This is a genomic window from Rhizobium sp. AN5, from assembly GCF_900215255.1.
Lineage (GTDB): Bacteria > Pseudomonadota > Alphaproteobacteria > Rhizobiales > Rhizobiaceae > Agrobacterium > Agrobacterium tumefaciens.
In genome coordinates, this window is the sequence record NZ_OCMJ01000003.1 from 57,672 (window position 1) to 115,217 (window position 57,546).

Genomic DNA, 57,546 nt, shown 5'->3' on the forward strand with positions numbered 1-57,546 from the left:
GCCGTCCTGCCCGGTTACGCCGATAATCAAGGCTCTCTTGTCTACCATCCACCACATCTCCCAGCGGTTCCGGCCCCGGATGGCGCCTCCCTGAAAGGTATAACGAGGCCCTGCGCATCGGCAGCATACCAAAAGGGAGAGGACGGCCGGTCAGAACTGGCTGATTCACCGTCCACCACCTCGATATCTGCCTTTAAGAGGAGGCAGGGTGGGTATTCCTGCTTCCGACTTAAGCCTTTTGGTCGAGTTGCAGGTCACGCAGGCCGTGCCAGACTTCAAAAATACAACGCCGGGTCGCGCACGATCTTTACGATAACAGGGAGCGCGAGACGACATCATCTACGGTTCATGGAGGCGGATTGGATGGGTACGTTCGCGACGACTTACGAAAAAATGCAGAACTTCAACTGGCTGACGCGCTTTCTGCACGCGGGCCGCTATCGAAAGCTGCTTGAGGTCCTCGAAACAGTGCAGAAGGACGTCGGCAATCGGAAGGTCCGAATACTGGATATCGGCTGCGGCCCCGGAACCGCGGTCGGACATATTCTGGAAAAATTCGACGTCGATTACGTCGGTATCGACTACGATCCAATCTTCATCGAGGCCGCGCGCAATCGCTACAGCAACTACGAAAACTGCCGTTTCATCGTCGGCGATGCCACCGACGAGAGCCTTTACGAAACGATCGAGGCCGACATCGTCATCGCGCTGGAAACGCTTGAACATATCCACCTCAACCGCACCGTCCGTGTCATCGAGCACGTCTGCGCGATCGTTCGTCCCCGCATTTTCCTGGTTACGGTACCCGTCGAAGTCGGTCCAGCCGTATGGATCAAGAACTGGGGTTCGGCCCTCATGGGCTACAATCGGCAATCCGGCAATCTGAAAGAGACTTTTTGGGCAGGCTTATACCGGCTGGACCGGGTGCCCGCGCACCATACGTCACATCAGGGCTTCGACTGGCGGTGTCTGGCGCAGCTTATCCGCGTCAACGCCCCTCTGCGCGAAATCCGCAGCCTGCCGTTTTCTTTTGTTCCACGCTTTCTCAGTCCGAACGTCGCGCTGATCGCCGAGCCGGTAAAATCGAGGATCGATCTGGCAAACGATGACCCCGAGGCATGGAAGATCAACCATGGCCACACAACCTGGAACCAACAGCATATTGTCGAAGGTGCCGTTGCAACCGATGCTGCGCGCCACGCCAAGTCCTCGTCAACATGGTCGATGCGCCTCAAGGGATTGCTGGGAATGGGCCTCGCCACCATGCCATTTGCATGGCATCGCTGGTCTTACATTTCCATTTCCCCAGGCGAACTGCATTCATCGCATTTCCTGCTGACGATCGACAAACACTTGCTGCGGTCTCATCAACCGATGGAGGGCGACATTATCGTCCTTGCGGGGCAAGCCATTGTTCAACGCATTTCTGAAGCCAGCTATCTGCTGATCTAGGATCAGGACTTGTCAGCCGCAGCGAGCGCAGAGAAGACGAAAGTCGGACATGGGTCGTTCCGGGTTGCAGACATCCACAGGGGGACCGCCAACGCCCGTCAAACCCGATATCGCAGGGCCTCTAAAACCCTGACGAACGCCGGTGATGCCTGGCGACGGCTGGGGTAATAGAGGTAATATCCGTCCCAGGGCGGGGAATATTTCTGCAGCACGCGAACCAGCCGGCCGTCTGCGACATAAGGAAGGATCATTTCCTCCGGGATGTAGGCAAGCCCGAAGCCGTCAAGCGCGGCTTCAAGCGAATTGAAACTGTTGTTGAAGGCGAGCTGGCCATCGACCTTGATCTTGATCTCGCGGCCCTTGTCCTCGAACTCCCATACATAAAGGCCGCCGGCACTCGGCAGCCGGAAGTTGATGCAATCATGGCCGACCAGGTCCTTGGGATGCCTCGGGTGTGGTCGGTTCTTGAAGTAGGCGGGCGATCCGACGACAGCGAGACAAAAGTCGGGACCGATCCTTGCGGAGATCATGTCTTTCGCGAGATGTTCGCCCATACGCACCCCCGCATCATAACGCTCCGTCACGATGTCGGTCAGTCCGTTGTCGAGGATCAGCTCGACCTTGATGTCGGGATGTTCAGGCAAAAATTTCCTGAGCTTGGGCCAGAGGACATAGGTGATCGCGTACTCGGCGGCGACGATACGGATCGTTCCCGCCGGCTTTTCCCTCAGTTCGTTCAACGCATCGACATGCGCTTCGATCTCGTCGAAATGCGGACCGATCCCGTTGAGCAGCCGCTCGCCCGCCTCCGTCGGCGAAACCGCTCTGGTCGTCCGCATCAGGAGACGCACACCCAACCTGGCTTCAAGCTGGCGAAGTGTGTGGCTCAGTGCTGACTGCGACACGCCCAGCTTCGCCGCCGCCCGGGTAAAGCTCTGTTCTCGGGCAACCGCAATGAAAGCTGCAAGATCGTTGACGGTATCGCGTGCCATTCATGAGCCTCCCGCATCCAGACCTGTTGATTATGGCATAATGCTCATGCCGCACTAACAGAAAAAGAGCCCGCTTCGGGCGGGCTCCTGAGCTGTTACGTCACTGCCGGACTTATCAAGCCGACAGGTGCTGCTCAAAGAAGCTGGCGAGCTTGGTGAAGGGGATCACATCCATCTTGTCGTAGAGGTCCGTGTGGCTGGCGCCGGGAATGACATGGAGTTCCTTCGGTTCGGCCGCCGCCGCATACGCGGTCTCTGCGAAATAGAGAGAATGGGCCTTCTCGCCATGAATGAATAAAACCGGGCGCGGCGAAATTTCCGCGATGTAGCTCAGGATCGGCATGTTCATGAACGAAATTGGCGTTGTCTGCGACCAGGCGTTACGGGAGTTGACCGCCCGCTTATGATAACCGCGTGGTGTCGAGTAGTAGTCGTGATAATCGACCATGAACTGCGGCGCGTCGGGTCCGACTTCCGCGTTGTAGGCCGCCTGATAGGCAGGTGTACCCTTTTCCGCATCGACCCACCGCTGGCGGCTCAACTGTTCCAGGGTCGCCGTGCGCTGCTCCAGCGCGACGCTGTCGTTGTAGCCCTTGGACATGACGCGGGTCATATCGTACATGGTGCTGGCAACCACGGCCTTCACACGCTTGTCCGAGGCCACGGCATTGAGCGCCATGCCACCCCAGCCGCAGACACCGATGACGCCGATCCGTTCGCGATCGACTTCGGGACGCAGGCCGATGTAGTCCACAGCCGCGCTGAAATCCTCGGTGTTGATGTCGGGAGACGCGATATTGCGCGGTTCGCCGCCGCTCTCACCTGTATAGGAAGGATCGAATGCCAGAGTGACGAAACCGCGTTCGGCCATCGTCTGTGCGTAAAGGCCGGACGATTGTTCCTTGACCGCGCCAAACGGTCCACTCACCACGATTGCGGGGTTTCCGACGCTGTTGCGGGTTTTGGGCATGTAGAGGTCGGCCGCCAGGGTGATGCCATAACGGTTTTTGAACGAGACCTTCTGGTGATCGACCTTCTCGCTCTTCGGAAAAACCTTGTCCCAGTCCTGCGTCATCTTCAATGTTTGCGCCTCTGCCTTCGAAACCGCCATCACTGACGCCGCGCCAATCGCGGCGATGCCGACGCCCGTAATCTTGAGAAGGCCACGGCGACCCATGTCCAGGCCCTCTCGTGCAGAAGCAGTTTCGTTCTGATTGCTCACTTCACTCTCCATTGTCGTTGCCGTGACGAGCGGCCGGTAGGCTGCTTTGAGGGGTGATGCAGCAGCGTCGTTCAAAAGATAGATCGGAGATTGTCGCGAGATTAGACCGCGGCGAAGGCATGCCGTCATGAGTGATATTCATGAATGAACCGAGCCGCTGCATCGACGTGGATAATACGCAAGCAGGCCGGGCGCGGCTAAACAAGACCCTTTGATGAGCATCGTTCATGACTGCATCCCGTGACAGGCGGCTAATTGCAAGATGCTTCATGACTTATGCTTCACCTCGCTGCCTCCCATCAGCAGCGGAAGACCGTTGAAGAAATAGCCAAGAAAAGCTGCCGTACCATGTCGATAAAAACTACAATTTCCACAGGGGAAGCCAGATCCCGATCCGCAAACTGGGGCGGTGTGTTGGCGATGACGCTCTGCGTTTTCGCCCTGATCGCTTCTGAATTCATGCCTCTCAGCCTGCTGACGCCGATCGCGGATGAACTGCGCATCAGCGAAGGATCGGCCGGACATTCGATCGCGATCTCCGGCGCTTTCGCCGTCGTCACGAGCCTCTTTGTCTCGTATCTCGCGGGAGAATGGGACCGTAAGCTGCTGCTGCTTGCCCTGACGGCGCTGATGGCCCTCTCTGGCGTGACCGTGGCGATCGCACCGAACTATGAAATATTCATGGTCGGGCGCGCGCTCATCGGGATAGTGATCGGTGGGTTCTGGTCCATATCGGTGGCGACCGCCATGCGTCTTGTACCGGAGCATCTCGTTCCCCGAGCGCTTGCGATCTTTAACAGCGGCAACGCGCTGGCAACTGTCGTTGCTCCTCCGCTCGGCGCGTTTCTCGGATCGATCATCGGTTGGCGAGGTGCCTTCTTCACTGTCGTCCCCGTCGCGGTAACCGCGTTCCTGTGGCAGCTGGCAAGCCTCCCTTCCATGAAACCCCTCCCCGGGAAAACGTCAAAGAATGCATTCAGGCTACTGAACCGTCCCTTGATCGCCGTCGGCATGGCATCGGTGTCGGTTTTCTTCATGGGCCAGTTCACGCTGTTCACCTATGTCCGCCCGTTTCTTGAAACTGTGACACGAGTGGATATCTCGGTACTCACCTTCATTCTTCTGGGCATCGGCGTGGCCGGCATCGTTGGCACCAGCCTTATCGGTTACTTTCTCACCAACCGCCTGTATCACGTTCTGATCATCATCCCGGCACTGATGGCGATAACAGCCGTGATTCTTATTGCCTTCGGTAACAGTCTCCCGGTTTCGACGATGGCGCTTGCGGTCTGGGGAATGATCGCCACGGCAGCGCCAGTGGGTTGGTGGGCATGGCTCGCCCGCTCACTGCCGCAGGATGCGGAAGCCGGAGGTGGTCTCATGGTTGCGGTCATCCAGCTTGCGATATCAGGCGGTGCGGTCGTGGGCGGATTTCTTTATGACGCATCCGGCTACCGCATGACCTTCCTGGCAAGCGCAGGTTTGCTCCTGGTCGCGTCAGCGCTGGCATTCAAATCATCGAGAATATCTTCGTAAAGCAGTTCGGCATGAGAGCATTCCAATGATCGACCGGCGTCTATTTCTAGAACTGGCTGCCGCGGCCACAGCTTTCCCGTCCGCATTGTTCGGTCAGGCAACAAAAACGGAGGTATCCTTGATGAGTTTCCGAATGGCCTTTGGTGGTCGCAGCATGACGGCGACCTTGTTTGACAACCCGTCGGCACGCGAACTCATGGAAATGCTGCCGCTCGACCTCACGATCGAAGACTATTCGACCAACGAGAAGATCGCATATCTGCCTCGAAAGTTGACGCAGGTCACGGACACGCCGTTCGATAACGCACGTCCTGGCGACATCGCTTATTACGCGCCATGGGGTAATCTGGTCTTCTACTATGACAGCTACCGATACTCGAAAGGGCTGATCCGCCTCGGACGTTTCGATGACGGCTTCGAGCCACTTTTGATCCGCGGCGAATTCCCTCTGCGCATAGAGCACGCCTGACACGCGCCTGCTAAAGGTAATTGCCACTAACGTCGGGAAAGCAAGCGGGCCATGGCATGATGGGGTGCCGGCTTATCACTATCCGGGCCGCTTTCCTTTTCGAGACGGGCACGAATCTTTTCGATTTCCTCTTCAGTGAGGTGCTCGATCCCGATGAAGTCGTCGCGCGCCTGCTCCACCGCCCGCAGCAGCTCGTCCAGTTTTGCTTCCATCGCCGCGGAATCCCTGTTCTGTGAATTCTGCACGAGGAAAATCATCAGGAAGGTGACAATGGTCGTACCCGTATTGATGACCAGTTGCCAGACCTCCGAAAACCCAAACAGCGGTCCGCTTATCCCCCAGACGAGGACAGTTCCGAGAGCCACCATGAAAGCCGTTGGAGAGCCGGAAAATGAAGCTATAGCGCTTGCGAAGCGAGTGAAGAATTTATTCATAACACGCTGCCCCTTGTTGCCATTTTAGGGATGCCAACCAACCAACAAAATGCACGATTGTTCCAGGGTACCGGGAAAGCAGAAGTGCCGATTTGCACTTCGATCCGCGGCAAGCCCTCATTTGTGATCGTTCTCGCCAAAGTGGTCGGTGAATTCTCCGCAGTGACAATGAGGGCCACCAAGTCTCCAACCTCCGCATTCAAGCCGGTCGGCACAAGCGTCGGTGCCATCACCTCCGCTTGACTATTCTCCGAAGCATGGAGCCTCTCGCCTTGCGAGGAATGAGATCGATATCGCTGACAAGCTTTGCGCCCCCCTCCCGCCGTTCCAATGTGATCTTCCGGCTATGAAACGCTTCCAGTTCGGCACGATGCGCTACGCTTACGATCGTCGCATCGGGTAGCTCATCAATTACCGTCTGCATCATCTTGTCCTGACTTTTCTCGTCCAGAGCCGCTGTCGCCTCGTCCATGACGATGATGTCGGGGGCGTTCAGCAACAGGCGTGCGAAGGTCAGCCGTTGTTTTTCGCCACCTGATAACGTCTGGTCCCACGGCGCGTCGTCTTCGATCTTGTCTTTGAGCTGACCCAGACCGACCTTGTCGAGAGCGGCCCCGATCTCTTCCGGCGTCCAGCTCTCGGCCGGTTGCGGATAGCAGACCGCCCGACGTAGCGTGCCGGCCGGAATATATGGCCGCTGCGGTAGCATGAACAATCGGCTGCCGGCGCGAAAATTGACGCTACCTCCACCCCATGGCCAGAGACCGGAAATGGCCCGAACCAGCGTGCTTTTGCCGGAGCCGGATTCCCCCGCGACAAGCACTCTCTCACCCGCGCCGATTTCGACATCCGTCTCCTTGACGACGGCCGTTCCGTCACCGAGAGAAACGGACACATCCTTGAGGCTGAGTATCGTAGCGCCTTCCGTTTCGCCGCGCACGATGCGACCGAGAGTGTCGCTCTTTTCGGCCCGCTCCAGGCCATCGAGCGACATCATCAGGGAGGCAACACGTCGCGCGCAGGCATTCCAGTCGGCCAGACGGGGATAGTTGTCGACCAGCCAGCCAAATGCGGATTGGACAATGGTGAAAGCGGAAGCAGCCTGCATTACCTCGCCAAGGGACATGCTTCCATCGAGAAACTTCGGCGCACACAGCAGAACGGGTACGACGGGGGCAATCAACATAGATCCATTCGATACGACCGTGGTCCGCATGTATTGCTGTGCCATAAGACGCCACTGCCGCCGGACATTGCCGAAGCGCTTGTCCAGATCGCTGCGCTCCTCGTCTTCACCGCCAAGCAGGGCGATGCTCTCACCATTCTCCCTGACGCGCGTGAGCGTGTAGCGGAACTCCGCTTCAACCTGGTTCTTGACTTCGGAAACCTTGACGAAGTTCCGGGCAATGAAGGCGATGGAACTGGATGTGATGATTGCATAGATGACGGCCGCAATCACGAGAAAGCCGGGGATCGTGATCCAGACACCCGCGATGGAGACCGTGAGAGCCCCACCAATCGTCCACAAGACAACGATAAAGGTAGAGGCAGACACGAATGCAGCTATGACACCGGAAACAAAATCCACCGGCGCCTCGGTGGCAATACGCATATCCTCCGAGAGCCTTGCCTCGGGGTTTTGATGGTCACCATCGATCAAATTGAGCTGATAATAGCGGCCATTCGCAATCCATCTTCCAACGAGCGCCTTTGTCAGCCAGGAGCGCCAGCGCCGCTGAATGCGCATCCTGACATAGACCTGCGAGGTAACGATGAAGACGCTTCCCAGGACGAGCAGCGGAAAGACGGATCCGAGAAAATAGACCGTGGACGCGTCGCGTTTCTCAATCGCATCAAAAATCCCGCGATTCCAGACATTGATGCCATATTGGAAACCGACATTTATGCCGATCATGGCCAGAAGCCCGAGCGAAAACAGCCAGGCCAGCCGATCGCCGCGACGGCTCCAGAAACCTCGCGCGCTGATCCAGAAGCGCTTCAGCAGATATTTCCTGCGAGCCTCCTCGGCCTCCTCCGGCGTCAAGCCCAAAGCAGGTTCCATCTCCTCTGGCGGGAGCGGATCATCGTTTTCATTAGCATCGTTTTCGGATGCGGTTGGGGTGCCAGTCTCGTCGGCACCAACGACCGGCTTCGGTCCTGCGTCATTATCGATCATGGGCGCTAAACGAACGATGCGTCGAAAGGTTTCACGGCTTTGTGATGCGTCGTGAAATATAATTCCGTTGCTGCGCGGGGCTTTTCAAAAGCCTCTAAATACACGGCTTTCTGGCCCGCTGCCGACATACCGGAATCGCGCTAGCGGATATTGTGACCGTTGGTGGAGACGGTCCAGGTGCATCGCCATGGGGTGCCTGACTTGGCCCGCGGTGCGACAGATCATATTGAAGGTTAACCGCGTGTTGACTTCCCGTTTGACGAGATGGCCTAACATAAGCAGACTCTGAAATTGGACCCCGCCGCACCCGGTTGTCATGCCGTGCGGCAAGCATACGGCGCCATCATGCGACTTAGTACCATCACGAACCTGGCTTATGCTGTCACCCTCGTGCTCACGACAGTATCGGCGGCCACATTCATTCTATCGGCCAGAAGCGCTTCTCAAGAGCGGGTGGCAATCCAGGATCACCTCGAACTGACCGATCTCGCCGAAGAACTGGCGATCATTGCGGACGAGCGCACCGAGGAGGCGCGTCTTTACGTCATGCGGGGCGACGAGCAACATCTCGCAAAATTCTACGTCGACGAAGATCAGGAAAAGCACCTTGAAAACACCCTGGACAAACTCGCAGCTCTTGGTGTTTCGCCGCAAGAGGCAGGCTCATTTCAGGACATACGAAAGAGCGCCGACGCACTGGACAAGATGGAGCGCGATGCAATCGGTTTTTATCGATCCGGCCGCCAGAACGATGCGCAGCAGGTCCTGTTCGGCGATGAGCACTATGGACTGCATACGGACCTGCTGACAACCGTCGCGACGCTGAGAGAAGCCATTGCGGCCCGCTCGCAGGCAATGGTTGACCAGGCTAAAGACCGAAGCGATTTCTACGGATCGATCGCGAAGGTGATGCTTGCGCTCACCGCCCTGATGTTTGTGGCCGTACTCTATTTTGTCCTCAGCAGACGCGTTGCCTTGCCGCTTATCAAAATGAGCAACATCGTCACGCGCCTTGCCCGGCAGGACTACAGTATCGACCTGCCCGACGAAGGCCGGCGTGACGAAATCGGTGAAATGAACCAGGCTATCAGGATCTTCCGCAGCAACGGGCTGGAACGGGAACGGCTTGACGCGGAGCACCGCAGGAATCAACGCATCAAGGACCTGATCCTGCAGATGATGCATCGGATTCAGGCCTGCCAGAATCAGGAAGAATTGTCCGACGTCGTTTCGAAATTCATGCCGCAGATTTTCCCAGCCATTGCCGGCCGCCTGCTTGTTCTCAAGGAACACAGTTCGGTTCTACAATCGACCGGACAATGGTCCGATCCTTCGTTTTCCGCCCCGGAATTTTCGATCGATGATTGCTGGGCTCTCCGTCGCGGGCGTCCCCACGCCAGCAACCCGGGCGGAGACGATGTCGTCTGCCATCACCTCCATGGCAGTTTCGGAACCGGCCTGTGCATACCACTCACGGCATTGGGAGACACCGTCGGCTTATTGTATCTTGAAATTCCGCAGAGTAACGAGACGCTGGAGTTAGAGCGGCTATATCTGGAACTCCTTGCCGAAAATATAGGCCTTGCCGTTGCAAACCTCCAGCTTCGGCAGCGGCTGGTTGGCATGGCACGGCAAGACGCCCTGACCGGTCTTTTGAACCGTCGATCGCTTGATGAGACGCTGAACAGGCATATTGAAAAGCCAACCAATTCGCTTGCATGCCTGATGCTCGACATCGACCATTTCAAGCGCTTCAATGACCGGTTTGGCCATGATGCCGGAGACGCGGTGATGCAATATGTCGCCCAGGTGCTTTCGGAAGCTGTCGGGGGTCTGGGTGAACTATTCCGTTTCGGCGGCGAGGAATTCACCGTGCTCATGCCGGCTGGGGGCATTGAAGATGCCATCAAGGTTGCGGAGAAACTCCGGCACGCGGTCGAGCGCGCACCTTTCACCTACCGGGGCCGTCTGCTTGACTCGATCACCATATCCATCGGCATCGCAACTTCACCGGGCGCCGGAACCGTGAGCAGCGTCCTGGAACGGGCGGACGCTGCGCTTTTGAGCGCCAAGCAGACAGGCAGGAACAAATGGGTGTCGGCCGAGAAGCCTCCAACCGATTAGGTAGAGGATCCGCCGCGCCGATTGCGTGGTTATCGACGAAGCAGCGGACCTAGCATATTTGACCGGCTAGACGATGAGGTTCGGGTTCTCCTACAGCTGGAATCCGCCTTCGAAAGCAAGCGCGTTGTCTCCGCGGCGGCATCCGGGCGGCAGGGTATCGAGTTTTTCGACATTACCGCCGCCGATAACTACCTCGTCCGGTTCAAGGGCGGCAGTCAGGCGCTCCACGACATCAGTGACGCGCTTTTGCCGCCGATATCGATCGCTAGAACGATCCGGTCCTGTGCCATTGAACTACCGTCCGTCGTATTTGCCTGCATGGGCGTCACTCCGGATCGACCCAACCGCCGGGCGGCGCGAAATTCTCCATCTCGACCGGACCCCAGCTTCCCACGGCATAGCGTGGCGGCACGGCCGGGTCGTCGAGAATGGGCTCAACGATTTTCCATGCGAGTTCTGCCGCATCCTGACGGGTGAAAAGCTGGCGCTCGCCAGCCATCGCGTCACCGATCAGCCGTTCATAAGGCGCCATGTCGCCGATGCCGTCATCGACAGCGCCCAGTTCCACCGCCTCGCCGAGCATACTGTCCCCGGCAGCCTTGCGGCGCGCGCCAATGCCGATGGCGATATCTGGCCCGAGCCGGAAGCGCACATAATTTGCGGCCGCCGTCTCAACATCGCCGAAAAGCGCTATCGGCGGCCGCTTGAAACGCACCACAACTTCGGTTGCATGGGCAGGCAGGTTCTTTCCGGCGCGGATGAAGAAAGGCACGCCGTTCCAGCGCCATGTCGCCACGCGAAACCGCACGGCGGCAAAGGTCTCGCGGCTTGAGCCGGGCGCAACGCCGGGTTCGTCGAGATAACCGTCGAACTGGCCACGCACCACATCATCGCGGCTGAGCGGTGGCATGGCTTTGAGGATCTGCACTTTCTCATCGACAAGATCATCCGAAGCGCTTGTTGCCGGTGGCTCCATGGCCAGTAGCAACAGCACGTTGATGAGATGGTTCTGGATCACATCCCGGATGCATCCCACCTCGTCATAGAACTTTCCGCGTCCCTTGATGCCGAAATCCTCGGCCATGGTGATCTGCACGCTTTCAACATGGTCGCGGTTCCAGACCGGCTCAAGAAATGCATTCGCGAACCGGAAATAAAGAAGGTTCTGAATGGCCTCCTTGCCGAGAAAATGGTCGATGCGAAAAATGGCATCCTCTTCGAAAACCGCGTGCAGCGCATGATTCAGCGCCTCGGCCGAGGCAAGGTCGCGGCCGAAGGGTTTTTCCACCATCAATCGTGCCGAGGCGGCTATTCCGGCCTTGTCGAGCCCGGTCACGACGGTTTCAAACAGTGACGGCGGAATGGCGAGGTAATAAAGCGGATGACCGTGGTCACCGAGTGCGGCGCGCAGCTTTTCGAATGTCGCCTCGTTCCGGTAGTCTCCGGACACGTAATGCAGTTGAGAAGCGAATTTTTCGAAGACGGCTTCATCGATCTTGTCGACGTGGCTGGCAACCGCGTCGCGCGCCCTCGCGATCAGTTGATCGCGCGACCAGTCATCGAAGGCGACACCGATGACTGGTGTTTGAAGCGCGCCGCGTTTCACCATGGCGTAAAGGGAAGGAAAGATCATTTTGTAGGCAAGGTCGCCCGTGGCACCGAACACCACGAGCACGTCCGATCGCTGCTTATCCATGACCGGCACCCTCATTTTGCTTTTTCCAGATGGCCACCAAAGGCATTGCGCATGGCCGAGAGTACCTTGCCGGAAAACTCCGCCTCACCGCGTGAGGAGAAGCGCTCGAACAGGGCGGAAGCCAAAACAGGGGCCGGAACGCCCGTTTCGACGGCCGCCTGAAGGGTCCAGCGCCCTTCGCCTGAATCTGACACCCGTCCGCCATACTGGTCGAGATGAGGGTCCTGCTTCAGCGCCTCCGCCGTCAGATCGAGCAGCCACGAGCCGATGACAGACCCATGCCGCCAGACCTCCGTCACGGCAGGAAGATCGATGTCGAACTGATAATATTGCGGGTGGGCGAGCGGCGCCGTTTCCGCATCGGCCTCCCGGTGCTGCGTGCCGGCATTGGCGGCCTTCAAGATGTTCAGGCCTTCCGCATAGGCGGCCATGACACCGTATTCGATGCCATTGTGAACCATCTTGACGAAATGCCCTGCGCCTGACGGTCCGCAATGCAAATATCCCATTGGCGCCGTGCCGGTGACGGGATCGGCCGCGATGCCCTGGCCCGCACCGGGAGCAAGGGAGGCAAAAATCGGATCGAGCCGCTGCACGGCACCCAACGGGCCACCGATCATCAGAGAATAGCCGCGCTCCAGACCCCAGACGCCACCGGATGTACCGGTGTCGATGAAGTCGATGCTACGGGGCCCAAATTCCGCCGCCAAATCGATGGCATCCCGGTAGAAGGAGTTGCCGCCATCGATGATGGCATCGCCCGCCTGCAGTCTGGCGGCAAAGTCACGAGCAATTTTCGGCGTTATTGCCGCCGGCAGCATTAGCCAGACGGCGCGTGGCGGTGATAGCTTCGCGACCAGGTCGTCCGGCGAGGTCGCGCCAACTGCGCCTTCCTTCACCAATGCTGCGACATTGTCGAGATTGACGTCGAAGACCACGCAATCGTGCCCCTGTTTCAGAAGACGGCGCACCATGTTTGCGCCCATTCGTCCAAGCCCAACCATTCCGATCTGCATGCTGACACTCCATTTGTCCAATGCGCGATATGTACTTCATTCGCCGAGGCGAACGGTGAAATCCTGGTTTTCCCAATTCCCTGTGTTTGGCCAAAAGAAAGTAAAAACGATCGGCCCGCCAGGGCAGATCGCAGACAAGCGCAAGATATCGGGTGCAGGCACTGTCTATCCTCGGATAATAGACCTCGTTCAGAATGCCGTGGCTGAGCGTGAACCAGATAGGCGATGCTTCTGACAGCGCAGCGCCGACCATGTTTTTGGCGCTCGACGTCCAGCGCGCGTCTATGCCAGGCGCGCCCGGTGCAAAATCCAGTCCGGTGCGCATCATGGTATGTCTCGGTTGAGCTGATGATGCGGGCGAAAGTGGCGCGTATTGCAGTCCTGAACAGTCATGACGGGTATCTCGACCTTGAACTAATGGTCTTTCCGGGATGAGAACAGGAAACAGGCTTACCGGTTCCTTGCTTATGTCCAGACCGGACGCAGCCTCGCCAACAAGCTAGGTATTGGCAAAGTGGTACACAACTAAAGATTTGGTAATTTAAGCCGCGCCGCGCGGTGGGCATTTTGGGTTGCAGGACCAGGATGCTCAGCCACCAGCACGCCGCAAGAGCGCACGACCGTTGTATATCACACCGCTCATGCCGATGAACCGGCTATTCCAAGGGGACATCAACCGCCCCGCCAGCCCCTTGCATTGTCTATGGCGCGTGCGAAGCGAGCGTGATCCGCTTCTTCGACCGATCCATCGGGTTTGACTATCTCGGCATCTTTTCGCATGGCGGTTACATCGATATCGCACAGTTGCGCGAGACCAAGCGCCGTCAACTCGCGCATGGCCGGCACGCAGATGCTCCGACCACTGGCAGCGGCCAGGAAACGGGCGAAATAGCGACTGTTCGACAGGCCGCCATCTATCGAAATCGTATCGCCGATGGGAACTAAAGTCTGCGCGGCTTCGATCAACCGAACCGTCAGCAAGGCAATGCCCTCAAGCAGGGCGCGCACCATGTCACTCCGCCCGGTCGCGTGGTCCATGCCGATGAAAAGCGGCACGGCCTGTCTATCCCAATATGGCGCAGCAAGGCCCGAAAATGCAGGCACGAACACCAGTCCACGACGAACGGCCGATGAACCCTCAAAACCGTCAAGTTCAGTATTGTCAGCATAAAGGCCGATCTTTCGCGCCCATTCGAGCGCGGCACCGGCATCATAAACCCCGCCTTCGATGGCGAAAACGGCCGCGCCGCCTTGCTTCTGCCAGCCAATGGTGGGCAGAAGCTCCCCCGCCAACGGGCGTTCGTGACCAGCGATGGCCAACAGGAAGGCGCCCGTGCCGAAGGTTATCTTGCAATCGCCCGGTTTGCGGCAACCGTGCCCATAAAGCGCCGCCTGCTGATCGACGATGGAAACGCGAATGGGCGTTCCCTCGATGGAACCGAAGCCGCCATTAACAGAACCGATTGCGGGCAGGCAACCCAGCGGCACCCCGTGAAGAGCGCAGAGTTCCGGGCTCCAGGCACCGGTTGCCAGATCAAGCAGTCCCGTGCGCGAGGCCGTTGCAAGGTCGGTGCGGAAACAGCCTGCAAGCCGATCCAGAAAGAATGCGTCGGTTGTGCCCAGGCGCAACCGCCCTTCGGCTCTCGCCCGTGCCACCGCCGGATTGTGCCTTAGCAACCACGACAGTTTGCTCGCCGAAAAATAGGGATCGAGCGGCAATCCGCAAATCTCTTTCGATCGTTCCGCAGCCGATTGGGGCAAATCAGCCAAGGCTTCGGCGGTGCGGGCGTCCTGCCAGACGATGACCGGCGACAGCGCTTCCCCACTCTCGGCATCCCACGCCAGGCAACTCTCGCCCTGGTTGGCGATCGCGATCGCATCTACCGGCCCGGCATCGGCCAGTACCGCGCGGATGTTGCGCAACAACTCTTCCGGATCATGCTCCACATGGCCGGGGTTTGGATAGAACTGTGCATGACGCAGGCTTGAGACGAGTTGCGCCGTGCCACCGTCGCTTATCACAAGGCATCGGGTCGACGTCGTTCCCTGATCGATCGCCGCTATGCGCATCAATTCGTCTCCTGAAAGTGAAAGGCAATCTGGGTCGCCTCAACGGCGGCGCGGGGAATGGGCACGAGCACACGGCGTTCCGGCAGCCACCGGCCGGACTTGCTCCACACTTCCGTTCCATCAAGATGAAGCGAAAGCCTGCCTTGAACACGTCTGATGAAGCGCAGCTGAAAATCGCGAAAAGCCGGCCGGTCAAGTCCCCCCGATCGCACCATGGTGGGTACCGCGAGTTTGAGCGGGTCGGCGAAAGCGATACGCACTGCCTTTGCGTTGCAGGGTTCGCGGATGAGATCGTCGGCAACGGCAGCACCCACGCGGCGGCCTTCGCGAAACGACCAGCCACCCGTTTCCACGGCCCGCAATACGTTCCCCGTGGCGAAGAACATCGGGTTGGCCATCCGGCCGTCCTGATCGATCGTCGGGCCATCGCTGCCTGCCGCCACATCAACAGGGGATGCGTTCAGAAGCGCTGCCTCCGGCGTGAACCGCCCGGTGAGGAGAACACCATCGCACTTGACGGTGAGGATACGGCCATCTGCCAGCCGGATGTCGGCCTCCTCGACACGACCGCGCCCACGAATGTCCACAAGTGTTGCGCGGCAATGAAAGGGCACCCCGACCAATCGGGGAAACCACCGGAAAAGCGACCGCGCCAGCGGTTCCGGCTCAGGCTCGATCATCGCCACCGGACGCGCGCGATACGTCAGGCATGTGAGAAGTGCGGAAAAAGAAACCAGTTCCGAACCAAGGATAAGCGGCCGGCGAAAGGGCATGATGCCGTGAAAGGCGACATAGGATTGCAGCGTGCCGGTGGTGATCACTCCCACCGGCCGGTCGCCCGGCAGGAGCCGCGCTGAGCGTGGCGTTTCCCGCGCGCCGGTCGCCAGCACAATGCGCCGGGCCTTCAACGTCTCCACGCCGCGCGCAGACGTAACCAGCAGCGTACCGTCCTGTCCGAGTTCCACCACGGAATGACCGGTGCGAACATCAACGCCCGCATCCTGCGCTTGGCGCTGCAGACGTCGCGCATAGGCCGGGCCGAAATAGACGCGTCCGAATTCGCGCATGCCGAAAGGCGAATGTGTGCAATGACGGGGTGCGCCGCCAAGGGCTGGCTCACGCTCGAGGATCGTCACACGCGCGACGCCGCGTGCTTTCAGCTCCAGCGCTGCCGCCACGCCCGCCGGGCCGCCGCCGACCACGATTACATCTGCATCCGGAACGTTTTCTTGCATCTGCTGAAAAGGCTTCCGGGTGCTCATCGGTCGTCTCCCGGACGGACCGCAAGCGGTACAGCCAGACGGTCGCCCGTCATCGCGGCCAGCCGGGCATTGCAGTAAAACCCCTGACAGCGTCCCATGCCGGCGCGGGTGCGCCGCCGCAGACCTCCGAAATCACCCGGCGGCACCGGGCTGGAAAATGTCGCCTCGATCTCACGGCGGGTGACAAGCTCGCAATGGCAGACGATTTCGCCATGATTGGCGCGCTGCCAGTCCCGCTCGCAGGTTTCGCTCAGGTTCGGCATCGTCACATCAGGCACTGCGGGCGGGGGCATGAAGCGCGTGCCGAAACTTTCGTGAAGCGCCAGAGCGTGCTGCGCCAGACCAAGTGCCGCACTGAGACCGGTGGACCGCACGCCGCCAAGCGTGATCGCGCGACGGTCCGGCCGCGCGGAAATCCGGTAATGTTTCTTCTCGGAGGCCGGGCGCAAGCCGGCATAGACAGCGGTCACGGGAATGGAGGCCAGCGCCGGAACGATCTCCCTGCCGCGCATCAGCAGCGCTTCCAGCGCCGCCGTTTCTACCGTCGCACGCTCGCGGTCATCCTGTTCTTCCGCCGTCGGGCCGATGAGAACGTTGCCGAAGGCGGTTGGACACACAACGATGCCCTTGGTGATTTCGGTGGGAACGGGCAGGATGATGCGCGGCACGTGCTGGCGGGCGGCCTTATCGAGGACGACGAATTGTCCCTTGCGAGGCTTGATGGTGAAGTCTGGGACAAGCCCCAGCCGTGCATCGACGATATCACCGAACAAACCGGCCGCATTGACAACGCTCGCTGCAAGGATCGGACCGGCCGTCGTCTCTATCCGCCACGCGCCATCAAACGCACCGGACAGGACTTCGGCGTTGCGCATCAGCTGCGCGCCAAGCGCCACCGCTTGCGTAAGATAGCCCAGCGGCGCGGACCAGGGATCAATGACATGTTCACCCGGAACTTCGAGTGCTGCGACAAGACGATCGGACAAGCCGGGCATGGATTCCCGGGCCTGCCGGACCGTGAGCAGACCGAGCTCGGCAATACCGTTGCGTCGCCCCTGCTCGGCGATCTCCTCCAGGCTTTGCGCCTCGTGGGGATTCCACGCACAGACCAACGCGCCGGTTTCAACGAGGCTAAGGCCCATCTGCCTGTGGATGGACAGATATTCTGCCCGACCAGCCTTCACCAATTCCAGTTCCAGACTGCCTTCCGGCGCATCGAAGCCGGTGTGGAGGATAGCGCTGTTGGCCTTCGATGCCCCGGAAAGAATATCGGATCCCTTCTCGATGACCACGACCTTCGCACCAGCCAGTGCGAAACGACGGGCAACCGCGCAACCGACCACCCCGGCACCGATGACGGCGACGTCGAATGCTGTGGAGAGGCTCTGGACCATGGGCTTGCCTTTATTTTCGTGGTTCGAAAGCGAAATCAACAGGCGCAACGGATCAAGCCGATGCACCTTGCCGGTTCGTGGCTATGAAAGAGATCTGCTTTGTTTCTAGTCGGACAAAGCCGTCAGCGGCTTTTCGGATTCAACCAACGTCAAGCCGCTTGTCTCCTGCTGGCACATGGCGCTGATCAGGGTCATGATCTTCCCCGCCGCTTCGACGGGCGGCACGCCACCATCACGAATATTGGAAATGCAGTTGCGTCGGGAATCCGGCAACCCGGTCTCCGGCCCGAAGGTGACATAGGCGCCAAGACTGTCGGCTGCCGAAAGGCCCGGCCGCTCGCCAATCAGGATCACCGCCACCTTTGCGCCGAGCGCGGCTCCCACATCATCCGCCAGCGCAACCCGTGCCTGGGTGGCAAGCGTGATCGGCGCAACCGTCAATCCCTTGCTTGCGAGTGAATTTAGCAACGCCGTTGCCACCGGCACGGCATTCATCTCCACAGCCGTTGCGGAAAGCCGGTCGGCGATTACCAATGCGACATCGGCTCCCTTGGCCTGCCCGTCGAGCGCCAGACGGCCCTCGTCTGAAAGAGCACGGCCGAGATCGGGTCGGCGCAGGTAATCCGCACGGTCCTGCGCGCGGCTTGCGACATGCACGACATCCGCACCCCAAGCGCGCAAGTCGCGCTCCACTTTATCAATATCCAGCGGATGCCATACGGCCTGGCGCGCCTGCGCATGATCCAACAGAAATGTCTGTACCGCGCGCGTGGGCGGGCTTGCACCCGTGCGGCCGAGCGCCACGCGTGCATCTGTTGCCACACGCAGGGCCTTGAGACGTTCCGGCGGGCTGGAGATGAGGGAGGGCCGGCGGTCACGCATCAGGCGGCGTCCCTTCCAAGAAAATCAAGTTCGCGAAGCCCGCGGTTCATCAGTGCAGGGTTCTCGATCATATGGCCGGCGGCATCCGTCACGCCCATATTCACCAGCCACTCCTCAAACTCCGGCGCAGGCCGACGCTTCAGCGTTTCGCGGGCATAGATTGAATCGTGATGGGAAAGCGTCTGGTAGTTCAGCATGACGTCGTCCGAGCCTGGCACGGTAATGACGAAGTTCACATCAGCGGCGCACAGCATGGTCAGCAGCACGTCCATGTCTTCCTGGTCGGCATCGGCGTGGTTGGTGTAGCAGACGTCGACACCCATCGGCAGGCCAAGCAGCTTTCCGCAGAAATGATCTTCAAGCCCGGCGCGAATGATCTGCTTGCCATTATAGAGATATTCCGGACCGATGAAGCCGACGACGGTATTCACCAGAAGCGGCGAGAATTCGCGCGCCACGGCATAGGCACGCGCCTCCATCGTTTGCTGATCGACACCAAAATGCGCATCGGCCGACAGGGCAGCCCCCTGCCCCGTCTCGAAATACATGAGGTCGCTGCCGATAGTTCCGCGCTTCAGCGACTGACCAGCCTCATGAGCCTCTCGCAGAACGGCAAGATCAATGCCGAAGCCCGCATTGGCCTTCTGGGAACCCGCAATCGACTGGAAAACCAGATCGACGGGTGCAGCGCGCTCCATCGCCCTGATAGCCGTCGTCACATGGCCAAGGCAGCATGTCTGGGTTGGAATGTCCAGCCATTGCCGCAGATCGTCAAGCAACTGCACGACGCGGATATAGTCCGTCACAGCGCTGGTGGCCGGGTTAACACCGATCACCGCATCGCCGCTGCCCAGCAGCAAGCCGTCAATGGCCGAGATGGCGATGCCACGGGAACTATCAGTCGGATGATTTGGCTGGTTGCGGGTGGACAGGCGGCCGGAAAGACCAATCGTGTTGCGAAAACGGGTCACGACTTCCCGTTTGGCCGATACCGTCACGAGATCCTGCAGACGCATGATCTTGGAGACTGCCGCCACCATTTCCGGTGTCAGACCCCAACTTACCGCTTCAAGTTCCGCGTGCCCGACCTTGGAATTGAGCAGCCACTCGCGAAATTCGCCAACCGTCAGAGAAGACACCGGCGCGAAGGCCAGTGCGTCGTGCTGGCGCGCGATCAGGGCCGAAATCTCGTCCTCGTCCGAGGCGATCAATTCCTGTGCAACAAAGGTGGAAAGCGGCAGATCGGCCAGCGCCATCTGCGCCGCCAGTCTCTCCACCGGCCCTTCCGCCGCGATCCCGGCCAATTGGTCACCGGACCTTTCCGGCGTCGCCTTTGCCATCAGGGTCTTCAAATCGTCGAAACGATAGGTCGTGCCGGCTGCGATCTGTCGATAAGCCATTTTTCCGGCCCCTTACTTCACGAAAGTCTTCGTCAGGCCCACCGTGCGGTCCACGATCAGGACGACGGCAAGCGTGAGCACGATCAGAAGAACGGAAATGGCGGCAACAAGCGGGTCAGCCTGGGTTTCGACATGCTGATACATGGCAACGGGAAGCGTCGTGATGCGCGGACCGGTGAGGAACAGCGAAATCACGGCTTCATCGAACGAGACGAGAAAGGAAAGCGCTGCCGTTGCAACGATGCCAGGCGCGATCATCGGCATGGTGACGCGGCGAAAGACGGTGAGAGGTGACGCCCCGAGCGTGGAGGCGGCCTCCTCGTAGATCAGCGGCAGGCCCGCAAGCGACGTGGTGAGTACACGCAGCGCATAGGGCAACACGATGATTAGATGCGCGATCACCAGACCCGTGAATGTACCGAGCAGGCCCGCACCGGCAAAGACGATCAGGATCGCAAGGCCAAGAACGATGGTCGGCAGAAGAAGCGGCGCTGTGAAGAAGGCGAGCAATGTATCCGCGCCAATCACCCGCATCCGCACGATGGCATAGGAGGCGGGCAGCGCAATCAGCATGGACAGCACGGTAACGATGACCGCAAGGAGCGTGCTGGTGCCCAGGGCGCCGATCATCTTGGAATTGTGCATGAGGTCAACATACCAGCGCAGGCTCCAGCCGGAGGGCGGGAAGGTCATGTAGCTGTCGGCCGAAAACGAGATCGGCACGACGAGCACCACAGGCGCAAGCAGAAAAAGGAACATGATGAAGGCGACAATTTTCAGCGCCAGCGGAGCGGGACGTTCTTCCATCTTCGATCTCCTTTACAGAATGGCCCGCAGAAGCCGGGAATAGAGCACCAGGGCGGCACCGAAGATCACGAGGATGATCATCGAAAGCGTAGCGGCAAGTGGCCAGTTGAGCGTCACGATGGCCTGATCATAGATTTCCGTTGCCAGAAGGAAGACGCGGCCGCCGCCGAGTAGCTTGGGAGTGATGAACGAACTGACGGCCAGCACGAAGGAGAGCAGGCAACCCAGGGCCACGCCGGGCATGGTGAGCGGCACGATGATCCGCCAGAACACTTTCCAGGGCGATGCGCCGAGCGTTTCCGCAGCTTCCTCGACGCGAGGATCAAGCCTGCCGAAGCCGGCGAGGAGCGCCAGGATCATATAGGGCATCAGGATTTCGGTAAGCCCGATGACGACGCCGATCTTGTTGAACAGCAGACGCACCCCGCCTTGCGCGCCCAGTGCGAAGAGGATGTTGTTGATGAGGCCGTCATCGGCCAGGATTGCGATCCAGCCATAAGTGCGCACCACCGCCGAGGTGAGCAGTGGCGAAATGACCAGCACCAGCAAAAGCGTTTTCCAGCGACCCTGCGCCCGGTGAAGGTAGAGGGCGATGGGATAGGAGGCGAGCAGCGTGAGAACGGTGATCATAAGGCTGGTCAGAATGCTCTGACCAATCAGCTCGATATAAAAACCGTCGGTCAGTGTCGACGACCAGTTGTCGAGTGTATGGGCTTCCCCGAGACCGCCGCCACCGAGGCTTTCGCGGAAGGAAAGCAGCAGCAGGTTGAAGACGGGCAACACGAAGGCCAGACCGTTGACCGCAATGATGGGTCCAAGAAGAAGGGTTGCGAGAAACACGATGGAAGAGGTACGGCCACCGGGAGCCGTGATCATGACCGCCGCCGTCATCGGTTTTCTCCGAAGACCAGAGTATCCTCCACGCGCCAGACGAGACTGACCGCGCTGCCTGCTGCGACCGGCGTTTCACCGCCGGAGGTCGCGCGCTCCACGGACAGGGTCTGCCCGCCAGCGGCGATCTCGTAGTGGAGGATGTCGCCTGCATAATAGACATCGCGGACTTCGCCGGCGATGCGATTGACGGGCGCTCCGTCGAAATCGGGGACGGCGTCGCCAGCGACGGTCATGGCCATGCGATGCGGCCGTACCATCAGGTCGATCTTACCGCTGTGCGCGCCGGGCGCTCGCAGCACCGCATCGCCAACCGTGATGCGGTCACCGGCGGCGTTGCCGACCAGCCTGTTGGTGCGACCGACGAAGGAGGCGACGAATGCCGTCGCCGGGCGCTCATAGAGATCGTGCGGCGTGCCAAGCTGTTCCAGGTGCCCGCCATTGAGCACAGCGACCTTGTCGCACATGCTGAGCGCCTCGACCTGATCATGCGTGACGAAGATGGAAGTGATGCCAAGCTGTTTCTGGATACGGCGAATCTCTGCGCGCATCTCGTCGCGCAGCTTTGCGTCGAGATTGGAAAGAGGTTCGTCAAACAAGAGAATGGACGGCTGGATGACGAGGGCGCGCGCCAGTGCGACGCGCTGCTGCTGGCCTCCGGAAAGCTGGGCGGCGCGACGGTCCTCGCGCCCTTCCAGACGCACCATGGCAATGGCCTCACGGGCACGGCGTTCCGCCTCGGCAGCAGGCACTTTGCGCATTTCAAGACCAAACATGACATTCTTGAGGACCGTCATGTGGGGGAAGAGCGCGTAGCTCTGGAAAACGAGGCCAATGTCACGCTTGTAAGGCGCAAGTTTCGTCACGTCCTTGCCGTCGATCAGGATAGACCCCGAGGAGACAGGAGAGAGGCCTGCAATCATGCGCAACGACGTCGACTTGCCGCAGCCGGAAGGACCTAGGAAGCCAACCAGTTCGCCCTTGGGAATCTCGAGATTGAGATTATCCACGGCGACGATTGTCTCGTAGCGCTTGGTCAGTGAACGAATCGAGAGGAATCCTGGCTGCATGGTATCTGAAGTTCCCATTCTGGCTTCTTGCCTTTCTCCAGAACATCTCCGACCCGCAGGGAATCGGAAATGCCTTGGCCCTTGATCTACGCAAGCGCGGCGAAAATTCGCTACGCCGTTTCGCGGTGCCTCCCCTGGTGCAGGCCTTAGGGCCTGCTCGGAATGCATGTCCGCGTCGGCTCCCACCTCTTCCGCCCCAGCGCCGACAGAGGAGATGATCCGAGGGTTTTGGTATGCTGCTTCCGCGACTGCCATGGGAGCCGCGGAAGTCCTTTCATTTTTTTGCGCCCGGCGCAGAAGTCTCAACGGCTGAGGGGAATGACCTTGCGGCGCCAGTCCTGCGTAATCTGGTCACGGACCTTCGAGAGGCCAATCCAATCCACCGGGATGACCTTGTCCATCGCCTTGACGACCGTGCGCTCACTCACATCGGCAGAGACAGAGGACTTGGAATTGGTCGGCGCATAATACATGGCGGCGGTAAAGGCAGCCTGGGCTTCCGGGCTCAGCGCATAATCAACGAACTTGCGCGCAGCCTCGGACGACGGACCACCCTTGACGAGGTTGAGCGTGTTGATCTGGAGGATCGTCCCTTCCTTCGGAAGAACCACCTTCATCTTGCCTTTGGAACCGTCAGCATTCACCTGGCTGCGGGCGTTCCAGCCCACGCCCAACGAAACCTGGCCGTTGACAACGTTCGGATAGACTTCCGGCTTCGGCTCCCAGGTCTGCACATTCGGAGCAACTTCAGCCATCGCATTGATGCCGGCATCGATGTTCTTGATGAAATCAGTGCCGCCATTCATATGGTCCATGATGATGGTGGTACCGATACCGACGATATCGGGCGCGCTCAGCATGGCGACTTTACCCTTGAGGGCGCTATCCTTCAGAGCGTTCCAGCTGTCGGGAGCCGTCTTGATGGCATCGGTATTGTAGATGAGCACGAGATTGTCGAATGTTACGCCAACCCCGGCCACGCCTTCGAAGCGGGCATTAGGATAGAGGTCGGCGACATTCTTGGTTACGCTTTCGTCGATCTTGTCGAACAGACCTTCGTCCGTACCTGTTTTGGCGACGGAGACATCCATCAGAGCGATATCGGACTGCGGCGCAGCCTTCTGGGCGCGCAGCGAGCCGAGCATTGCAGCAGAGCCCTGCTGCGGGAAATATTCGATCTTGATATCAGGGTTAGCCGCCATGAAAGGTTCGATGACGGCCTTGGTGTAACGCTCCTGGAAAAGGCCGCTATAGCCGAGGAACGTCACGGTCTGCTGGGCGTGCGCCGGCAGAGCGGCCGCGCCGAGCATGAGAATCCCACTCAGAAGTATAGTTTTCTTCATTGTCCTGTTCTCCTCTATTATTATTGGGGGTGGCGGACCGGTCCGCCACCCGTGAGACGATGTCAGGCGCTCAGCTTGGCCTGGACGAGCTTGTTGGCGCCAGAAATGTCCGGCAATTTCTCACCGTTGCGCAGGCGCTCCAGAAGCACGAGTTCGGCTTCCTGCATGCCGATGGCGCGTTCAGCCATGGCTCGAGCCTGGCTTGGATGAAGAGCGACAACACCGCTTTCATCGCACAGGATCGCATCGCCCGGATTGATCACCTGGCCGCCGACGCTGATCGGAACGTTGATCGCGCCTTCGAGTCCGAGGATCTTGGTGGTGATGGGCGAAGGACCACGGCACCACATCGGCATGTCGACCTTGGCGAACTCCGAGAAGTCGGTCGCCGGGCCATCAACGACACCGGCCTTAACGCCGGCCATCTTCATAGTGTTTGTGATGACACCGCCCCAGCAGGCGTGACGGGTATCGCCGCAACGGTCGATGAGGACGATATCCCCGGGACGCACGAACTGCGACAGATAGTGGAGCATGGTCGAATCCGCATTGGGGATGCGCAGCGTGACGGCAGTGCCGGCCACACGTTTGCCCGGAAGGACGGCGCGGATTTCAGGATCGACGAAGCCGGAGTGAAGCACGTGACCGATCGTTGCGACTTCGACCTTCTCAAGAAGCTCGATGATGTCGGCACCGATCTGTTCGGGCATGGGGTTGACGATAAACATTGAGTCTTTCTCCGATCAGAGAACGTGGTGGTTCGCCACCGGTACGTTGGCGCGCACCTTGGCCGAATAGTCGAAGTCAAGGACGGCACCGGCCGTTCCCACGCTGTCGGAGCATTGGGCGACGATGTGGCCCCACGGATCGATGACCATGGAATGCCCCCAGCATGCCTTCTTGCCACCCGCATGGGTGCCGATCTGGCCGACGGCCAGAAAGTAGGTCTGGGTTTCAACGGCACGGGCGCGCGCCAGAACTTCCCAATGGTCCTTGCCCGTCATCAGGGTGAAGGCCGCTGGCAGAACGATGACGTCTGCACCCTTGTCCCGCAGGGCGCGAAACAGTTCAGGGAAGCGAATATCGTAGCAGATGCCACAACCGACCGTCTTGTCGCCAACCTTGTAGGTCACGACTTCTTCGCCACGGGCAACGGAGTCGGATTCGCGGTAGCTGATGCCGTTTGGCGTATCGACATCGAACAGGTGCATCTTGCGGTAGCGGGCGATCTGGCTTCCATCCGGCCCGAAAACGAGCGTCGAATTGTAAAAGCGGTTGCCTTCCTTCTCGACGATGGAGCCGGCATGCAGCGTGATAGCGTGCTTCTTGGCCAGCCCCGAGAGCAGCGTGTAAATCTCGCCGCCGGGGAATTCCTCCCCGCTCTCATGCATCTCCTGGGGATTATCTCCAAGAAATGCAAAGTATTCTGGAAGAACAACAAGGTCAGGATTATCCGCCTTGACTGCCTTCTCAATAAGATCGGCAGCAACCTTAAGGTTTTCTGCCTTGTCATTCTGGGTATTCATTTGAACAAGTGAGACTTTCACGTTGCTCTCCTCTCATGTTGCGAGGAGAATTAAGAACGGGAACTGTTTTCATTACAAACGGAAAAACTCTATCGAAACCCATAAGGTAAGCTTATAGATTAATCATTTTGCGCTGCAGCGCAAAATTTAGGCGGCAGCCGTCATCCATTGCGTGGTGGTTTCACTGACGATTTCCGTCGCCATATCGGCAATGGCCCGGGCAATCGCGTTATCGCCACGCTCCTGATAAACGGTGTGAAATGTGAGGGGCGGTACTGAAGGACTAATGTCGAGAATACGCGCCTCACCGGATTTGATGATGGCGTCCACCAGCACACGCGGCAAAGCGCCCACCCCAACGGCCGCGGCCACAAGGCGGGTCATGATCGACAGCGAATTGGAATTATAAATGCGGCTGTCGGACAGTCCGTGAGAATCGAGCAACGCGCGCAACGCCTGATGTGGCTGCGAGCCTGTCGAGAAGGTAAGTAACGGAAAATGCGCGATATCTTCGAGTGTGACACCCGTTTCCGGCAGCGGCAATTCGACCGCGCCAACCCAACAGGACTCGAACGTACAGAGCGGTGAATTGTAGATATTTGCAGCCATGATCGGCCCCATGATGAAACCGACATCCACCTCACCGTTTTGAATGCGCTGGGATAGTTTCAGGCTGGTGTCGATGGTCAGATCCAGGCTGACGCCGGGGTAGCGTTCGTTCATGCGGCGAATGAGTAGCGGCAACCACGCATAGACGATCGTGTCGGCAGCACCGATGCGCACAGTGCCTCTCAGCGCCTCCCGGCTACTCACGATCTGTCGGAACTCACCGGTCAGATTGACGATCTTTTCGGCATGCTGCAGCGCCAGACGACCAGCAGGTGTCAAGTTGACGCAGCGCACATCGCGCGTGAAAAGCACGACGCCAAGCTCCCTTTCGAGGGCGGCAATCCGGTTGGACACCGACGCCTGGGTGGTGTTCAAACGTTCCGCGGCCGCCGAAAAGCTGTTCAGTCGTGCAGCCCAGAGGAAAGTTTCGAGAAATCGCGTATTCATGAGGTAAAATCTTCCCGCATGGCTCCGCGAGCCGGCACTAACGTCGCTGGCTCGTCTTGCCCTTGGCCCTTTGTGGTTCGAGTGCAAGTATGTCCGATGCACGCCCCCATAAGCAAGGGATCAACGCCCTCGCCCTGGCACCACTCTTTCGCACCGGCTGGCGCTGGGAAAAGGGATGACGGTCACAAGGATGTTTCAAATGAGTGGCCTGTTTTGCACCGGCTACTTCCCAAAACCATTGAACGCAAACAGGGCTCTGCGTCTCCTCGGAGCCCTATTTCTTTAAATCTTTGATTGTCGGACCATCAGCGTTGCACCGGATCGCTGTGACGAAAGACAGATCGGCGAGACCTCAATCTTCGTGCCAGGCATACAGGGGCCTAGCCTGCCATAAAGTCTGCAGGCACCCCTCCCCAAAACCTCAAGGCTTCGGGATGACAGTTGCGAGCTTGCGGAACGGCGACAGGATTTCGAGGCGGCTTGGCACGCCCTTGGCGATGCTGATAATCGATCCGGGACCGATCTTCACCGGCACGGCTTCGGCCTGCGAATACATTGCCTCACCCTCAACGACGACAAAAGTTTCCTCGAGGTCACGACCCGGATAGTTGTAGATGCCGGGCTCGGCCTTCCAGACTGCGACGATCGTGCCATTTTCGATCTGGTCCTGCCATATCTGGCGACGATACGAACCGCCTTCACGGCCTTCGGCGGGCATGGCCGGAACAAGATCCACGTCATCGGAAATATTGAAAATCGGCATGGTCACGGGAATTCTCCTTGCTTTGTCAATGTTGGTACGGGCCTTGTGGCCGTGCCGGTTCAGGCATGGGGTGGCAGTTCCGCCCCTGCTAGTTTCGTGGATATGTTGTCGCGCAGCCGGTAGTAACGCAGCGCCATTGCGGGTGCGAAACCCATAAAGAAGGGAGCTGCCTTCAGTGGTTCCAGCTTCAGGGCAAGCTCGTTCTCCGGCTTGCCAAGCGCCCATTCCGAAAGAATGGAACCGAGCATCGAGCCGGTTGGCACACCACGGCCCGAAAGACCGGTCAAAGCCACAACGCCCGGCGCGGGACCGTAAAACCGCGGCACGGTGCGATATTGCATATCGAGTTCGCCGAACCAGAAATACTCCCAGCGGATCTCTTCCCGAAGCTTTGGATGAAGCCATTTGAGCCGTTCGCTCATGACCTGTCTCGTATAGGCCATGTCGCGGCCGCGGCGTCCCATGGGAAACATCGATGCGACGATCCGGCCTTCGGCATTGTATTTGTAGACGTAGATATCGCCGCGACCATCATGGATGGTCGTGTTCTGCGGCAGGACGGTCCGGCGTGTCTCTTCGGACAAAATTTGCGTGGCGGCAACGAACACGCGTTGAATCTTGAAGGTCCGATCCAGCTTGGGCCAACCACCAACCGTATAGGCGCCAGTGGTAAAGATCACTTTCGACGCGACCACTTCTCCGCGATCGGTCTTGACCTTCCAGCCTCCGGTTATGTCGCGTTCGCAACCCGTCACTGCCGAGCCGGTAAATATCTTTCCGCGCTCCTGGATGACAGCACGGCCGAGACCGCGGGCGTAACCGAGCGGATTGAGGTGACCTGCCTCTTCGTGCAGCCAGCCGCCCTCGAAACGGGTACTGCCGGTGACCGCTTCCACCTCGTCACGGTCGAGCAGCCGGGTTTTCGCGCCCACCGCATTATAGGTCTCGACCTTGCGCCTGATCTCATCCATGGCGCCCTTATGCGGTGCGCCCATCACATAGCCGTTCTGTACCCATTCGCAGTCGATCTGATAGTCGCGGATCATGCTCGAGACGCGGTCATTCGCCCGCGTTTGCCGTTCGATCAGCCGTTCCGCCCAGGGCTCACCCAGCATCCTGCGCAGCTCGGGCAGGCTATAATGGGTAAAGGTCGGCGTGCAATGTCCGGCATTGCGGCCCGAACCGCCGAAGCCGATTTCCTGCCGCTCCAGAAGCACGACATTGATGCCGGTTTTCGCCAGCTCCAGTGCGGTCGTCAGACCGGTATAACCCGCGCCGACGATGCAGACATCGGCCTGCACGCTACCGGAAAGAGGCTCCGTATGCGGTGCTGAAGCTGCGGTCGCATACCACAGCGTCACGTCAAAGGGTGAGAACGAAACCATCTACCGACACCTTCAGTTCAGGTCGCTGCGTGCATCGAGCGCATCACGAAGCCCATCACCGATGAAATTGAAGCTCGTGACGGCAAGCGTGATGGCGACGCCCGGCACGATGGCGAGCCAGGGCGCCTTGTCGAGATATTGCTGGGCTCCATTCAACATATTGCCCCAGCTCGGCAGCGGCGGCTGAATGCCATAACCGAGAAAGCTGATATAGGCTTCCAGAAGGATGGCACGCGCGACCGTCAGGGTCGCGGCAACGATGATGGGGCCGACAGCATTCGGCAGCAGTTCCCGGAACATGATCCAGCCATTGGGCAGGCCCAGCATACGGGCTGCCATGACGAAGTCGCGTTCGCGCAGAGACCGCACTTCCGCTTCAACCAGACGGGCAATTTCCATCCAGCTCGTGACGGCAATGATAACCGTGATCATGAACGGGCTCGGCTTGACGAAAGCAGCCAGAGCGAGAAGCAGGAAAATACTCGGGAAAGACAGAAAGGCATCGACGAAACGCATCAGTATCGCGCCGATGCGCCCGCCATAATAACCGGCAACGACACCGATGATGGTGCCGATCAGTGTCGACAGCACCATCGCGAAAAACCCGACCAGCAGTGAGATGCGCCCGGCATTGAAAAGGCGCGCGGCTATGTCGCGTCCGAGCGGATCGGTGCCGAAAATATGGTAACCGGTCATCGGCGGGGCAAAACGGGCGCGCAGATCGATGAACAATTCGTCGTAAGGCAAGAGATAGGGCCCGACCACGCAGGCGAAAATCATGACGGTGATCATGATGAGGCCGAGCACAGCAAGCTTGTGGCGGGCGAAACGGCGCAGCGTGCGGTTCTGCCACCAGTGGAACCGCGGTGCGGCCTGTGAGGGATGGAGGGTTGCAGCGGACATGGTCTTTCCTTCGATTGAGTGCGGCGTTTCGTCGATCCGGCCCTATCCGAGCCGGATGCGGGGATCGACGAGAGCAACCATGAGGTCAGCGAGCAAGCTTCCGATGAGCACGAGGATTGCGGAAAACATCAGAAGCCCCATCACGACGGGGTAGTCGTGATAACCAAGGCTATCGAGGAACAGGCGGCCCATGCCGGGCCAGGTAAAGACCGTCTCCGTTACGAGGGCGCCGCCGAGAATCGTCGGGAGCTGGAGACCGGCAAGGGTAATCATTGGCAGAAGTGCATTGCCGACGACGTGTTTCATCAGAACCCGGCGCGGGGTCAGCCCCTTGGCGCGGGCGGTACGGACGAAATCCTGATTGATGACGTCAAGCGTCGCAGTCCGCATGTAGCGGCTCCAGACGGCGATGTTGACGAGGGCAAGTACCAGGCTCGGCATGATCAGGTGAATTGCATAGTCATAAAAAGACTGATCGCCGATCGTATACATGTTGCCCGCCGGCAGCCATTTCAGCCTGAGCGCGAAAACATAGATGGCCACTAGCCCGAACCAGAAGGTGGGAATTGAAAGCGCCACCATGGCTCCGACCGTGGCGGTGTAATCGAACAGCGTGTAACGTTTGGTCGCCCCCTTGATACCGATCCAGGTGCCGACAAGGATGGATACGACGGTTGATGAGACCATCAACAGCAGGGTCGCAAACAAATGCCCGGAGATGATATCGAGAACCGGACGTTGGTCGCGATAGGATTTCCCCCAATCGCCTTGTAGCAGGCGCCAGGCCCATTCGAGATATTGCACCGGCAAGGGTCGATCGAGACCCATCTGGTGGGCGATGCGATCAAGCGCCTCCCGCGTCATGCCGGGCGTCAGGGCAAATTGCGACAATGGCCCGCCAGGCGCGAGGTTGAGGATGGCAAAACCGATGATCGAGACAAGCAGCAGAAGTACGAGGCTCTGCCATATCCGATGGAGAAGAAAGGTCAGCATGATGAGACTCCAGGTCGCATCGTGGAACTGGCTAGCACCATCCACGAATAGCCGTAAGAGTGCCGGCTGCTTCAAAGCCGGCACTTCACATGGATCGGGCATAAAGCCCTGTCTGCGGCAGGCTTTACGCCAGACGCCAGGTCGCAACGTTCCAGGTATCGATACGGTTATTGACGTTTGGCTTCACGTTTTCGACGCCCTGCTTGTGACCACGCACCGTTGCGTACTGGAACAGCGGCAACAGCGGCAGTTCCTTGCGCATGATCTCCTGGATCTTCAGGTAGACGGCCTTGCGCTCCTCCGGCACGAAGAGACTGCCGCCCTTGGCCAGAAGATCATCGACGTCCTTGTTGACGAACTGCCAGGTATTCTGGCCCGAGCCACCTTTTGCAGCGCTCGACGTCGAGCGGAAGAAGTCGGAGGTATCGGGATCCGGGCCGGTCAGGAAGTCGAGCCCGACGATAACCGAATCGAACTTCGACAGCATCCAGTAGTCACCCCACATGACAGCCGGCGGCAGGTTCGAAATAGTCATCTCCACGCCGATATCCTTGAAGGATTGCTGCATGTATTGCTGAACCTGTTCGCGGATGTGATTGCCCGCTGTCGTGGAGCAGGTGAAGGCGAGCTTCACGCCATCCTTGGCGCGGATGCCGTCCGCCCCGGGCGCCCAGCCCGCATCGTCGAGCAGCTTTTTAGCTTTCTCGATGGAATATTCATGCTTGGGAAGATCTGGATTGTAATAGAACGACTGCTGCGGAACGTAGCTTTCGGTGGGTGTGGGCAAACCGTAATAAAGTGCCTCGATGATCGATTGTTTGTCGATCGCCGCATAAAGCGCCTCTCTTACCGCCGGCTCCTTGAACTGTGGACGTTCCATGTTGAACGAGAGGGATTCAATCGTCGAGCCCGGCACGACGTTGACCACCTTGCCGGCGAGATCCTTGGCCTCGTCATAATGGTCGGGTGTGATCCATTGCAGGCCCACCACGTCTATGTCGCCGGTCTTGAACTGGGTGTACATCACATTCAGGTCGGGTACGTATTTGTAGACCAGACGCTCTATATGCGGGCCATCACCAAAATACTCGGTATTGGCGTCGAGCAGAATGTAGTCACCTGCAACCCGCTCCTTCCACTTGAAAGCGCCCGTTCCGACCGGCGCGTTGTTATAGGCGGCGGTATTGCGGTCAGCTTCCGCACCTAAGAGATGCTTTGGCGTAATAAATGTGGAAGCAAGGATCGAGGGATAGGGCGCGAAGGGCTTTTCCATCTTCCAGGTAATTTCCGTCGGCGAAACCACGGTCAAATCACGTACGAATTCGTGCCCGGTCTTGCGCCATGAACGGAAGTTGGGATCGACCAGAAGTTCAAGCGTGAACTTCACGTCTTCAGCGGTGAACGTCTTGCCGTCGTGCCATTTGACGTCGTCACGCAGCTTGACCTTCCAGTTGAGACCATCGGCGGAAATGCCGCCGTTTTCGACCGTCGGCACTTCGGCGGCGAGAGCTGCCACGAAGGCACCTTTCTCGTCGACATAAAACAGCGGGTCGAAGATGCTGAAATGGATGCCTTCGTCGACTTCAATATGCGGCATATGTGGATTGAAGACGGTAGGCTCCTGCGAGAAGCCGACCGTGAGCTGGCCTTTGGCGGACTTATCCTGCGCCATGGCGCGGGAAAAACCCGGAAGACCGGAAAGGACGACGCCGGATGCGCCGAGCGCCAAAAGGCCGAGTGCCTGGCGGCGGGTGGTATTGATAAGCGGCTTGTTCTGGTCGGACATTTTTTAGTTCCCCTTGATCCGATGGTTGAACACGACGATTATTTTTGCTTCCGCCTCTTTGGGCGGTACTACTCCCATCAGCAGTTGCCTGCCTCATGCGTCAAAAGGATCGGCGGCACCTGACCGCCGGGCTTCTCATTTCAAAAGCCGCTGACCAGTTCGATCTTCGAACCGTCGCTGAAGCGGCTGAAACGGAAATCGCGACGATCGACAATCGGATTGCGGCCTGTGACGATATCAGCCATGAGTTTTCCGGCCGCCGGGCCGATGCCGAAACCATGGCCGGAAAAGCCGGTTGCAACATGAAAGCCCGGAATGGCGTCGATATTGTCGATGACCGGAATAGCGTCAGGCGTCACATCGATCATGCCCGCCCAGCGCTGCGAAATTTCGGCCTTTTCGAAGACCGGAAAGGCTTTCTTCAGCTTGGCAAAGGCGCCGTCCGTCATGTCCATCGCCGGAACGGGATCGAGCACGCGATTATATTCGAAGGGCGAAGCCTCATCGAGCGCCCAGCGGCGCGGAATGCGCCATTCATCGTAAAAGCGGCCAGTCAGGCGCAGGTCGAGCGAGCGCCACTCATGCCGCAGAGCCGGCAGGAATTTCAGTGCATAACGGAAAGATGCGGGCACGATGTCGACGATGTTCTGGAAGCCGTTCGCGATCGTATATCCGCCGTCGAGGCGCTTGCGGATCGCAAAACCGTTCGACCAGATTGCCTCTTCCGGGCCGCCTTCCAGCGGCTTTGTGCGCAGCACGGAATTCATGACCTTGAGCTGCGGCAGATCGAGACCGTTGTTGCCGAGAAACAGGCTGGACCACGCGCCACCCGCCATGACCGCCGCCTTGCAGGCAATTTCACCGCGCTCTGTCACGACACCCGACACCTTGCCGCCCGAGAGCTGCAGACCGCGCACGGCGCATTCGGTCAGAATGAAAGCGCCGCGGTCGCGGGCAGCTTCCGCAATGGCAGGCGCGGCGCGCTGCGGCTCGGCCCGGCAATCACCGGCCGTATAGAGCGCGCCGGCAACATTCATGTTGGAGCCGGGATATTTCGCCTTGAATTCCGCTCTACTCAGCATGCGGCTTTCAATCTGGTAGCCTTCCAGATTCCGGTTCCAGCGTTCGTGCTCGGAAAATTCCTTTTCGTTTGCGCATGTAAAGACGATGCCGGAACGCTTGAAACCGGTTTCTCGCCCAGTGCGGCGATTGAGATCCGCCCAGATGCGCAGCGATTCTGCCATCAAGGGCACCTCGCGTGGGTCGCGGCGGGAAATGCGCACCCAGCCCCAGTTGCGGCTCGACTGCTCGTGGCCGATACCGCCCTTTTCGCAAAGTGCAACACGCAGCCCCTGATCGACAAGTTCGAGCGCGGTGGAGGTGCCGATAATGCCGCCGCCAATGACGACGACATCGACTTCTTTCGGCAACTCCGCATCGCCATGGACGGGAACGACATAAGGACCGGGCATGTCAGAAAAACTCCTCGAGCTGGCAATTGATGGCGAATTCGGCGACGGAAGCCTCATTCGGTAAGGACAGCAGCATGGCAATGATGCGGGCAAGATCGGCGGGCTGGGTCATTTGATCCGCCGGCCGTTCGGACAAGGCGGTCGCCATATCGGTCGCAACGAAACCGGGGCATACGGCTGTCGCACGCACGCCGCTTTCGAAGCCCGCCTGTCGGATGGCATGCGCAAGCGCTACCGCCGCGAATTTGGAGAGAGAATAGCTGCCGGCAGATGCGGACTTCACCCGCTTGCCGGAAAGGGAAGCGAGGATGATGACCCGGCCACGACCGCTCTCGCTCAACGCCTCCCAGGCGGCCTTAACCAGCCTTCTCGGTGCCTTGACGTTGACCGCAAGCATGGCGTCGATGTCTTCGTCGTCTGCTTCGATCACTGTCTTCGGTATCATGATGCCGGCATTGGCCACGACAGCATCGATACGACCGAAATGCTGATACGCATCATCGGCCCAGCGCTTCTCCGCACTCGCATCATTTGCGTCATAATGGGCAAGATGGACCTGTCCCTCGTGACCTACAGCCCATTGCGGCAGCGAAGGGCTGCGCATACCAAGCGATACCGACCAGCCTTCGCCAAGAAGAGTAGCGGCGATATGGTCGCCTATACCCCGGCTTGCACCGGATATGAGAGCAACGCGTTTTGTCGTTCGTTCCATCATGCAAGCCCCACAATATGGCGGTAGGCGCGACGCAAAATGTCGATAACCTGCTTCTGCTCGTCTTCCGGGATGAAGCTGAAGAAATCGCGCGATTGCTGTGGAACGATCTCCCGGATTTTCGTTGCAAGTGCCGCTCCGGCTTCGGTGATGTAAAGCTCCTGGGCGCGGCTGTCCTCCTGCGACACTTCCCGGCGTATCAGATCGTGCGACACCATCTGGTCTATGATCCTGCCCATTGCAGACCGGTCCCGCATCGTCAGATGAGCTATCACTGAAGGACGGATACCCGGGTAGTCATCGACGAGCAGCAGGGTCGTGATCTTTCCAGTTCCCTTCGCCACATCCAGCCCGTCCAGCCGGGCATCGAGATCGCGCGATACGGCAAGGTTGATCGTGCGGATGTAAAAGCTCAGCGTGTCTTCAAGCACGTCGAGATTGATATCAGTTGGCGATGTCGGCGGGTTTTCAGTTGGTTTGGACATGGAATTTCCGTTCGAATGGTCAAAGATCGACATTGGCGCACACGCTTTCCCGGCGTGCCGCAGTGCAGGTTTTCGGCCATGTCGTATGTCAGTTTCGTGACTGAATGAAAGGATAATTAGTAGACAAACGCAACTACTTTTTATTCCTGAAATCATATTTTTATTATTTAAATCAGACCTTTAAAAGGAAAACCTCTCGCGCCGCCGGATCCACGATAATCCGGCGGTGCAATCGGTCTTTGATGTCGCGCGATGCAAAGTCTGACGAGGTGCCTGGCTCGTCAGACTTCGATGTTATGTGCCGACGGCAGTTGCCGCAGGTTCCCAGTCCGCACCGGGGATCGCAGCAACGAGTTTGCGGGTATAGGGATGGGCCGGCGACCGGAAGATTTTTGTCGGCGGCCCCTGTTCGACAACCGTTCCCTTGTGCATGACAAGCACATCGTCGCAAATCTGGCTTGCTACTCTCAGGTCATGGGTGATGAAGATCATCGCCACCTTCATTTCAGCCTGCACCCGCGCCAGAAGCTCCAGAACCTGCGCCTGTATGGAAACGTCGAGAGCAGACACGGCTTCGTCGGCCACAAGGACGACCGGATCAAACATCAGTGCACGGGCAATGCCGATGCGCTGGCGTTGGCCGCCGGAGAATTCGTGCGGGTAACGGTCATAGGCCTGTTCATCCAGCCCCACGAGCTTCAGAATTCCGAGAGCCTTTATTCTCGCCTCATGCACAGCCATTCCGTGGGCAACGGGGCCCACCGTCAAGATCCTGCCGATCGTATGGCGGGGATTAAGCGACGCGAAAGGATCCTGAAAAATCATCTGGATATAGGGTCGCAACGATCGAAACGTCGTTTCGTCCATCGCTGCTATGTCACGGCCATCGAAGCATATTGAACCGCCATCCGCCTCCAGCAATTTCAGCAGGACACGCCCGAGCGAGGACTTGCCCGACCCGCTTTCGCCAACGATACCAAGGGTCTGGCCCTTGTGAAGCTTGAAGCTGACACCATTGACCGCCTTGACGATACGGGCCTTGCGGAAAAACGAGCCGGAGCTGCGATATTCCTTCTCAAGATTTTCGACCTTGAGAACGACGGGAGCTTCTTCGCTGACTGAACGCTCAGTGCTCCGCATCCGCGGAACCGCAGCGACAAGTCGCTGGGTATAGGGGTGGACAGGATTGACCAGAACCTGGTCCGCCCTTCCCTGCTCCACAAGATATCCCTTCTCCATCACCACGACGCGATCGGCAATTTCGGCAACGACGCCGAAATCGTGGGTGATGAACATGACGCTCATGTTCTTGCGCTTCTGTATCTTGCGGATGAGCTCAAGGATCTGCGCCTGGGTGGTAACGTCGAGAGCGGTTGTTGGCTCATCGGCAATCAGGACATCCGGATCGAGTGCCAGTGCCATGGCGATCATGACCCGCTGGCGTTGTCCGCCAGACAGACGGAATGGATATTGCAGCCGCATCAGAGGCGGGTCGGGAAGACCGACTTCTTCAAGTAGATCCAGAACCTTGGCCTTGCGGGTTTCAGGCGTTCCATAGCCATGCGCTTCAAGCACTTCTGCGATCTGATCCCCGATTGTCATCAACGGATTGAGCGCGGAGAGCGGATCCTGGAAAATGATTGAGACCGCCTGACCACGCAGCGGCCGGATTTTATCTTCCCTGGCCGCAAGTATGTCCATTCCCTTGAAATGGATTTCGCCGGAGCTGACTTTTATCACGGGCGACAACAGCCCCATGATCGTGCTGGCAGTGACGGATTTGCCGGACCCGGATTCACCGATAATGCACAGGATCTCACCTGCGTGGAGGTCGAAAGAGATATTCTTGACCGCGTGGGTGCGCTCCATTCCCGGCGGAAGATCCACCGTGAGATTGCGAACGGACAGCACCACGTCGGCTGACGTGGTTGGATGCGACATAAGTTCCCCTTGTTTTTTTGTAACTTTGTTCGCTTTGGCCGACGCTTCATACGTCGGAAACAATATGGTGGACTATGTCTACTATATTGTCCAGTGAGTGGCGGTAGCTGAGGCAGTCGATACCGGCACCGCCTTGGCGCTGCCCAGCATGCATGACCTTTATGATCTGCAAAATGCCAGGCTGTCCCGTTTGATATTTGGTCACGAGCGGACCCGGCGTTTTGGGTTTCGGGACAAGTTCTCCAACTGTCCCGCTAGCGCCTACTTGCGGAGCAACTTTCGCGTGCTTAAAAGGCGTGCAGTTTCAAATCGCGTCGGAGAGGACCAATTTCGTGGAACAGGTAAATACCCAAACCGGTAAGGGCCGGACCAAAGCTTTATGGGCGGCGGTTGCGATTATTGCTGTTGCTGCTGCAGGCGTCATCGGGGGTAAGGCCTTCTACGAAGCAAAGGTCAGCGAACTCGTTGCTCGCACTGGCGCAACTGCCCGTTCCGTTGAGGTTGATTTCCTCGGGCAGATTCACATTCGCGAACTGGCCTTGCCGCTTGCCGATGGCAAGAATATCCGGATTGCAGCTATCGATGGACGTCCAAAATTTCCTTTCCTGGATGGCGCACTGGAGCTGAACGACATCAATGTTGACGTGCCAACCGGCAAGATCTCGATGGCGCATGCGCGTGTCGAGAATGCCGCGTTCACAAAACCGGATGCGGCTGAAGTATCCGGAGACGGAAATGCCAACTCTCTGCCCAAGCGCATAGAGCGCTTTGCAGCAGAGCGTATTTCCACGCCTGAGATGACATTCACGCAGTCCATCGCCACCACCGAGCAGAAGACTGTTTACAAGAACGTAGCCTTCTCGGACATCGCCAAAGGCCGGGTCGCCCGATATTCCATCGACAATGCCAGCTACGACATCCAGATGGATCTACCGGACAGCACTGGCGCGATGAAAAAGAAGCACTTGGTCGTATCGACCGGCGCCATAGCCGGGAAGGACTTCGATGCCGCTTACCTCGCAAGGCTCTATACGGAAAAAGCGGGTCCCGAAGATAAGGACGCAAAGCTTCTCTATGGCCCGCTCTCCGTCAGCAAAATCTCGTTCTCAGACGGAGACGGTCATTTCACCTACGATGAAATACGTAGCGACGGCTTCAGCGCCCGCATGCCGGCCGAGCCGCTTCTGGAAACGATGAACGCACTGGCGGCGACCCAAAATACCGACGAGCTTTCACCTCAGGAACGCCAGGCAATTTTCGCCAAGGCCCTGTCCATTCTCGATATGATTGGCAAGAGCAACATGCAGTTGCTCGGGTTCAAGGCCGACGCGCCTGATGAAAGCGAAGGAGCTGCCGGCAAAAGGGTCAAGGTCGGCATTGATCGTATCGATATGCAGATGGACAGCCGTAAGCTCGACTTCGGCCTGAATGGCATGTCGATCGGAAATGGCGTCGACACGATCGAAGTCGCCGAGGCAAGCCTCAAGGGCTTTGACTGGAGTTCTACAATCGAGAGTCTCTCCAAAATCGTCGGGCTTGACGACAAGCAGATCGAGACTTTCCCGTTTAATCATCTGATACCGGAACTGGGCACCATCCGTGTCGGTGGCATCAACGTTGATGTCGCAGCCCCGGAACAAACAGAAGACGAGACAGAGGAAAAGACATCAGGCACGCCTGAGCGCATCAAGTTCACGCTCAGGAATTTCGAGATGGGTCTGACAAAGCCCTTCAACGGCATCCCCACAGATATCGTGATCAGGCAGGATGACCTTTCTCTTCCCATCCCGGCAGATTCGACGGAGGAAGTTTTTGTCGAAGCCCGCAAACTGGGTTTCGAGGCACTCGCCCTGTCTTATGCCCTTGCCGCCGGCTGGGATGAACCGAACAAGAACCTGGTGATCCGGGAAGTCTCCATGCGCGGCAAGGATATTGGCAGCGTCAATTTTTCCGGTCTGGCGAGCGGGTTCACGGAGGAGTTCTTTTCCTTCGACACCAATCGTACTCAGGCCGCCCTCCTGGGGCTCGCGGGTCGCGAGGTAAAGCTGACGATCAAGGACGAAGGTTTGATGGCCAAGGCCATCAAGCTGTATGCTCTGCAAAACGACATGACCGAGGATCAAGTGCGCGGTGTTCTGACACTCGTGGCAAGCGCGGGATTGCAGCAGATCGCAGCTGAACAGCCCAAACTCAAGAGTGCGGTGGACGCGTTGCTTCGCTTCATCAACAACCCCGGTACTCTTACGGTTACCGCCCGCTCCACTGGACCAAATGGCCTTGGTCTTTTTGATCTGGTTGCAGCGTCTGAAAACCCGATGCTTCTTCTCGACAAGGTCGATATCCAGGCGACGGCCGAGTAAGTCGTCCGATCGCACCCCCAAACGGTTCAAGCTCCGGTTTTCGGAGCTTGAACACACCGGGCGCGGAGCTTCTAGCAAAGCTTAGATACGCCGCGCCTTGATCGTGTTCATGACAAAGCTGGTCTCGATGGTGTCGACGCATTTCAGCTTCGCGATCTTCTCCTTGATGAAGCGCTCGTAGTCCTCGAGCCCACCGCACATGACCTTGAGCATGTAGTCCCTCGAACCCGTGACGAGGTGACATTCCAGAACCTCGTCCCAGTCCAGAACGGCCGCCTCGAACATCCGGATTTCGTCATCGTGCTGGCGACTGAGGCGGATGGATGCAAGCGCGGTCATGGTCCATCCCTCGATTGCCGGATCGACGATCGCGGAATAACCTTTGATCACCCCCGTCTCTTCCAGCCGTCGCAGCCTCCGCAGACATGCAGATGCCGACAGGCCCACTCGCTCGGCAAGTTCGTTGTTGGTGATCCTTGCGTCGGCAGACAGCTCCTTGACTATCCGCCGGTCGATTGGATCTGCAATTTTCTGCGACATAAAGCACAATTCTCCGCAATATATTGCTTCATCAGACATATCCACGCTTCAGAATGCAAGGTATTTTGGCTTGATTGGATGTAAGCTGCGGACAGTTCAACGTCTGTTGAGGAGGACCTTCCGCAAATGACCGCACCGCATCCGTCTAAAACCCATATCGGCAACCACGCTCTCCATCCTGAAACCCAGATGCTCAATTACGGCTACGATCCGGAATTGTCGGAAGGAGCGGTGAAGCCGCCTGTGTTCCTGACCTCGACCTTCGTCTTCAAGTCGGCGGAAGACGGTCGCGACTTCTTCGACTATGTCTCCGGCCGCAAGGAGCCGCCCGCAGGCAGAGGTGCAGGCCTCGTCTATTCGCGTTTCAACCATCCCAATAGCGAGATCGTCGAGGACCGCCTTGCCGTTTACGAACGCACCGAGAGTTGTGCGCTCTTCTCGTCCGGCATGTCCGCCATTTCGACGACGCTTTTCGCCTTCGTTCGACCGGGCGACACCGTACTCCATTCCCAGCCTTTGTACGGCGGCACTGAGACGCTGCTGGCAAAGACCTTCCACAATTTCGGCGTTTCGGCGGTGGGTTTCGCCGACGGTGTCAGCGAGGCCTCGGTGATATCAGCCGCAGAGGCTGCGATGGCGAAAGGCAGGGTGTCCGTCATCCTCATCGAGACCCCCGCCAACCCGACAAACAGTATTGTCGACATCCCCATGATCAGCCGCGTTGCCGACGTGATCGGCCAGAAGCAGGGGCACAGGCCAATCATCGCCTGCGACAACACACTCCTCGGTCCGGTGTTCCAGCGGCCTATCGAGCACGGTGCCGATATCTCGCTCTATTCACTGACAAAATACGTTGGCGGGCACTCCGACCTCATTGCCGGCGCAGCGCTCGGTCGCAAGGATGTCATGAAGCAGGTGAAGGCATTACGCGGAGCGATCGGCACGCAGCTCGACCCGCATTCGTGCTGGATGCTCGGGCGCTCGCTTGAGACGCTACAAATCCGCATGGAGCGGGCAAACAGCAATGCCGAGGTGGTGGCCGAATTCCTGAAGGCGCATCCCAAGGTCGAGAAAATCCATTATCTGCCGTTTCACGATCCGGCATCCCCGGTTGGCAAGGTGTTTGCAGATCAATGCACCGGTGCGGGATCGACCTTCTCGTTTGACATTGCGGGCGGGCAGGCAGCGTCTTTCAAATTCCTCAACGCTCTCACGATATTCAAACTCGCGGTCAGCCTTGGCGGCACGGAATCTCTCGCCTCCCATCCTGCAACGATGACGCATTCGGGTGTTCCGGCCGATGTCCGCCAGCGCATTGGTGTCCTTGATTCCACGATCCGGCTGTCAATCGGCATCGAACATCCAGACGATCTGGTCGCCGACCTGACCCTCTCTCTGGATGCCGCCTGACGAAGAGGCAAATGCCGCTCCTCCCCGACTGCAATACCTATGGGTTTTCCAGTACATACGAAACACGGAAACCAACGTAGTGCAGGAAGGCGACAAGGGGAGCGGCGTTACCTTCCGCTACGAGTGGAGCCAGTCCCGCACCGGCAATATGATACAGAAGCGGCGAATGACGGGTTGAGATGGCGTCGGGCAAAGGGTATCAGGTGCCTCAATTCCAGGCGGACCTCCCGCAAGCAACAAGGCGTATCCTGACATGATCCCGGATTTTCTCGTCACCCATTCCGGTGGCTTCCATGCCGACGAACTGCTGTCCAGCGTCATCCTGACCCGGCTGTTCCCGCAGGCCCGCATCGTCCGCAGCAGGGCGCCGGAATGGATCACCCCCGGCGTGGACCGCATCATCTACGATGTCGGCGGCGCTTATGACGCGACAAGCGGGATATTCGATCACCATCAGCGCGGCGCGCCGCTGAGGGATGACGGTCAGCCATATAGTTCGTTCGGACTGATCTGGAAGCATTTCGGCAGGGACTATCTTGCCGCCTTCGGCATCCCCGATGAACATGTCGAAACCATCCATGCCTCTTTCGATGGAAGCTTTGTGCTGCCGGTCGATCTGGTCGACAATGGTGCGGTCAGCCCCTCCGTCGCCGGGCCGCTGGTTGCACTGACGCTGCCTGTCCTGCTGGAAACTCTGAAACCTGTTTTTGACGAGACCGACCCCGAAGCCGATGATCGCAGTTTCCACGCGGCGCTCGTCATTGCCCGCAGCTTCGTCGAGGCGAAAATATCCAAAAGCGCTGCGAAACTGCGCGCCGAGGCGCTTGTAATGCAGGCTATCGTCGATGCCGGTGAAGGTCATATTCTGGAATTGCCGATGGGGATGCCGTTTCGGCCCGCCATTGTGAAGGCGGGCGCCGACAATCTGCTGTTTGTCGTTCACCCGCGTGACAAGGACTGGTGTCTGACCGGTATCCGTCGTGCAGATGAAGGCTTTGAACTGCGGGCAGACCTGCCTGCGGCATGGGCTGGCCTTACAAATGGCGATCTGGAAGCGGTTTGTGGCGTTGAAGGCGCGAGCTTTTGCCACAACGGCCGGTTTATTGCCGCCGCCAAAACCCGTGATGCCGCACTCGCCATGGCAGAACTGGCTGTGAAAGAGGCGATCTTGCCTGCTCCCGTAGCCTAGTTCATTGAACAATGGCACATGAGTAGGAGATTGCCCGGAAGGCGGGCCGGAGAAGCATATCAAAGGATATGCCCGCTAATGTCCTTCGGCCCGCATCACTGGACTCTCCTCCTCCACGCCCAACCGGGAACACCGTGTTCGTTCCCGATAATCTACGGAGCCGTCACCTTGTCGGCGACCGCAGTACTATTTGGCAACAGGAGAAGGACTGCGATGGCGCATAGCGTCGTTACCGCGGCCAGCCACCAGCAAAGTGTCGAAAACGCAGTCTGATAGGCATCCCGCAACAGGTCGTCCCCGATGTGGGACGATATTGCCGCTGCACCCGCCAAGTCGCCCACTGCCAGACGCTGACCTGTCTGGTTCAGGAGAGATTCAGACAAGGGCGCCAGCCGTCCGAGGGATGCCGAGGTCAATGCCGACAGGGCGGCGCTGACGACTGCAAGCGCGATGCCCTCACCGGCAACCCGCACGGTACTGAATATGCCGGTCGCCATTCCCGCACGCTCCACCGGCACGACGCCAACGGACAAGCCATCCATCAGGCCCCATGGCAGGCCGGCGCCCACCCCGATGACGAGCATGGGCAGAACGATCATGGCTCCATCCTCTACGGTGAAGCCGGCAAGCCAGACGAGGCCAGAGGCGGCGATCAGCAGGCCGATGCCGCAGAGCATGCCCGGCGAAACATGACGCGCCAACATCGTCGCAACTATAGGCACCACCAGCATCGGAGCCGACAGTCCCAACATGATGAACCCCGCCCCGATTGCTCCTTGTTGCTCGATACCGATGAGGCGCAACGGGATGATAACAAGAAGAACAACGAAACAGGCGCAGGTGGCGATTGGCAATAGCTGCACCCCCACGAACCGCGGATAACGGAACAGCGATAAGTCCAGCATCGGTCGCGCCGCCCGCATTTCGATCAAGACGAAGGCTGCAAGCGAAAGCGCAAATCCTGTGCTGAAAGCGATGATGCCGGTGGACCCGAGAACAGGCAGTTCGATCATCGCAACGGTGAAGAGGGTGAGCGTGAGGGTGAAGCTTGCAGCGCCCAGCCAGTCGAGTTCCGCCGCATTGGGATCCCTCGTTTCACGCATCCGTGGCGGGCCGAGGATCAGGGCAAGGAGGCCGATCAGGCCGCCGGCAAGGAATATTGCCCGCCATCCGACCGTTTCGATCATCAATCCCGTCAGCAGCGGACCAGATGCAAGACCGACGCCGAAGGTCGTTCCAAGCAACCCAAAGGCGCGCGTCCTAGCGTGGCCGTCGAATTCCTGCGCAAGTGCGGCCGTCCCTCCGGCCAGGGCAGCGGCGGCGCCCACGCCTTGACCGGCACGTAGCAGATCGATGATCCACACCGAAGGCGCAAATCCAAGCGCAAAGGAGAAGCCGGTAAACAGCGCAAGGCCGATCAAGAACACCCGCCGTCTGCCATATCGATCGGCCAGCGCGCCCGCCGCCATCAGAAGACTTCCGAAAGCCAGCATGAAGGCATTGGTGATCCAGGTGAGGGATGCAGGCGATCCACCGAGGTCCTGCCCTATCGCCGGCGTGGCAACCGCACCGGCGGAGAAGTTCAAAGGAAGCGTCAAGGCGGCAAGACATACCGCCACCAATACCGAATTCCGGCTGGCTGAGGCTCTATGAGGGGCGTCGTTCATGCGAACTCCAATCGTGAAATGGCATCGCGACACCAAGGTCGCGTATCGGCATCCATTCTCATCAGACGCCTTGAATTCGACAATCGGCCTCACAGGCCTTTCATTGCGGATTAAAATTCTCTAATCAGTGACAATGGATAAGTTGAGCGAGATCGATGCCTTCGTCCGGGTTGCCGAAAGGCTGAATTTTGCCAAGGCCGGGCAGAGCCTGGGGCTGTCACCTTCTGCTGTCGGAAAGAGCGTTGCCCGACTAGAGGCATCCCTGGGCGTGCGGCTGTTCAACCGTACCACCCGGCAGGTCTCCCTGACCAATGAAGGGGCAATGCTGTTTGAGCGATATCGGTCCATCCTGACCGATCTGCGCGACGCACATGAAGCAGTCACGGACAATCTGGCCCTGCCCCGCGGCAGTCTGCGCGTGACGCTTCCGACAATCGGATACCGCTTTCTGCTGCCGATCGTGCCTGAATTTCGCCGGCGTTATCCCGATATCGATCTGGAACTCGACTTTAACGACAGGCGCGTCGATCTGATCGAGGGCGGCTTCGATGCGGCAATCCGCAGTGGCGAGCTAGATGATTCCAGCCTGATAGCGCGGCGTCTTGGTCCATTCCGCTTCATTTTATGCGCGTCGCCCGACTATTTTCAACGAATGGGCACGCCCCGGCACCCCAGCCAATTGCCAGAGCATGATGCATTGCGCTTCCGCTTTCCGACCTCCGGCAAGTTTCAGGAATGGCTGCTGGAAAACGGCGACAACCCCCTGTCGAGCATGCGTATCGCCCTCACCTGCGGTAATATGGAGGCGATAAGGGCGGCGGCGATTGACGGGATGGGGCTCGCTTACATGCCCGAATTCTTGGCGACGGACGCCATCAGGGATGGCCTGCTCGAGACGGTCCTGAACGAACATCTCGCCGCACCAGGCCAGTTTTCAATTGTCTGGCCATCAGCCCGCTTCATGGCGCCGCGGCTGCGCGCCTTCATCGATTTTGCGATCGAAAAGCTGTTTGTCGAAACCTGACTGGAGTCTCTGCGCATGACAGATGCCAGCGGGCTTATGCGCGCTGGTGGAGTTCGTCCAATGAAGCCATCGGCGGACTACTACGTTGCATTTCTTGAACAATAAGACGGCGGTGGGTAAATAAAGGATGCTGATGAGAAGTTTATGACCATGGACAAAGATCGCCGATAATCCGGACTTACGTCGATGACAGCGCAGTCTTTTTAAAACGACGCGTTGGCTAGCTCAGCATTTGCATCAAAGGAACATTCATGCCCAGACTTTCTGGAAAGACCGCACTCGTGACCGGCGCGGCGCGCGGAATTGGTGCGGCTATCGCCCAAGCGTTTGCTGACGAGGGGGCACAGGTCATCGTTACCGATATCGACGTGGATGGCGGCTTGTTGACCGCAGGCTCAATCGGCGGGAGGTTTGTCCGTCTCGACGTCGCATGCGAGGCAGACTGGGCGAAAATTGCCAGTCAATTTCCCAAGATCGACGTCGTCGTCAACAATGCGGGAATAACAGGCTTTGAAGGACCATTCGAAGGAGCCCCGCCAGCCCATGATCCAGAAAATGCCCAACTTGCTGATTGGCACAAGGTCCATGAGGTCAACCTGGATGGCACCTTTCTGGGCTGCCGTTATGCAATCCGCGCCATGCGAGCAAATGGTGCGGGATCGATTATCAACATTTCCTCACGCTCAGGGCTTGTCGGAATTCCAATGGCAGCAGCCTACGCCTCATCCAAGGCCGCAATCCGCAATCACACCAAGAGCGTGGCCCTCTACTGCGCCGGTCAGGGCTTGAACATCCGGTGCAACTCAATTCACCCTGCGGCCGTAATGACACCGATGTGGGAGCCGATGTTGGGAAATGGCCCGGATCGCAAAGATCGTGAAGCCGCGCTGGTCAAAGAAACGCCCATGCAACGCTTTGGCAGGGCCGAGGAGGTCGCCGCGCTCGCAGTCCTGCTCGCATCGGACGAGGCAACTTATATGACTGGGGCCGAACTGAACATCGATGGCGGCATTCTTGCAGGGTCAGCCGCAGCACCGGGAAACTAGAAGAAAGGGCTATAGGACGACCGCACCTTTTGGTCCATTGCACCCATTATGATGGAAGATTGCAAAGGTCGAACTTCCACCGACCAGTTCTTTGGCACTCCCGGCAAACGCGTCAAAACCTTGGATCATTCGGGAAGAGTTCGGCCCAAATGATTGATGACGGCAATTGGGTCAGACCGATCAATCTATGCGTTGATGATCGTCGCCAAAAAACTCAAGACGCACCCAAATGGTAAAGGCCCTCCCGGTTCGGAGAGGGCCTGTGTTCATTACCATCGATAGTCGCGACGGTCTCGCCATTCGCGATGTTCGCGCCAATCTCTGCGCTCGCGCCATTCTCTGCGGGCCTGACGTTCACGCCACTCCCTACGGCCTTCCCAGCGATCACGTCTGTCCCAGCCGCGCTCATATCTCGGCGGTCCATTGGGCCGGCAATATCCGCGCGGCGATAGATGAAAGCCGCGTCCGCAAGCATAGTCCACACTTTGAACGTTGGATGCCAGGGGTGCGGCCGGTTGACCGACAGGCATCGCGTTCGCGCCACTGCCGAACAGGGCACCGAGAATTATTCCAGCGCTTAAAATCATCTTACGCATTTCATCTCCCTCCTTCCGGGATGGAGGGATTTAGCGCCGTTGCCGGTGAACTGTGGCTGAATGAATCTTGATGTTTTCGTGGCAAAAACTCCACAATTGTGGCAGATGCCGGCTTCGCGTTCCGACCGCTGCGAAAGAGTGAAGCGGCGTCAAAGCGGCGCGGCTCACTGCCCCGCCCCAGTCAATGCAGACCTGTTATTCTTCTATGTGCCAGTGGGTTGAAGGGGCGCGATGTATCCCCTCCGGTTGCAGTCCCGCGGTTTTCATCATAGTCCTCAAGCGAATGAGGAGACGGTGATTGAACCCCAATCTGGACACAAAGCCCGAACCAAAGCCAAAGAGCAAACGCCTCATCTGGCCTTGGGTACTGTTGGCCGTTCTAACGCTTGCAGCCTTTCTCGCGCTTGCGGGCATCTATATTTACAGGGAGCTGACATCGACGGCCGAGGATCTGGCTCGAACCTGGCGCGACCTCGTGCAATTGTTCTGGCTGATAATGCCGGACCGTCAGCCCTAGTCTTGGGTAACAGAAAGGCGCTAGTGGCAAAGCCTTAGCGCGGCATGGAATCCCAAAAAAATTGAAGAGTTTGCGGCGGCGGTGTATCGGATCGCAAACTCTGTTTTTGGGAACCTGAATGCAACCGTCTTTTAGATTGCCGCCGCTGGAGGCGCTTGTTGTTTTTGAGGCCGCGTCCCGTTTGGGCAGCTTCTCCCGCGCGGGCAACGAGCTGGGCCTGACGCAGAGCGCCGTCAGCCGGCAGATCGGCAAGCTGGAAGCGTTCATTGGCTCCAAGCTTTTCGAGCGCGTGCCGACAGGCGTGCGACTGACGACTATCGGCGAAAACTACTCGATCGATATATCGCGGCTGATCCTCGATATCGCAAGTGTCCGGACGGAGTCCGCTCGTGGACCGGCGCCAGCCAGATCACCATTGCCTGCTCCCGCGGGATTGCGGATCAATGGTTCATGCCTCGCCTGCAGAAACTGAAACGCGATATTCCCGGCATCGAATTGCGGGTGCGGGTAACTGACGATGTGGCACATCTGCGTCTGGATGAATTCGACCTGGCTATTTTCTATCGCAAGGAAAGACCGATTGGCGTCTGGCTATCGGAACTCGGCCAGGAGGAGGTCGTCCCCGTCTCTGCCCGCGGCATGGCCAATCTTATGGAGCAGAGGGCACCGGTTTTGATCTCCATCGAAGATTCGATGCGGGAATGGCAGGATTGGAGCGACTGGTGGCGCTCATCACACCTGTTGCCGCCACAGGATGCAATCCAGTGGAAACTCGGAGACTATGGCCTCTGCGTCGCGGCGGCATCGCAGGGGCTTGGTGCAACGCTTGGGTGGACCTGGCTCATCCGCGACCAACTGGATAGCGGAGCGCTCGTTCCTGTGCATTCCCATGCCATGCGCTCGGAAGGCAAATTTTACCTGATGCGACCGGCAGATCGCCACCAGCGTAAAATTGTGCGCGAGGTCTCCGATTGGCTGATTGCAGACAACCATAAAACCGCGCGCTGAAACCCGTCATGCCTGCGCAGGAGGTGTCTTGCGGCGCCGGTCCAGGAGGAACCGCGCGTAGCCGATGATGGTGAACAGCAGCCAGGCGACCTGTGAAATCAGCGAGCCGAGGTTGAAATTCCATATCAGCGAATAGATCAGAAACACGCCACCCAGAACGTTTAAAAGAGTGTAACGCCAGTCTTCTATCGTCAGAAGTCGCAGCTGCAACAGGGCATAGGCGAAGAGATAAAAAAAAGCTCCTGCAAGGCCGACAAGATCCGCTAGCCCCATTTGTATCCACTCCATAAACACGCCCGCCCGGCGAGCGCCTGCTACACCGGATCCGCTCCGGCGCATCCCTTTACTCCGCTTCGCAGATAACCGGATGCGCTCAGATTTCATGACCCCATGCGCAAAAATCATACCCCCCTGCGCGCATCGGTATCTAGTGCCGAACCGTCGAGTACGATACGCCACTGCCAGCCGCGGCTCGTCCGGCCCCGATAAAAAACAGGGAACCCAAACATGACATCCTCCCCCTTTTCCTTCTCGCTCGACCGGCGGCATTTTCTTGCCGGCGCGGCCAGCCTCGCGGCGCTTTCTGCCGGTTTCATTACAGACGCCAGTGCGCAAGGCGCGGACACACCGAAGAAGGGTGGCGTTTTGAAATTGGGTATCGGCGGCGGCAGCACCACTGATAACCTCGATCCCCGCATCCTGAAAGACTGGGTGCCGGTCAATCAGGCCTTCATGATCATGAACGGCCTTGTCGAGATCGATGCCAGCAATCACGCTGTGCCTGAATTGTTCGAAAGCTGGGAAGCGCAGCCCGGCGCCGTGGAGTGGGTCTTCAAGCTGCGTCAGGGTGTCACCTTCCACAATGGCAAGACCCTGACAGTGGAAGACGTCATCTACTCCATCAACCTGCACCGTGGCGAAACCACCTCTGCGGCACGCTCGGTTGCGTCTGCGCTCAAGAGCGTCGACAAGATTTCCGACACCGAGGTCAAGATCGTCCTCGAAAGCGGTAATGCAGACCTTCCTTACATCCTGTCCGACTACCATTTCCTCGTTGTGCCCGAAGGCTGGACGGATTTCAGCAAACCTGTCGGCACCGGGCCGTTCGTGTTCGAAAGCTACGATCCGGGCGTTCGTTCGCGCTTTACCCGTAATCCGAATTACTGGAAGCCGAATGCCGCTCACGTTGACGCTGTGGAAGTCATCGTCATCAACGATATCGCCGCACGCACCAATGCCATGATGTCGGGTCAGGTCCATGCGATCAACCAGCTCGACTTCAAGACAGTAGACCTGCTGCGCCGTAACCCCAACCTCAACATCGTCCAGTCGGCTGGCGGCCAGCACTTCACATTCCTGATGGATTGCACGCAGGCGCCATACAAGGACAACAATATCCGCCTTGCCATCAAGCACGCCATCGACCGCGAGCAGCTTTTGAAAACCGCGCTGCGTGGCTATGGCCGCATCGGGAACGATCATCCGATCCCGAGTTCTGACCGCTTCTATGCCGCGGATCTGGCGCAGCGTCCATACGACCCCGAGAAGGCGAAGTTTTATCTGAAGCAGGCTGGCCTCGATACGCTCAAGGTAGAGATTTCCGCTTCCGACGCCGCCTTCTCCGGCGCTGTGGATGCAGCGGCGATTTTCCGCACGAGTGCGGCCAAGGGCGGCATCGATGTTTCGATCAAGCGCGAACCCGCCGATGGCTACTGGGACAATGTCTGGATGAAAGCTCCATTCTGCATGTCATACTGGGGCGGACGCCCGACAGCAGACCAGATGCTGACCATCGCTTACCAGTCCACCTCGGCGCAAAATGATACCCATTGGAAGAACGAAAACTTCGACAGGAAACTCATCGAGGCGCGTGCACTTCTCGATGATGCGAAGCGCAAGGAAATCTATGCCGAGCTTCAGGCGCTCATCTCCAATGAGGGCGGCGCCATGATCCCGATGTTCGGAGATTATCTGGATGCGACATCCAAGAAACTGAAGGGCGTGACCACGCATCCGATGTTCAACTTCATGGGTGCCCGTCTCGCTGAAAAGGTCTGGTTGGACGCATAATGACTAAGCTTATCCTGAAGCGCATTGCTTTGGGTATTTTGACGCTTCTGCTGGTGTCGGCGCTTATTTTCGCTGGCACTCAGCTTCTTCCCGGAGATGTGGCGTCGGCAATACTCGGACAGAATGCGACGCCTGAATCTCTCGCCGTGCTGCGCGCCGATCTCGGTCTGGAGCAGCCCCTTCTGCAACGTTATCTTTCCTGGCTCGGCGGTTTCGTGACCGGCGACCTTGGAAATTCGCTGGCAAACCACCAGCCCGTTGCAGCTCTCTTATGGCCCCGGTTCTGGAACACCATGGCGCTGGCGCTTTATGCCGCCGTCGTGTCCGTTCCGGTTGCTGTGCTTCTGGGTCTTTTCAGTGCCATCTGGCGCGGCAGCCTGTTCGATCGGGCTGTCAACATTGTTGCGCTGGGCTTTGTTTCCCTTCCGGAATATTTTCTGGGCCTGTTGCTGATCCTTTTCGTGTCCGTGCAGTACAATCTTTTGCCGAGCCTTGCCGACACCTATCCGGGCATGGGCTTTGCGGATTGGCTGAAAGCCACCACGCTTCCGGCTCTGACGCTGGTTCTGGTGACTGTGGCGCAGATGCTGCGCATGACCCGTACCGCCGTTCTTGCGGTAATGGATCAGGCCTATGTCGAAACGGCTTATCTCAAGGGATTGCGGACCAAACGCGTGGTTCTTCGCCACGCACTTCCCAATGCCGCGGCCCCGATCGTCAACGTCGTATCGTTCAACATCGCCTATCTCATCACCGGTGTGGTGCTGGTAGAGGCCGTGTTCAACTATAACGGCCTTGGCCGTTTCATGGTCGATGCCGTTTCGAAGCGGGACCTTCCGCTGGTACAGGCGGCAGCCCTCGTTTTCGGCGCAACCTACGTCATTCTAAACATCATTGCCGATGTGTCGGCAATTGCGCTTAACCCGCGCCTGAGGCACCCCCGATGAAAATGCTCCGCACCATCACCCCAACCGCATGGGTCGGTCTTTTCATCATTTCGGTCAACATCGTCCTGTTCGCAGCCGGTCCGCATATTGCGCCTTTCGGGCAGGAGGAGATCGTCGGTTCGCCTTTCGATCCGCCTTCGGCAATGCACTGGTTTGGCCTTGATCAGAACGGCCGCGATATGCTGTCGCGCCTTTTGGCCGGTGCGCAAATCTCCATCGGCGTTTCGCTGGCGGCGTCCCTGCTCTCCTTCACAATCGGGATCACGCTTGGTTTCATCGCGGCCATCTTCGGCGGCTGGATCGATATGGTTCTTTCGCGCATCGTCGACACTGTCATGTGTATTCCAGTGCTGATCTCGGCTCTTGTCGTGCTGCAGGCGCTAGGCTCGTCCATCCCCGTGCTGATAGTGACCATTGCGCTTCTGGATTCCACCCGCGTCTTCCGTCTGGCGCGCATTGTCGCCCAGGGCGTGAATGTGCTGGAATATGCCGAGACCGCGCGCCTGCGCGGAGAAGGCCTGATCTGGCTGGTGTTCAGGGAGATACTGCCCAATGCCCTGCCGCCGCTCATTGCGGAATTCGGCCTGCGTTTCTGCTTCACCTTTCTGTTCGTAGCCGGTCTGTCCTTTCTCGGGCTTGGCGTTCAGCCGCCTTTCGCAGACTGGGGCGGCATGGTGAAGGACAACCAGCAGGCCATTCTTTACGGCCTCTACGCACCGCTTTATCCGGCCGCTGCCATCGCCGTTCTCACCATCGGCGTCAATCTCGTCGTGGACTGGCTGCTGGCCGGCCGCAGCGCCATTCAGGGAGCAGACCGATGAGTAACAATGAGGTCCTGCAAATTCGCGGCCTGAAAGTTGCCGCACCGAATGGAGCTATTCTGGTTGATGGTATCGATCTGGATCTCAAGCGCGGTGAGGTCAAAGGGCTGATCGGTGAATCCGGCGCCGGTAAATCCACCATCGGGCTTGCGGCCATGGGATATGGCCGCAACGGTTGCCGCATCGTTGGTGGAGAAATCGTCGTGAACGGCGTTTCGCTGATGACGGTCGATCGCGCCGGTCGTGAGGCGGCGCGCGGTGCGCGCATCGCCTATGTGGCGCAAAGTGCAGCTGCGGCGTTCAACCCTGCCATGAAGATTGGCGAACAGATTGTCGAGGGACCGCTTTACCACGGCGTCATGAACCGGCGGGAAGCTGAAGCCTGGATGCTGGAACTGCTGCAGGCGCTGCAACTTCCCGATTATCAGAATTTCGGCGACCGTTACCCGCATCAGGTCTCCGGTGGGCAGTTACAGCGCGCGATGGTGGCCATGGCTATGTCATGCCGCCCTGACATACTCGTGCTGGACGAACCTACCACGGCACTCGATGTCACCACGCAGATAGAGGTTCTGGCCCTGCTCCGCAGTCTCATCCAGCGCTACGATACCGCCGCCCTCTACATCACGCATGACCTTGCCGTCGTCGCGCAGATTGCAGACAGCATCATGGTCTTGCGCCATGGCAAAAAGGTGGAGGCCGGTTCTGCCGAGGATATTCTCGAGCACCCGCAGGAAGACTATACGCGCCGTCTTGTTTCCGAACGCCAAGCCAGCATGTCTGGCGAATCCGTGCAGAACAGGGGTGGTGAAATCCTGCTCGAAGCGCGTGACGTCACCGCCTATTACGGTCGCAAGAAGGTGCTGGACAACGTTCACTGCGAAATCCGAAAGGGCGAAACACTGGCAGTCGTGGGTGAGTCCGGTTCGGGAAAATCCACTTTGGCCAGGGTTATCGCCGGGTTGCCGCCGCAATCTTCCGGTGTGGTTTCGCTGGCTGGACACCGGCTTGCGGACAAGTACTCCAGGCGTTCCCGCGAAGATCTGCGCCGTATCCAGCTCGTCTACCAGCTTCCGGATGTGGCGCTCAATCCACGCCACACCGTCGGCGAGATCATCGGCCGACCCATGTCGTTCTATTTCGGAATGAATGAAGATGAGCGCGCCTCCGAGGTGAACCGGTTGCTGGACCTGATCGGTCTGCCCCGGGAGTTTGCAGAGCGCCTGCCAAAAGCGCTTTCCGGGGGGCAGAAGCAGCGCGTGTGTATCGCACGCGCACTTGCCGCAAGACCCGATCTTATCATCTGCGACGAGGTGACATCGGCACTTGATCCTCTCGTGGCGGAAGAAATTCTCAGACTGTTGCGCTCGTTGCAGGATGAACTGGGCGTCTCCTATCTGTTCATCACCCATGACCTCGGCGTCGTTCGCCGGCTCGCCGACAGGACGATGGTGATGCAGCATGGCCGCATTGTCGAAACCGGCACAACCAAGGAGGTTTTTGCACCTCCTTACCAACCCTATACCGAACAGCTCATCACCTCGGTCCCCGAACTGCGGCGCGACTGGCTGGATGGCGTGCTGGCAAAACGTGGCCTCCCCGCCGCATGATCTGCGGGGCGGTTCACTCTTTGATGGGAGCCGCCTCGCATTCTTTCATTGTTGTCTCCCGGCAAAGCGATGCCCGCTTCAAATGACCCGACTGGAATACCCCAAATGACAATACGTGTTGAAGAACATATCTGGATTCCCATGAGCGATGGCGTACGCCTTGGTGCTCGCCTTTGGCTGCCGGAGGGCGCGGAACAATCGCCGGTTCCCGCCATTCTCGAGTATATTCCCTATCGCAAGCGAGACGGAACCCGCGGGCGCGACGAGCCGATGCACGGCTATTTTGCCAGCCAGGGATATGCCGCAATTCGCGTGGACATGCGTGGCACAGGCGAATCCGATGGCCACATGGCGGACGAATATCTGAAGCAGGAACAGGACGACGCACTCGAGGTGATCGACTGGATTTCCCGCCAGCCGTGGTGCAGCGGCAATGTCGGCATGATGGGCAAGAGCTGGGGCGGCTTCAACGGCCTGCAGGTCGCCGCCCGCCGTCCGCCGGCACTGAAAGCCGTCATCACCGCCTATTCGACCGACAACCGTTATACCGACGACATTCACTATATGGGCGGTCTGCTGCTGAACGACAATCTGTGGTGGGGCACCATCATGCTTGCTTATCAGAGCCGTCCGCTTGATCCGGAGATCGTTGGCGACACGTGGCGCGACAGCTGGATCGAGCGCCTGGAGAAGCTCCCCTTCTTTCCCGCACTCTGGCTGGAACACCAACGTTACGACGATTACTGGAAACACGGCTCGGTCTGCGAAGACTGGAGCGCCATTGAATGCCCGGTCCTTGCCATCGGCGCATGGGCGGACAGCTATACCAATGCCGTCCCGCGGCTTCTGGAGAACCTTCAGGTCCCGCGTCGCGGCATCATCGGTCCGTGGGGCCATATCTACCCCCAAGATGGTGTTCCCGGTCCCGCAATTGGCTTCCTGCAGGAAGCAACGCGCTGGTGGGACCATTGGCTGAAAGGCAAGGACACCGGCGTCATGGACGAGCCGATGCTGCGCGCCTTCGTCAGCGACACAATCGAACCGACCGGCACGCGCACGACGACGCAAGGCCGCTGGGTGGGCGAAGCAACATGGCCTTCGCCTGAAATTGCAACCCGATCACTTTACCCCGGCGCAGCGAAGGAACTGCGCGATACGGCAAGCGAACCGGCAATTCTCAGCATTCGTTCGCCGCAAAGCCACGGCAAGGCGGGCGGGGAATGGATGGCGACGGGTTGCCCCGGCGAACATCCAACCGATCAGCGGCTCGACAACGGTGGCGCGCTCGTTTTCGAAACCGCCTCGCTGGAAGAGGATTTCGATATTCTCGGTGCGCCGGTAGCGCGTCTGCGCATTGCCGCAGATTGCCCCGTCGCGCAGATTTCACTGCGCCTCAACGATGTCTTGCCGGATGGCCGTGTCACACGTGTCAGTTATCAGGTTTTTAACCTGACGCACCGCGATAGCCACGAAAATCCGGAAGCGTTGGAACCCGGCAAATTTTACGATGTCGCAATCAAGCTCAATGATTGCGGATATCATTTTGCCAAAGGGCACCGGCTGCAACTCGCCATCGCCACAGCCTACTGGCCGATGGTATGGACATCGCCTTACGACGCGACGATCAGCGTTTCCGTTGCAGAAAGCGCGCTTGACCTGCCCGTGCGTGCCGCCGGTGACGGCAAGCCGGTGCGTTTCGAGGCCCCTGCCCACGGCCCATCGACACCCATGACGCAGGTCGATCCCGGCACGGTCCGCCGCTGGACCGAACAGGACCATGAGACGGGTATCAACACCTATGTTACGGAAGGCGTGGGCGGCTTGTTCGGCGAGGGCGTGTTGCGGTTTGATGACATCGACACCGAACTCAGCCATAGCCTGCGGCGTGAATTGACCATTCGCGACGGAGATCCCCTCTCCGCGAAATACATCCTCACCCAGACATATGAAATTGGCCGCGATGGGTGGCGCATCAAGATCGAGAGCCGCACCGAGATGCGCTCCGACAGGGAGAATTTCTACCTGACCGGAGAACTTTCGGCACTCGAAAATGGCAGTCTCGTCAAAACCCGGAAGTGGGATGAGCGCTACAAACGCGACCTCATCTGATGTTGCATGGCCCCTGCAGCTATTTGCGGGGGCCTAAAACATGCCATTGTCTCGGTACGGTATCTGTCAGCTTTCCTGTTCAGGAGCGATCAATGTCACGGTTGGGAAACAGGATCGATATGGCCTACGTCTCGTGTCAGAAGCGGGAGACCTTGAACCGCGGCATGAGCCCCAATAAAAAAGTCTGGCAAAACGCCTGTGCGGGATCCGCCCGCACGGCGATACTGCGTGAAGAGCTTCCCCGCTAAAAAAATGTAGAGCGAGTAAAAGGGATCAATTTCAGTCCCACCTCATGCACAAATGCATCCAACGCTTCTATGCGTTCATATCGAACAGATGCCGATTTCAACGGTGTAGTTTCAAGGGCCTGCCCTGACCAACACAACTTTTTGTCGAGACGCGAAAATTAGAAAAACTAATAGTTGACGCAGCCGTACAAGCACGCTACAACGAACCATCGAATTTGCTTGCTTAGCTTTGCTTGTTGCGCGATTGGCACCGCGTTCTGAACGAACCTTTCCTTTCAAAATCGCTATCAATTTCCGCAGCGCTTTTTAGTGCTGTGGTTCCTCTATCGCTATGAAAGGGTTCATCATGACCACTGGCACAGTTAAATGGTTCAATTCCACTAAAGGCTTCGGCTTCATTCAGCCTGACAACGGCGGCACAGATGCTTTCGTTCATATCTCCGCCGTGGAGCGGGCTGGTATGCGCGAACTCGTCGAAGGCCAGAAGATCGGCTTCGACCTGGAACGCGACAACAAGTCCGGCAAAATGTCGGCCTGCAATCTGCAGGCTGCCTAACGGGTTTTGCTTCCCTTTGACCACGGATGTACTGGCACTGCCGGAAGCACCCCGAACCAATCAAGGCCAGGCAAATTGCCTGGCCTTTTGTTTTCCGCTCGCATGCCGAGCCTTACCACCGGAACACCCATGACAGAAAAATACAGTATCTCGCGCCAGAAGGCCGAGGTTGCCTTCAGCAATATCCAGACGCCGTTCTTCGCAAAGGACAAAGCGCTCGACGAGCTTGATTCGATCACGCAATCCCGTGACGCCAAGACCTTGCGGCTTCGGGAAGCACGTCTTGCAAAGGAACAGTCTGATCGCATTTCTGCGACATCCGCTCTTCTTGCCAAGCGTGCCCGTGCACGATGATGGTTTTGACGGCATCGTCAGAACAGGTGCCTGAAGCCAATTCGCATCAGACGACTTCCTGACCATCCCGGTATTTACAGACGCCGGGCCTTGAGCTGTTGCATGCCTGTCAACTCCCAGGCAAGCTTACGTTCCAGCTGCCCAAGCGCGGCGCCAGTTATATTAAATCACTAAATTAGAATTATATTTAAAAACCGAAGCTATCGGCGTTTACGT

General features: G+C 58.5%; 52 protein-coding genes and 3 pseudogenes (2 of these 55 running past the window's edge). 19 read left to right on the plus strand and 36 right to left on the minus strand.

Going from position 1 to position 57,546, the window contains the following annotated elements:
* On the minus strand, positions 1-48 hold the 5' portion of the coding sequence (gene gmd / locus CRP02_RS03720) for a GDP-mannose 4,6-dehydratase (protein ID WP_097100336.1). It extends 1,023 nt beyond the left edge of the window; only the first 48 of its 1,071 coding nucleotides appear in the window; its start codon is at positions 46-48; its stop codon lies off the left edge, out of view.
* 315 nt (positions 49-363) lie between these two features.
* On the opposite strand from gmd, the gene CRP02_RS03725 reads away from it, so the two are divergent.
* Complete coding sequence (locus CRP02_RS03725) at positions 364-1,452, plus strand: class I SAM-dependent methyltransferase (protein WP_097170316.1); 1,089 nt, start codon at positions 364-366, stop codon at positions 1,450-1,452.
* Positions 1,453-1,550: 98 nt separating this feature from the next.
* On the opposite strand, the gene CRP02_RS03730 is transcribed toward CRP02_RS03725, so the two are convergent.
* Positions 1,551-2,444: a LysR family transcriptional regulator gene (locus CRP02_RS03730; protein WP_097170317.1), complete on the minus strand. Its 894-nt coding sequence runs from the start codon at positions 2,442-2,444 to the stop codon at positions 1,551-1,553.
* 115 nt (positions 2,445-2,559) lie between these two features.
* A complete protein-coding gene (locus CRP02_RS03735) occupies positions 2,560-3,621 on the minus strand; it encodes an alpha/beta hydrolase (RefSeq protein ID WP_097170318.1) in 1,062 nt (353 codons plus the stop codon).
* A 465-nt stretch (positions 3,622-4,086) separates the two neighbouring features.
* Between CRP02_RS03735 and CRP02_RS03740 the strand changes: the two genes are divergently transcribed.
* Complete coding sequence (locus tag CRP02_RS03740) at positions 4,087-5,202, plus strand: MFS transporter (protein WP_097170319.1); 1,116 nt, start codon at positions 4,087-4,089, stop codon at positions 5,200-5,202.
* A 25-nt stretch (positions 5,203-5,227) separates the two neighbouring features.
* Positions 5,228-5,671, plus strand: coding sequence for a cyclophilin-like fold protein (locus tag CRP02_RS03745; protein WP_179783934.1), 444 nt, complete (start codon positions 5,228-5,230; stop codon positions 5,669-5,671).
* Positions 5,672-5,697: 26 nt separating this feature from the next.
* On the opposite strand, the gene CRP02_RS03750 is transcribed toward CRP02_RS03745, so the two are convergent.
* Together CRP02_RS03750 and CRP02_RS03755 are read right to left on the minus strand one after the other, a co-directional pair.
* Positions 5,698-6,105, minus strand: a complete 408-nt coding sequence (locus tag CRP02_RS03750; RefSeq protein ID WP_097100334.1) for a low affinity iron permease family protein — start codon at positions 6,103-6,105, stop codon at positions 5,698-5,700.
* A gap of 229 nt (positions 6,106-6,334) precedes the next feature.
* On the minus strand, positions 6,335-8,281 hold the full coding sequence (locus CRP02_RS03755; protein ID WP_097100333.1) for an ABC transporter ATP-binding protein/permease: 1,947 nt from the start codon (positions 8,279-8,281) through the stop codon (positions 6,335-6,337).
* Between the two features lie 345 nt (positions 8,282-8,626).
* Between CRP02_RS03755 and CRP02_RS03760 the strand changes: the two genes are divergently transcribed.
* Positions 8,627-10,405 (plus strand): diguanylate cyclase, encoded by a 1,779-nt coding sequence (locus CRP02_RS03760; RefSeq protein WP_097171234.1) that lies wholly within the window; start codon positions 8,627-8,629, stop codon positions 10,403-10,405.
* A 90-nt stretch (positions 10,406-10,495) separates the two neighbouring features.
* Here CRP02_RS03760 and CRP02_RS27880 read toward each other — a convergent pair.
* The 25 genes and pseudogenes from CRP02_RS27880 to CRP02_RS03885 form a co-directional block, all read right to left on the minus strand.
* Positions 10,496-10,654: pseudogene (locus CRP02_RS27880) on the minus strand (ROK family protein); the annotation flags it as partial.
* 76 nt (positions 10,655-10,730) lie between these two features.
* Entirely contained in the window at positions 10,731-12,101 is a 1,371-nt protein-coding gene (gene zwf, locus CRP02_RS03770; protein WP_179783935.1) for a glucose-6-phosphate dehydrogenase, read from the minus strand.
* A gap of 11 nt (positions 12,102-12,112) precedes the next feature.
* Complete coding sequence (gene gnd / locus CRP02_RS03775; protein WP_097170321.1) at positions 12,113-13,117, minus strand: phosphogluconate dehydrogenase (NAD(+)-dependent, decarboxylating); 1,005 nt, start codon at positions 13,115-13,117, stop codon at positions 12,113-12,115.
* Positions 13,118-13,255: 138 nt separating this feature from the next.
* Positions 13,256-13,445, minus strand: a pseudogene (locus CRP02_RS03780) (hypothetical protein); the annotation flags it as partial.
* 344 nt (positions 13,446-13,789) lie between these two features.
* Positions 13,790-15,187, minus strand: a complete 1,398-nt coding sequence (locus CRP02_RS03785; RefSeq protein ID WP_097170322.1) for an FGGY family carbohydrate kinase — start codon at positions 15,185-15,187, stop codon at positions 13,790-13,792.
* On the minus strand, positions 15,187-16,449 hold the full coding sequence (locus CRP02_RS03790) for an NAD(P)/FAD-dependent oxidoreductase (protein ID WP_097170323.1): 1,263 nt from the start codon (positions 16,447-16,449) through the stop codon (positions 15,187-15,189). The genes CRP02_RS03785 and CRP02_RS03790 overlap by 1 nt, the downstream gene beginning before the upstream one ends.
* The gene (locus tag CRP02_RS03795) at positions 16,446-17,843 is read right to left on the minus strand and encodes an NAD(P)/FAD-dependent oxidoreductase (protein ID WP_097171235.1); all 1,398 of its coding nucleotides are present in this window, start codon (positions 17,841-17,843) and stop codon (positions 16,446-16,448) included. Before CRP02_RS03795 ends, CRP02_RS03790 begins: the two co-directional genes overlap by 4 nt.
* A 105-nt stretch (positions 17,844-17,948) precedes the next feature.
* The gene (gene eutC / locus CRP02_RS03800) at positions 17,949-18,725 is read right to left on the minus strand and encodes an ethanolamine ammonia-lyase subunit EutC (RefSeq protein WP_097170324.1); all 777 of its coding nucleotides are present in this window, start codon (positions 18,723-18,725) and stop codon (positions 17,949-17,951) included.
* Entirely contained in the window at positions 18,725-20,125 is a 1,401-nt protein-coding gene (locus tag CRP02_RS03805) for an ethanolamine ammonia-lyase subunit EutB (protein WP_065705387.1), read from the minus strand. Before CRP02_RS03805 ends, eutC begins: the two co-directional genes overlap by 1 nt.
* Before the next feature lie 12 nt (positions 20,126-20,137).
* Entirely contained in the window at positions 20,138-20,932 is a 795-nt protein-coding gene (locus CRP02_RS03810) for an ABC transporter permease (protein ID WP_013761321.1), read from the minus strand.
* A gap of 12 nt (positions 20,933-20,944) precedes the next feature.
* Positions 20,945-21,823, minus strand: coding sequence for an ABC transporter permease (locus CRP02_RS03815; RefSeq protein ID WP_003517681.1), 879 nt, complete (start codon positions 21,821-21,823; stop codon positions 20,945-20,947).
* Positions 21,820-22,893 carry an ABC transporter ATP-binding protein gene (locus CRP02_RS03820; protein WP_097170325.1) on the minus strand — a complete coding sequence of 358 codons (1,074 nt, stop codon included), beginning with the start codon at positions 22,891-22,893 and terminating at the stop codon, positions 21,820-21,822. The genes CRP02_RS03815 and CRP02_RS03820 overlap by 4 nt, the downstream gene beginning before the upstream one ends.
* Before the next feature lie 302 nt (positions 22,894-23,195).
* Positions 23,196-24,236 (minus strand): ABC transporter substrate-binding protein, encoded by a 1,041-nt coding sequence (locus CRP02_RS03825; protein ID WP_003517684.1) that lies wholly within the window; start codon positions 24,234-24,236, stop codon positions 23,196-23,198.
* 62 nt (positions 24,237-24,298) lie between these two features.
* A complete protein-coding gene (locus CRP02_RS03830) occupies positions 24,299-24,964 on the minus strand; it encodes an RraA family protein (protein ID WP_097100325.1) in 666 nt (221 codons plus the stop codon).
* Positions 24,965-24,979: 15 nt separating this feature from the next.
* A complete protein-coding gene (locus CRP02_RS03835) occupies positions 24,980-25,762 on the minus strand; it encodes a carbon-nitrogen hydrolase family protein (protein ID WP_323455356.1) in 783 nt (260 codons plus the stop codon).
* Positions 25,763-25,909: 147 nt separating this feature from the next.
* The gene (locus tag CRP02_RS03840) at positions 25,910-26,818 is read right to left on the minus strand and encodes a LysR family transcriptional regulator (RefSeq protein WP_097170327.1); all 909 of its coding nucleotides are present in this window, start codon (positions 26,816-26,818) and stop codon (positions 25,910-25,912) included.
* A 421-nt stretch (positions 26,819-27,239) separates the two neighbouring features.
* The gene (locus CRP02_RS03845; RefSeq protein ID WP_154964001.1) at positions 27,240-27,581 is read right to left on the minus strand and encodes a cupin domain-containing protein; all 342 of its coding nucleotides are present in this window, start codon (positions 27,579-27,581) and stop codon (positions 27,240-27,242) included.
* A gap of 59 nt (positions 27,582-27,640) precedes the next feature.
* A complete protein-coding gene (locus CRP02_RS03850; protein ID WP_097170329.1) occupies positions 27,641-28,966 on the minus strand; it encodes an NAD(P)/FAD-dependent oxidoreductase in 1,326 nt (441 codons plus the stop codon).
* A 12-nt stretch (positions 28,967-28,978) separates the two neighbouring features.
* Positions 28,979-29,869 (minus strand): ABC transporter permease, encoded by an 891-nt coding sequence (locus CRP02_RS03855; RefSeq protein WP_003517690.1) that lies wholly within the window; start codon positions 29,867-29,869, stop codon positions 28,979-28,981.
* A 42-nt stretch (positions 29,870-29,911) separates the two neighbouring features.
* Positions 29,912-30,862, minus strand: a complete 951-nt coding sequence (locus tag CRP02_RS03860; RefSeq protein ID WP_013761327.1) for an ABC transporter permease — start codon at positions 30,860-30,862, stop codon at positions 29,912-29,914.
* A gap of 124 nt (positions 30,863-30,986) precedes the next feature.
* Positions 30,987-32,648, minus strand: a complete 1,662-nt coding sequence (locus tag CRP02_RS03865) for a peptide ABC transporter substrate-binding protein (RefSeq protein WP_097170330.1) — start codon at positions 32,646-32,648, stop codon at positions 30,987-30,989.
* Positions 32,649-32,788: 140 nt separating this feature from the next.
* Positions 32,789-34,120, minus strand: coding sequence for an NAD(P)/FAD-dependent oxidoreductase (locus CRP02_RS03870; RefSeq protein WP_097170331.1), 1,332 nt, complete (start codon positions 34,118-34,120; stop codon positions 32,789-32,791).
* Between the two features lies 1 nt (position 34,121).
* Positions 34,122-34,832: an SDR family NAD(P)-dependent oxidoreductase gene (locus CRP02_RS03875; protein ID WP_162694200.1), complete on the minus strand. Its 711-nt coding sequence runs from the start codon at positions 34,830-34,832 to the stop codon at positions 34,122-34,124.
* A complete protein-coding gene (locus CRP02_RS03880; RefSeq protein WP_026330963.1) occupies positions 34,832-35,317 on the minus strand; it encodes a MarR family winged helix-turn-helix transcriptional regulator in 486 nt (161 codons plus the stop codon). Before CRP02_RS03880 ends, CRP02_RS03875 begins: the two co-directional genes overlap by 1 nt.
* 294 nt (positions 35,318-35,611) lie before the next feature.
* Positions 35,612-37,258 (minus strand): ABC transporter ATP-binding protein, encoded by a 1,647-nt coding sequence (locus CRP02_RS03885; RefSeq protein ID WP_097170332.1) that lies wholly within the window; start codon positions 37,256-37,258, stop codon positions 35,612-35,614.
* A 332-nt stretch (positions 37,259-37,590) separates the two neighbouring features.
* On the opposite strand from CRP02_RS03885, the gene CRP02_RS03890 reads away from it, so the two are divergent.
* Positions 37,591-39,618: a hypothetical protein gene (locus tag CRP02_RS03890; RefSeq protein WP_097100318.1), complete on the plus strand. Its 2,028-nt coding sequence runs from the start codon at positions 37,591-37,593 to the stop codon at positions 39,616-39,618.
* An 81-nt stretch (positions 39,619-39,699) separates the two neighbouring features.
* Here the strand turns inward: CRP02_RS03890 and CRP02_RS03895 are convergent, their stop codons facing one another.
* A complete protein-coding gene (locus CRP02_RS03895) occupies positions 39,700-40,158 on the minus strand; it encodes an Lrp/AsnC family transcriptional regulator (protein ID WP_097100317.1) in 459 nt (152 codons plus the stop codon).
* Positions 40,159-40,284: 126 nt separating this feature from the next.
* On the opposite strand from CRP02_RS03895, the gene CRP02_RS03900 reads away from it, so the two are divergent.
* On the plus strand, positions 40,285-41,568 hold the full coding sequence (locus CRP02_RS03900) for a cystathionine gamma-synthase family protein (RefSeq protein ID WP_013761334.1): 1,284 nt from the start codon (positions 40,285-40,287) through the stop codon (positions 41,566-41,568).
* A 253-nt stretch (positions 41,569-41,821) separates the two neighbouring features.
* Positions 41,822-42,757, plus strand: a complete 936-nt coding sequence (locus CRP02_RS03910) for an MYG1 family protein (RefSeq protein ID WP_097170334.1) — start codon at positions 41,822-41,824, stop codon at positions 42,755-42,757.
* A gap of 152 nt (positions 42,758-42,909) precedes the next feature.
* Here CRP02_RS03910 and CRP02_RS03915 read toward each other — a convergent pair whose 3' ends face one another.
* On the minus strand, positions 42,910-44,424 hold the full coding sequence (locus CRP02_RS03915; RefSeq protein ID WP_323455335.1) for an MFS transporter: 1,515 nt from the start codon (positions 44,422-44,424) through the stop codon (positions 42,910-42,912).
* Between the two features lie 133 nt (positions 44,425-44,557).
* On the opposite strand from CRP02_RS03915, the gene CRP02_RS03920 reads away from it, so the two are divergent.
* Both CRP02_RS03920 and CRP02_RS03925 read left to right on the plus strand, forming a co-directional pair.
* Positions 44,558-45,448, plus strand: a complete 891-nt coding sequence (locus CRP02_RS03920; protein ID WP_097170336.1) for a LysR family transcriptional regulator — start codon at positions 44,558-44,560, stop codon at positions 45,446-45,448.
* A gap of 251 nt (positions 45,449-45,699) precedes the next feature.
* Complete coding sequence (locus tag CRP02_RS03925) at positions 45,700-46,494, plus strand: SDR family oxidoreductase (RefSeq protein WP_097170337.1); 795 nt, start codon at positions 45,700-45,702, stop codon at positions 46,492-46,494.
* A 269-nt stretch (positions 46,495-46,763) separates the two neighbouring features.
* On the opposite strand, the gene CRP02_RS27885 is transcribed toward CRP02_RS03925, so the two are convergent.
* On the minus strand, positions 46,764-47,090 hold the full coding sequence (locus CRP02_RS27885; protein WP_097100312.1) for a GCG_CRPN prefix-to-repeats domain-containing protein: 327 nt from the start codon (positions 47,088-47,090) through the stop codon (positions 46,764-46,766).
* Positions 47,091-47,388: 298 nt separating this feature from the next.
* Between CRP02_RS27885 and CRP02_RS03935 the strand changes: the two genes are divergently transcribed.
* The 3 genes from CRP02_RS03935 (at position 47,389) to CRP02_RS27895 (ending at position 48,615) form a co-directional block, all read left to right on the plus strand.
* A complete protein-coding gene (locus CRP02_RS03935; protein ID WP_013761340.1) occupies positions 47,389-47,607 on the plus strand; it encodes a hypothetical protein in 219 nt (72 codons plus the stop codon).
* A 118-nt stretch (positions 47,608-47,725) separates the two neighbouring features.
* Positions 47,726-48,079 carry a LysR family transcriptional regulator gene (locus CRP02_RS27890; RefSeq protein WP_323455336.1) on the plus strand — a complete coding sequence of 118 codons (354 nt, stop codon included), beginning with the start codon at positions 47,726-47,728 and terminating at the stop codon, positions 48,077-48,079.
* Positions 48,058-48,615, plus strand: a complete 558-nt coding sequence (locus CRP02_RS27895) for a LysR substrate-binding domain-containing protein (protein WP_323455337.1) — start codon at positions 48,058-48,060, stop codon at positions 48,613-48,615. Before CRP02_RS27890 ends, CRP02_RS27895 begins: the two co-directional genes overlap by 22 nt.
* A 6-nt stretch (positions 48,616-48,621) precedes the next feature.
* Here the strand turns inward: CRP02_RS27895 and CRP02_RS03945 are convergent, their stop codons facing one another.
* On the minus strand, positions 48,622-48,888 hold the full coding sequence (locus CRP02_RS03945) for a CBU_0592 family membrane protein (protein WP_003517727.1): 267 nt from the start codon (positions 48,886-48,888) through the stop codon (positions 48,622-48,624).
* A gap of 234 nt (positions 48,889-49,122) precedes the next feature.
* Here CRP02_RS03945 and CRP02_RS03950 point away from each other — a divergent pair, with 234 nt between their 5' ends.
* The 5 genes from CRP02_RS03950 to CRP02_RS03970 all read left to right on the plus strand — a co-directional run bounded on the left by CRP02_RS03950 (position 49,123) and on the right by CRP02_RS03970 (position 56,172).
* Entirely contained in the window at positions 49,123-50,685 is a 1,563-nt protein-coding gene (locus tag CRP02_RS03950) for an ABC transporter substrate-binding protein (RefSeq protein ID WP_097170338.1), read from the plus strand.
* Positions 50,685-51,632, plus strand: coding sequence for an ABC transporter permease (locus tag CRP02_RS03955; protein WP_003517729.1), 948 nt, complete (start codon positions 50,685-50,687; stop codon positions 51,630-51,632). Before CRP02_RS03950 ends, CRP02_RS03955 begins: the two co-directional genes overlap by 1 nt.
* The gene (locus CRP02_RS03960; RefSeq protein WP_097100309.1) at positions 51,629-52,453 is read left to right on the plus strand and encodes an ABC transporter permease; all 825 of its coding nucleotides are present in this window, start codon (positions 51,629-51,631) and stop codon (positions 52,451-52,453) included. Before CRP02_RS03955 ends, CRP02_RS03960 begins: the two co-directional genes overlap by 4 nt.
* The gene (locus CRP02_RS03965) at positions 52,450-54,063 is read left to right on the plus strand and encodes an ABC transporter ATP-binding protein (RefSeq protein ID WP_097170339.1); all 1,614 of its coding nucleotides are present in this window, start codon (positions 52,450-52,452) and stop codon (positions 54,061-54,063) included. The genes CRP02_RS03960 and CRP02_RS03965 overlap by 4 nt, the downstream gene beginning before the upstream one ends.
* A gap of 105 nt (positions 54,064-54,168) precedes the next feature.
* Positions 54,169-56,172, plus strand: coding sequence for a CocE/NonD family hydrolase (locus tag CRP02_RS03970; RefSeq protein ID WP_097170340.1), 2,004 nt, complete (start codon positions 54,169-54,171; stop codon positions 56,170-56,172).
* 66 nt (positions 56,173-56,238) lie between these two features.
* Here CRP02_RS03970 and CRP02_RS27900 read toward each other — a convergent pair.
* Positions 56,239-56,509: pseudogene (locus CRP02_RS27900) on the minus strand (type II toxin-antitoxin system VapC family toxin); the annotation flags it as partial.
* Between the two features lie 257 nt (positions 56,510-56,766).
* Here CRP02_RS27900 and CRP02_RS03980 point away from each other — a divergent pair.
* Together CRP02_RS03980 and CRP02_RS03985 are read left to right on the plus strand one after the other, a co-directional pair.
* Positions 56,767-56,976 carry a cold-shock protein gene (locus CRP02_RS03980; protein ID WP_003517737.1) on the plus strand — a complete coding sequence of 70 codons (210 nt, stop codon included), beginning with the start codon at positions 56,767-56,769 and terminating at the stop codon, positions 56,974-56,976.
* A 129-nt stretch (positions 56,977-57,105) separates the two neighbouring features.
* Entirely contained in the window at positions 57,106-57,330 is a 225-nt protein-coding gene (locus CRP02_RS03985; protein WP_003517740.1) for a hypothetical protein, read from the plus strand.
* Positions 57,331-57,540: 210 nt separating this feature from the next.
* Here the strand turns inward: CRP02_RS03985 and CRP02_RS03990 are convergent, their stop codons facing one another.
* A protein-coding gene (locus CRP02_RS03990; RefSeq protein WP_097170341.1) for a sensor histidine kinase crosses the window boundary here: on the minus strand, positions 57,541-57,546 show its end. Its footprint extends 1,032 nt past the window's final position; the window shows 6 of its 1,038 coding nt (coding positions 1,033-1,038); its start codon lies beyond the right edge, outside the window; its stop codon occupies positions 57,541-57,543.

Bases quoted from the DNA above. Each gene is read 5' to 3' on its own strand.
- CRP02_RS03725 (WP_097170316.1), top strand. From the start codon at position 364: ATGGGTACGTTCGCGACGACTTACGAAAAAATGCAGAACTTCAACTGG.
- CRP02_RS03730 (WP_097170317.1), bottom strand. From the start codon at position 2,444: ATGGCACGCGATACCGTCAACGATCTTGCAGCTTTCATTGCGGTTGCC.
- CRP02_RS03735 (WP_097170318.1), bottom strand. From the start codon at position 3,621: ATGGGTCGCCGTGGCCTTCTCAAGATTACGGGCGTCGGCATCGCCGCG.
- CRP02_RS03740 (WP_097170319.1), top strand. From the start codon at position 4,087: ATGACGCTCTGCGTTTTCGCCCTGATCGCTTCTGAATTCATGCCTCTC.
- CRP02_RS03745 (WP_179783934.1), top strand. From the start codon at position 5,228: ATGATCGACCGGCGTCTATTTCTAGAACTGGCTGCCGCGGCCACAGCT.
- CRP02_RS03750 (WP_097100334.1), bottom strand. From the start codon at position 6,105: ATGAATAAATTCTTCACTCGCTTCGCAAGCGCTATAGCTTCATTTTCC.
- CRP02_RS03755 (WP_097100333.1), bottom strand. From the start codon at position 8,281: ATGATCGATAATGACGCAGGACCGAAGCCGGTCGTTGGTGCCGACGAG.
- CRP02_RS03760 (WP_097171234.1), top strand. From the start codon at position 8,627: ATGCGACTTAGTACCATCACGAACCTGGCTTATGCTGTCACCCTCGTG.
- zwf (WP_179783935.1), bottom strand. From the start codon at position 12,101: ATGGATAAGCAGCGATCGGACGTGCTCGTGGTGTTCGGTGCCACGGGC.
- gnd (WP_097170321.1), bottom strand. From the start codon at position 13,117: ATGCAGATCGGAATGGTTGGGCTTGGACGAATGGGCGCAAACATGGTG.
- CRP02_RS03785 (WP_097170322.1), bottom strand. From the start codon at position 15,187: ATGCGCATAGCGGCGATCGATCAGGGAACGACGTCGACCCGATGCCTT.
- CRP02_RS03790 (WP_097170323.1), bottom strand. From the start codon at position 16,449: ATGAGCACCCGGAAGCCTTTTCAGCAGATGCAAGAAAACGTTCCGGAT.
- CRP02_RS03795 (WP_097171235.1), bottom strand. From the start codon at position 17,843: ATGGTCCAGAGCCTCTCCACAGCATTCGACGTCGCCGTCATCGGTGCC.
- eutC (WP_097170324.1), bottom strand. From the start codon at position 18,725: ATGCGTGACCGCCGGCCCTCCCTCATCTCCAGCCCGCCGGAACGTCTC.
- CRP02_RS03805 (WP_065705387.1), bottom strand. From the start codon at position 20,125: ATGGCTTATCGACAGATCGCAGCCGGCACGACCTATCGTTTCGACGAT.
- CRP02_RS03810 (WP_013761321.1), bottom strand. From the start codon at position 20,932: ATGGAAGAACGTCCCGCTCCGCTGGCGCTGAAAATTGTCGCCTTCATC.
- CRP02_RS03815 (WP_003517681.1), bottom strand. From the start codon at position 21,823: ATGACGGCGGCGGTCATGATCACGGCTCCCGGTGGCCGTACCTCTTCC.
- CRP02_RS03820 (WP_097170325.1), bottom strand. From the start codon at position 22,893: ATGCAGCCAGGATTCCTCTCGATTCGTTCACTGACCAAGCGCTACGAG.
- CRP02_RS03825 (WP_003517684.1), bottom strand. From the start codon at position 24,236: ATGAAGAAAACTATACTTCTGAGTGGGATTCTCATGCTCGGCGCGGCC.
- CRP02_RS03830 (WP_097100325.1), bottom strand. From the start codon at position 24,964: ATGTTTATCGTCAACCCCATGCCCGAACAGATCGGTGCCGACATCATC.
- CRP02_RS03835 (WP_323455356.1), bottom strand. From the start codon at position 25,762: ATGAATACCCAGAATGACAAGGCAGAAAACCTTAAGGTTGCTGCCGAT.
- CRP02_RS03840 (WP_097170327.1), bottom strand. From the start codon at position 26,818: ATGAATACGCGATTTCTCGAAACTTTCCTCTGGGCTGCACGACTGAAC.
- CRP02_RS03845 (WP_154964001.1), bottom strand. From the start codon at position 27,581: ATGCCGATTTTCAATATTTCCGATGACGTGGATCTTGTTCCGGCCATG.
- CRP02_RS03850 (WP_097170329.1), bottom strand. From the start codon at position 28,966: ATGGTTTCGTTCTCACCCTTTGACGTGACGCTGTGGTATGCGACCGCA.
- CRP02_RS03855 (WP_003517690.1), bottom strand. From the start codon at position 29,869: ATGTCCGCTGCAACCCTCCATCCCTCACAGGCCGCACCGCGGTTCCAC.
- CRP02_RS03860 (WP_013761327.1), bottom strand. From the start codon at position 30,862: ATGCTGACCTTTCTTCTCCATCGGATATGGCAGAGCCTCGTACTTCTG.
- CRP02_RS03865 (WP_097170330.1), bottom strand. From the start codon at position 32,648: ATGTCCGACCAGAACAAGCCGCTTATCAATACCACCCGCCGCCAGGCA.
- CRP02_RS03870 (WP_097170331.1), bottom strand. From the start codon at position 34,120: ATGCCCGGTCCTTATGTCGTTCCCGTCCATGGCGATGCGGAGTTGCCG.
- CRP02_RS03875 (WP_162694200.1), bottom strand. From the start codon at position 34,832: ATGGAACGAACGACAAAACGCGTTGCTCTCATATCCGGTGCAAGCCGG.
- CRP02_RS03880 (WP_026330963.1), bottom strand. From the start codon at position 35,317: ATGTCCAAACCAACTGAAAACCCGCCGACATCGCCAACTGATATCAAT.
- CRP02_RS03885 (WP_097170332.1), bottom strand. From the start codon at position 37,258: ATGTCGCATCCAACCACGTCAGCCGACGTGGTGCTGTCCGTTCGCAAT.
- CRP02_RS03895 (WP_097100317.1), bottom strand. From the start codon at position 40,158: ATGTCGCAGAAAATTGCAGATCCAATCGACCGGCGGATAGTCAAGGAG.
- CRP02_RS03900 (WP_013761334.1), top strand. From the start codon at position 40,285: ATGACCGCACCGCATCCGTCTAAAACCCATATCGGCAACCACGCTCTC.
- CRP02_RS03910 (WP_097170334.1), top strand. From the start codon at position 41,822: ATGATCCCGGATTTTCTCGTCACCCATTCCGGTGGCTTCCATGCCGAC.
- CRP02_RS03915 (WP_323455335.1), bottom strand. From the start codon at position 44,424: ATGAACGACGCCCCTCATAGAGCCTCAGCCAGCCGGAATTCGGTATTG.
- CRP02_RS03920 (WP_097170336.1), top strand. From the start codon at position 44,558: ATGGATAAGTTGAGCGAGATCGATGCCTTCGTCCGGGTTGCCGAAAGG.
- CRP02_RS03925 (WP_097170337.1), top strand. From the start codon at position 45,700: ATGCCCAGACTTTCTGGAAAGACCGCACTCGTGACCGGCGCGGCGCGC.
- CRP02_RS27885 (WP_097100312.1), bottom strand. From the start codon at position 47,090: ATGCGTAAGATGATTTTAAGCGCTGGAATAATTCTCGGTGCCCTGTTC.
- CRP02_RS27890 (WP_323455336.1), top strand. From the start codon at position 47,726: ATGCAACCGTCTTTTAGATTGCCGCCGCTGGAGGCGCTTGTTGTTTTT.
- CRP02_RS27895 (WP_323455337.1), top strand. From the start codon at position 48,058: ATGCCTCGCCTGCAGAAACTGAAACGCGATATTCCCGGCATCGAATTG.
- CRP02_RS03945 (WP_003517727.1), bottom strand. From the start codon at position 48,888: ATGGGGCTAGCGGATCTTGTCGGCCTTGCAGGAGCTTTTTTTTATCTC.
- CRP02_RS03950 (WP_097170338.1), top strand. From the start codon at position 49,123: ATGACATCCTCCCCCTTTTCCTTCTCGCTCGACCGGCGGCATTTTCTT.
- CRP02_RS03955 (WP_003517729.1), top strand. From the start codon at position 50,685: ATGACTAAGCTTATCCTGAAGCGCATTGCTTTGGGTATTTTGACGCTT.
- CRP02_RS03960 (WP_097100309.1), top strand. From the start codon at position 51,629: ATGAAAATGCTCCGCACCATCACCCCAACCGCATGGGTCGGTCTTTTC.
- CRP02_RS03965 (WP_097170339.1), top strand. From the start codon at position 52,450: ATGAGTAACAATGAGGTCCTGCAAATTCGCGGCCTGAAAGTTGCCGCA.
- CRP02_RS03970 (WP_097170340.1), top strand. From the start codon at position 54,169: ATGACAATACGTGTTGAAGAACATATCTGGATTCCCATGAGCGATGGC.
- CRP02_RS03980 (WP_003517737.1), top strand. From the start codon at position 56,767: ATGACCACTGGCACAGTTAAATGGTTCAATTCCACTAAAGGCTTCGGC.
- CRP02_RS03985 (WP_003517740.1), top strand. From the start codon at position 57,106: ATGACAGAAAAATACAGTATCTCGCGCCAGAAGGCCGAGGTTGCCTTC.